This window comes from Polaromonas sp. CF318 (assembly GCF_000282655.1).
Lineage (GTDB): Bacteria > Pseudomonadota > Gammaproteobacteria > Burkholderiales > Burkholderiaceae_C > Polaromonas.
In genome coordinates this window covers 54,459-110,589 of record NZ_AKIV01000076.1, presented here as the reverse complement: position 1 = coordinate 110,589, position 56,131 = coordinate 54,459, and the positions used below count along the sequence as shown (strand labels likewise).

49 protein-coding genes and 3 tRNA genes (2 of these 52 only partly in view) are annotated in these 56,131 nt (G+C 64.0%); 14 read left to right on the top strand and 38 right to left on the bottom strand.

Annotated elements, in window-relative coordinates; translation table 11 throughout:
- The 8 genes from pheS to PMI15_RS15210 all read right to left on the bottom strand — a co-directional run.
- Window positions 1-1,012, bottom strand: the 5' portion of a protein-coding gene (gene pheS / locus PMI15_RS15240; RefSeq protein ID WP_007870735.1) for a phenylalanine--tRNA ligase subunit alpha. The gene continues 53 nt to the left of window position 1, outside the view; 1,012 of the gene's 1,065 nt are visible here — the first part of the coding sequence; the start codon lies at window positions 1,010-1,012; its stop codon lies beyond the left edge, outside the window.
- Window positions 1,013-1,193: 181 nt separating this feature from the next.
- Window positions 1,194-1,553, bottom strand: a complete 360-nt coding sequence (rplT, locus tag PMI15_RS15235; protein WP_007870727.1) for a 50S ribosomal protein L20 — start codon at window positions 1,551-1,553, stop codon at window positions 1,194-1,196.
- Between the two features lie 25 nt (window positions 1,554-1,578).
- Window positions 1,579-1,782 carry a 50S ribosomal protein L35 gene (gene rpmI, locus PMI15_RS15230; RefSeq protein ID WP_007870723.1) on the bottom strand — a complete coding sequence of 68 codons (204 nt, stop codon included), beginning with the start codon at window positions 1,780-1,782 and terminating at the stop codon, window positions 1,579-1,581.
- A gap of 261 nt (window positions 1,783-2,043) precedes the next feature.
- On the bottom strand, window positions 2,044-2,649 hold the full coding sequence (infC, locus tag PMI15_RS15225) for a translation initiation factor IF-3 (RefSeq protein WP_081499622.1): 606 nt from the start codon (window positions 2,647-2,649) through the stop codon (window positions 2,044-2,046).
- 105 nt (window positions 2,650-2,754) lie between these two features.
- The gene (thrS, locus tag PMI15_RS15220) at window positions 2,755-4,662 is read right to left on the bottom strand and encodes a threonine--tRNA ligase (RefSeq protein ID WP_007870717.1); all 1,908 of its coding nucleotides are present in this window, start codon (window positions 4,660-4,662) and stop codon (window positions 2,755-2,757) included.
- Window positions 4,663-4,941: 279 nt separating this feature from the next.
- The gene (locus tag PMI15_RS24865; protein ID WP_007870716.1) at window positions 4,942-5,121 is read right to left on the bottom strand and encodes a hypothetical protein; all 180 of its coding nucleotides are present in this window, start codon (window positions 5,119-5,121) and stop codon (window positions 4,942-4,944) included.
- A gap of 170 nt (window positions 5,122-5,291) precedes the next feature.
- Window positions 5,292-6,611, bottom strand: coding sequence for an isocitrate lyase (gene aceA, locus PMI15_RS15215; RefSeq protein ID WP_007870714.1), 1,320 nt, complete (start codon window positions 6,609-6,611; stop codon window positions 5,292-5,294).
- Between the two features lie 349 nt (window positions 6,612-6,960).
- On the bottom strand, window positions 6,961-7,398 hold the full coding sequence (locus PMI15_RS15210; protein WP_007870713.1) for a gamma-glutamylcyclotransferase: 438 nt from the start codon (window positions 7,396-7,398) through the stop codon (window positions 6,961-6,963).
- Between the two features lie 140 nt (window positions 7,399-7,538).
- Between PMI15_RS15210 and PMI15_RS15205 the strand changes: the two genes are divergently transcribed.
- Entirely contained in the window at window positions 7,539-8,486 is a 948-nt protein-coding gene (locus PMI15_RS15205) for a DMT family transporter (RefSeq protein WP_007870712.1), read from the top strand.
- On the opposite strand, the gene PMI15_RS15200 is transcribed toward PMI15_RS15205, so the two are convergent.
- The 4 genes from PMI15_RS15200 to PMI15_RS15185 form a co-directional block, all read right to left on the bottom strand.
- Complete coding sequence (locus tag PMI15_RS15200; protein WP_007870710.1) at window positions 8,431-9,321, bottom strand: ABC transporter permease; 891 nt, start codon at window positions 9,319-9,321, stop codon at window positions 8,431-8,433. The genes PMI15_RS15205 and PMI15_RS15200 overlap by 56 nt on opposite strands.
- Window position 9,322: 1 nt before the next feature.
- A complete protein-coding gene (locus tag PMI15_RS15195; protein ID WP_007870705.1) occupies window positions 9,323-10,267 on the bottom strand; it encodes an ABC transporter permease in 945 nt (314 codons plus the stop codon).
- Between the two features lie 36 nt (window positions 10,268-10,303).
- On the bottom strand, window positions 10,304-11,410 hold the full coding sequence (locus tag PMI15_RS15190; protein WP_007870702.1) for an ABC transporter ATP-binding protein: 1,107 nt from the start codon (window positions 11,408-11,410) through the stop codon (window positions 10,304-10,306).
- 100 nt (window positions 11,411-11,510) lie between these two features.
- Complete coding sequence (locus PMI15_RS15185; protein WP_007870698.1) at window positions 11,511-12,674, bottom strand: extracellular solute-binding protein; 1,164 nt, start codon at window positions 12,672-12,674, stop codon at window positions 11,511-11,513.
- A 254-nt stretch (window positions 12,675-12,928) separates the two neighbouring features.
- On the opposite strand from PMI15_RS15185, the gene PMI15_RS15180 reads away from it, so the two are divergent.
- Window positions 12,929-15,064, top strand: coding sequence for an acyl-CoA dehydrogenase (locus PMI15_RS15180; protein ID WP_007870696.1), 2,136 nt, complete (start codon window positions 12,929-12,931; stop codon window positions 15,062-15,064).
- Window positions 15,065-15,070: 6 nt separating this feature from the next.
- On the opposite strand, the gene PMI15_RS15175 is transcribed toward PMI15_RS15180, so the two are convergent.
- The 6 genes from PMI15_RS15175 to lgt all read right to left on the bottom strand — a co-directional run bounded on the left by PMI15_RS15175 (window position 15,071) and on the right by lgt (window position 21,754).
- Window positions 15,071-16,591, bottom strand: a complete 1,521-nt coding sequence (locus tag PMI15_RS15175) for a malonyl-CoA synthase (RefSeq protein ID WP_007870691.1) — start codon at window positions 16,589-16,591, stop codon at window positions 15,071-15,073.
- Window positions 16,578-17,408, bottom strand: coding sequence for an enoyl-CoA hydratase/isomerase family protein (locus PMI15_RS15170; RefSeq protein WP_007870689.1), 831 nt, complete (start codon window positions 17,406-17,408; stop codon window positions 16,578-16,580). The genes PMI15_RS15175 and PMI15_RS15170 overlap by 14 nt, the downstream gene beginning before the upstream one ends.
- A 7-nt stretch (window positions 17,409-17,415) precedes the next feature.
- Window positions 17,416-18,414 carry a tripartite tricarboxylate transporter substrate binding protein gene (locus PMI15_RS15165; protein ID WP_007870688.1) on the bottom strand — a complete coding sequence of 333 codons (999 nt, stop codon included), beginning with the start codon at window positions 18,412-18,414 and terminating at the stop codon, window positions 17,416-17,418.
- A 124-nt stretch (window positions 18,415-18,538) separates the two neighbouring features.
- The gene (locus PMI15_RS15160) at window positions 18,539-20,008 is read right to left on the bottom strand and encodes a malonyl-CoA decarboxylase domain-containing protein (RefSeq protein WP_007870687.1); all 1,470 of its coding nucleotides are present in this window, start codon (window positions 20,006-20,008) and stop codon (window positions 18,539-18,541) included.
- Window positions 20,005-20,673, bottom strand: a complete 669-nt coding sequence (locus PMI15_RS15155; RefSeq protein ID WP_007870686.1) for a GntR family transcriptional regulator — start codon at window positions 20,671-20,673, stop codon at window positions 20,005-20,007. Before PMI15_RS15155 ends, PMI15_RS15160 begins: the two co-directional genes overlap by 4 nt.
- Before the next feature lie 265 nt (window positions 20,674-20,938).
- Entirely contained in the window at window positions 20,939-21,754 is an 816-nt protein-coding gene (gene lgt, locus PMI15_RS15150) for a prolipoprotein diacylglyceryl transferase (RefSeq protein ID WP_007870685.1), read from the bottom strand.
- 92 nt (window positions 21,755-21,846) lie between these two features.
- On the opposite strand from lgt, the gene PMI15_RS15145 reads away from it, so the two are divergent.
- Complete coding sequence (locus PMI15_RS15145) at window positions 21,847-22,404, top strand: DUF4124 domain-containing protein (protein WP_007870684.1); 558 nt, start codon at window positions 21,847-21,849, stop codon at window positions 22,402-22,404.
- On the opposite strand, the gene PMI15_RS15140 is transcribed toward PMI15_RS15145, so the two are convergent.
- Window positions 22,391-23,362: a LysR family transcriptional regulator gene (locus tag PMI15_RS15140; RefSeq protein WP_007870683.1), complete on the bottom strand. Its 972-nt coding sequence runs from the start codon at window positions 23,360-23,362 to the stop codon at window positions 22,391-22,393. The genes PMI15_RS15145 and PMI15_RS15140 overlap by 14 nt on opposite strands.
- 128 nt (window positions 23,363-23,490) lie before the next feature.
- Between PMI15_RS15140 and ilvD the strand changes: the two genes are divergently transcribed.
- Window positions 23,491-25,191 carry a dihydroxy-acid dehydratase gene (gene ilvD, locus PMI15_RS15135; protein WP_007870682.1) on the top strand — a complete coding sequence of 567 codons (1,701 nt, stop codon included), beginning with the start codon at window positions 23,491-23,493 and terminating at the stop codon, window positions 25,189-25,191.
- 139 nt (window positions 25,192-25,330) lie between these two features.
- Here the strand turns inward: ilvD and PMI15_RS15130 are convergent, their stop codons facing one another.
- The gene (locus tag PMI15_RS15130; protein ID WP_007870681.1) at window positions 25,331-25,579 is read right to left on the bottom strand and encodes a TIGR04438 family Trp-rich protein; all 249 of its coding nucleotides are present in this window, start codon (window positions 25,577-25,579) and stop codon (window positions 25,331-25,333) included.
- Window positions 25,580-25,707: 128 nt separating this feature from the next.
- Between PMI15_RS15130 and PMI15_RS15125 the strand changes: the two genes are divergently transcribed.
- The gene (locus PMI15_RS15125; RefSeq protein WP_007870680.1) at window positions 25,708-26,022 is read left to right on the top strand and encodes a c-type cytochrome; all 315 of its coding nucleotides are present in this window, start codon (window positions 25,708-25,710) and stop codon (window positions 26,020-26,022) included.
- 61 nt (window positions 26,023-26,083) lie between these two features.
- On the opposite strand, the gene acs is transcribed toward PMI15_RS15125, so the two are convergent.
- Complete coding sequence (acs, locus tag PMI15_RS15120) at window positions 26,084-28,081, bottom strand: acetate--CoA ligase (RefSeq protein ID WP_007870671.1); 1,998 nt, start codon at window positions 28,079-28,081, stop codon at window positions 26,084-26,086.
- Window positions 28,082-28,232: 151 nt separating this feature from the next.
- On the opposite strand from acs, the gene PMI15_RS15115 reads away from it, so the two are divergent.
- The gene (locus PMI15_RS15115) at window positions 28,233-28,847 is read left to right on the top strand and encodes a YqhA family protein (RefSeq protein WP_007870664.1); all 615 of its coding nucleotides are present in this window, start codon (window positions 28,233-28,235) and stop codon (window positions 28,845-28,847) included.
- Window positions 28,848-28,850: 3 nt separating this feature from the next.
- On the opposite strand, the gene nhaA is transcribed toward PMI15_RS15115, so the two are convergent.
- Both nhaA and fumC read right to left on the bottom strand, forming a co-directional pair.
- A complete protein-coding gene (nhaA, locus tag PMI15_RS15110; protein WP_007870662.1) occupies window positions 28,851-30,053 on the bottom strand; it encodes a Na+/H+ antiporter NhaA in 1,203 nt (400 codons plus the stop codon).
- A gap of 145 nt (window positions 30,054-30,198) precedes the next feature.
- Complete coding sequence (gene fumC / locus PMI15_RS15105) at window positions 30,199-31,590, bottom strand: class II fumarate hydratase (protein ID WP_007870660.1); 1,392 nt, start codon at window positions 31,588-31,590, stop codon at window positions 30,199-30,201.
- A gap of 140 nt (window positions 31,591-31,730) precedes the next feature.
- Between fumC and PMI15_RS15100 the strand changes: the two genes are divergently transcribed.
- The gene (locus PMI15_RS15100; protein ID WP_007870657.1) at window positions 31,731-33,281 is read left to right on the top strand and encodes a fumarate hydratase; all 1,551 of its coding nucleotides are present in this window, start codon (window positions 31,731-31,733) and stop codon (window positions 33,279-33,281) included.
- On the top strand, window positions 33,278-34,075 hold the full coding sequence (gene murI / locus PMI15_RS15095; RefSeq protein ID WP_007870654.1) for a glutamate racemase: 798 nt from the start codon (window positions 33,278-33,280) through the stop codon (window positions 34,073-34,075). The genes PMI15_RS15100 and murI overlap by 4 nt, the downstream gene beginning before the upstream one ends.
- A 13-nt stretch (window positions 34,076-34,088) precedes the next feature.
- Here the strand turns inward: murI and PMI15_RS15090 are convergent, their stop codons facing one another.
- Together PMI15_RS15090 and PMI15_RS15085 are read right to left on the bottom strand one after the other, a co-directional pair.
- Window positions 34,089-35,078, bottom strand: a complete 990-nt coding sequence (locus PMI15_RS15090) for a tripartite tricarboxylate transporter substrate binding protein (protein WP_007870652.1) — start codon at window positions 35,076-35,078, stop codon at window positions 34,089-34,091.
- A gap of 255 nt (window positions 35,079-35,333) precedes the next feature.
- Window positions 35,334-36,245: a LysR substrate-binding domain-containing protein gene (locus PMI15_RS15085; protein WP_007870651.1), complete on the bottom strand. Its 912-nt coding sequence runs from the start codon at window positions 36,243-36,245 to the stop codon at window positions 35,334-35,336.
- A 131-nt stretch (window positions 36,246-36,376) separates the two neighbouring features.
- On the opposite strand from PMI15_RS15085, the gene PMI15_RS15080 reads away from it, so the two are divergent.
- The 5 genes from PMI15_RS15080 to PMI15_RS15060 all read left to right on the top strand — a co-directional run bounded on the left by PMI15_RS15080 (window position 36,377) and on the right by PMI15_RS15060 (window position 42,022).
- The gene (locus tag PMI15_RS15080; protein WP_007870647.1) at window positions 36,377-36,967 is read left to right on the top strand and encodes a cysteine dioxygenase family protein; all 591 of its coding nucleotides are present in this window, start codon (window positions 36,377-36,379) and stop codon (window positions 36,965-36,967) included.
- Between the two features lie 66 nt (window positions 36,968-37,033).
- Complete coding sequence (locus PMI15_RS15075) at window positions 37,034-38,629, top strand: rhodanese-like domain-containing protein (RefSeq protein ID WP_007870634.1); 1,596 nt, start codon at window positions 37,034-37,036, stop codon at window positions 38,627-38,629.
- 65 nt (window positions 38,630-38,694) lie between these two features.
- Complete coding sequence (locus PMI15_RS15070) at window positions 38,695-39,690, top strand: tripartite tricarboxylate transporter substrate binding protein (RefSeq protein WP_007870631.1); 996 nt, start codon at window positions 38,695-38,697, stop codon at window positions 39,688-39,690.
- Window positions 39,691-39,717: 27 nt separating this feature from the next.
- Complete coding sequence (gene metC / locus PMI15_RS15065) at window positions 39,718-40,923, top strand: cystathionine beta-lyase (RefSeq protein ID WP_007870630.1); 1,206 nt, start codon at window positions 39,718-39,720, stop codon at window positions 40,921-40,923.
- 88 nt (window positions 40,924-41,011) lie between these two features.
- The gene (locus tag PMI15_RS15060) at window positions 41,012-42,022 is read left to right on the top strand and encodes a YeiH family protein (protein ID WP_007870629.1); all 1,011 of its coding nucleotides are present in this window, start codon (window positions 41,012-41,014) and stop codon (window positions 42,020-42,022) included.
- A 7-nt stretch (window positions 42,023-42,029) separates the two neighbouring features.
- Here PMI15_RS15060 and oppF read toward each other — a convergent pair whose 3' ends face one another.
- The 8 genes from oppF to PMI15_RS15020 all read right to left on the bottom strand — a co-directional run bounded on the left by oppF (window position 42,030) and on the right by PMI15_RS15020 (window position 53,957).
- Window positions 42,030-43,019: a murein tripeptide/oligopeptide ABC transporter ATP binding protein OppF gene (gene oppF, locus PMI15_RS15055; RefSeq protein ID WP_007870628.1), complete on the bottom strand. Its 990-nt coding sequence runs from the start codon at window positions 43,017-43,019 to the stop codon at window positions 42,030-42,032.
- Window positions 43,012-44,016: an oligopeptide/dipeptide ABC transporter ATP-binding protein gene (locus PMI15_RS15050; protein WP_007870627.1), complete on the bottom strand. Its 1,005-nt coding sequence runs from the start codon at window positions 44,014-44,016 to the stop codon at window positions 43,012-43,014. Before PMI15_RS15050 ends, oppF begins: the two co-directional genes overlap by 8 nt.
- 8 nt (window positions 44,017-44,024) lie before the next feature.
- On the bottom strand, window positions 44,025-44,954 hold the full coding sequence (locus PMI15_RS15045) for an ABC transporter permease subunit (protein ID WP_007870624.1): 930 nt from the start codon (window positions 44,952-44,954) through the stop codon (window positions 44,025-44,027).
- Window positions 44,955-44,965: 11 nt separating this feature from the next.
- Complete coding sequence (gene oppB, locus PMI15_RS15040; RefSeq protein ID WP_007870621.1) at window positions 44,966-45,886, bottom strand: oligopeptide ABC transporter permease OppB; 921 nt, start codon at window positions 45,884-45,886, stop codon at window positions 44,966-44,968.
- Window positions 45,887-46,047: 161 nt separating this feature from the next.
- Window positions 46,048-47,661 carry a peptide ABC transporter substrate-binding protein gene (locus tag PMI15_RS15035; protein ID WP_007870618.1) on the bottom strand — a complete coding sequence of 538 codons (1,614 nt, stop codon included), beginning with the start codon at window positions 47,659-47,661 and terminating at the stop codon, window positions 46,048-46,050.
- A gap of 342 nt (window positions 47,662-48,003) precedes the next feature.
- Window positions 48,004-49,500, bottom strand: coding sequence for an efflux transporter outer membrane subunit (locus tag PMI15_RS15030; protein WP_081499621.1), 1,497 nt, complete (start codon window positions 49,498-49,500; stop codon window positions 48,004-48,006).
- The gene (locus tag PMI15_RS15025) at window positions 49,493-52,672 is read right to left on the bottom strand and encodes an efflux RND transporter permease subunit (protein ID WP_007870608.1); all 3,180 of its coding nucleotides are present in this window, start codon (window positions 52,670-52,672) and stop codon (window positions 49,493-49,495) included. The genes PMI15_RS15030 and PMI15_RS15025 overlap by 8 nt, the downstream gene beginning before the upstream one ends.
- Before the next feature lie 13 nt (window positions 52,673-52,685).
- A complete protein-coding gene (locus PMI15_RS15020; protein ID WP_007870599.1) occupies window positions 52,686-53,957 on the bottom strand; it encodes an efflux RND transporter periplasmic adaptor subunit in 1,272 nt (423 codons plus the stop codon).
- 173 nt (window positions 53,958-54,130) lie between these two features.
- On the opposite strand from PMI15_RS15020, the gene PMI15_RS15015 reads away from it, so the two are divergent.
- Window positions 54,131-54,817 (top strand): TetR family transcriptional regulator, encoded by a 687-nt coding sequence (locus PMI15_RS15015; RefSeq protein WP_007870596.1) that lies wholly within the window; start codon window positions 54,131-54,133, stop codon window positions 54,815-54,817.
- On the opposite strand, the gene PMI15_RS15010 is transcribed toward PMI15_RS15015, so the two are convergent.
- The 5 genes from PMI15_RS15010 to lon all read right to left on the bottom strand — a co-directional run.
- Entirely contained in the window at window positions 54,814-55,446 is a 633-nt protein-coding gene (locus tag PMI15_RS15010) for a DUF6806 family protein (protein ID WP_007870593.1), read from the bottom strand. The genes PMI15_RS15015 and PMI15_RS15010 overlap by 4 nt on opposite strands.
- 63 nt (window positions 55,447-55,509) lie before the next feature.
- A tRNA-Leu gene (locus PMI15_RS15005) sits at window positions 55,510-55,602 on the bottom strand.
- Between the two features lie 104 nt (window positions 55,603-55,706).
- Window positions 55,707-55,780: transfer RNA gene (locus PMI15_RS15000), tRNA-Cys, on the bottom strand.
- A 99-nt stretch (window positions 55,781-55,879) separates the two neighbouring features.
- Window positions 55,880-55,955 (bottom strand) — tRNA-Gly (locus PMI15_RS14995).
- Between the two features lie 70 nt (window positions 55,956-56,025).
- A protein-coding gene (lon, locus tag PMI15_RS14990; protein WP_007870590.1) for an endopeptidase La crosses the window boundary here: on the bottom strand, window positions 56,026-56,131 show its 3' end. It continues 2,324 nt past the right edge of the window; 106 of the gene's 2,430 nt are visible here — the last part of the coding sequence; its start codon lies off the right edge, out of view; it ends in the stop codon at window positions 56,026-56,028.

The following is a 56,131-nucleotide window of genomic DNA, read 5'->3' as shown; positions in this document are numbered from 1 at the left end:
GGTCGTTGACGCCATAGCGGAGCATGGTCAGGCGGTCCGGGCCCATGCCGAAGGCAAAGCCGATGTATTTCTCGGGGTCCAGGCCCATGTTGCGCACCACGTTCGGGTGCACCTGGCCGGAGCCGGCCACTTCCAGCCAGCGGCCGGCGAGCGGGCCGGTCTGGAACTGGATGTCGATCTCGGCGCTGGGCTCGGTAAAGGGGAAAAAGCTGGGCCGGAAACGCAACACCAGGTCGTCGCTTTCAAAGAAGGTGCGGCAGAAATCGGTGAAGACAAACTTGAGGTCCTTGAAGCTCACGTTCTCGCCTATCCACAGGCCTTCGCACTGGTGGAACATAGGCGAGTGGGTGGCATCGCTGTCGACGCGGTAGGTGCGACCCGGCGCGATGACGCGGATCTCTGGCATGCGGCCACCGGCATCAATCAAGGCACGATGCTTTTTGACATGCTGCACCGCATAGCGGATCTGCATCGGGCTGGTGTGGGTGCGCAGCAGGTTGGGCGCGGCCTCGGTGCCGCCTTCGACGTAAAAGGTGTCGTGCATGGAACGCGCGGGATGGTCTTCCGGCGTGTTGAGCGCGGTGAAGTTGAACCAGTCGGTCTCGATCTCGGGACCCTGGGCCACGTCAAAACCCATGGAGCCAAAAATGCCTTCAATGCGCTCCAGCGTCAACGACACGGGATGCAGGCCGCCCTGCACGCGCTGGCGGCCGGGCAGGCTCACGTCGAGCGCTTCGGCTTTGAGCTGCTTTTGCAGTTCGGCATCGGCCAGCGCCTGTCGGCGCGCGTTCAGCGCGGTTTCAATGGCCTGCTTGGCCAGGTTGATGGCGGCGCCGCGGGATTTTTTCTCCTCCACGCTGAGGGCCGCCATGCCCTTCATCAACTCGGTCACACGGCCGGTTTTGCCCAGGAATTGCGCCTTGGCGTTTTCCAGGTCGGCGGGCGTATTGGCCTGCGCAAAGCTGGCCTGGGCGCTGCTGACCAGTTCTTGGAGGGCATCAGGTTGGGTCATACGTTCTCTTGTTCGAAATACAAAACGGCAAAGGCGCTTTCGGCAGCACTCGCATCACGCCAACTGAGAGTAAGCACTGCGGAAAAAACCATAAAAAAGGGCCAGAGCCTTTTCAAGCTCCAGCCCTTATTTTCTTGCGCAGGCAGTGATTGAATAGCGTCAATACTGCCTGGCCTGAAAATCAGGCGGCCAGCTTGGCTTTCACCTGTTCAACGATGGCGCCGAAAGCAGCGCTGTCATTGATGGCCATGTCGGACAGAACCTTGCGGTCGATCTCGATGCCGGCTTTCTTCAGGCCGTTGGCAAACTGGCTGTAGGTCAGGCCGAATGAACGGCTTGCGGCATTGATACGGGCGATCCACAACTGGCGGAACACGCGCTTCTTGGTACGGCGGTCACGGTAGGCATATTGCCCGGCCTTCATTACCGCTTCTTTGGCGATACGGAAGACATTGCCGCGGCGGCCGCGGAAACCTTTTGCAAGGGTTAAAACTTTTTTGTGGCGGGCGCGAGCCGTTACACCACGTTTGACGCGAGGCATGTGTGTACTCCTTGTTCGTCGTTAATTAAATGCCCTGGCCTGGGAGCATCTGTGCCATGTGACCCATATTGGTCTCATGGACAGTCACCGCACCACGCAGATGGCGTTTGTTTTTGGTGGTCTTCTTGGTCAGGATGTGACGTTTGAAGGCTTGGCCGCGCTTGACGGTACCACCCGGACGAACGCGGAAACGCTTTTTAGCGCCGCTCTTGGTCTTCATTTTGGGCATGTAAATGCTCCTTTTCATTTGTGCTCGTGAGGCGCTGCGAACCTTCCGCAGACTTGATGGCCCCGAGCCACTTGTCAGTGGCCGGTGATGACACCTGCCACTGCCGGCGGATGTCTTGCAACATCCGCTGGTCGCGACGGGTTTGACCCCGTCACTTTCGGAAAGCAGGCTTGTCGCCCACCCTCACAGGAAACGCCTTGCGGCATCCCCTCAAAGGCCCGCCGGATCAATCCGGCAAACCCGTATCTCTTCTGGCTACCCTCAGGCCGTGGCCGAGGGCGCCGGTGCTGCCGCAGTTTCCGTAGCCGGCTTGCCGCCGGGCTTCTTGCGGCCCGGCGCGATCATCATGACCATCTGCCTGCCTTCAAGCTTGGGAAACTGCTCCACCACGATCAAATCCGCCAATTCGTCGCGAATCCGCGCCAACAGGGCCAAACCCAGTTCCTGGTGCGTGATTTCGCGGCCGCGAAAGCGCAAGGTAATCTTGCACTTGTCGCCCTCTTCCAAAAAGCGCTTGATGTTGCGCAATTTGATGTTGTAGTCCCCATCGTCAGTGCCGGGCCGGAATTTGACTTCCTTGATCTCGATCACTTTTTGCTTGGACTTCGCTTCCGCCGCCTTCTTCTGCTCGGCGTATTTGAACTTGCCGTAATCCATCAACCTGCACACGGGCGGAACCGCCGTGGGGGAGATTTCAACAAGGTCAACGTCGGCTTCACCTGCCAGGCGCAAGGCCTCCGCGATGCTGACAATGCCTAAAGGCTCGTTGTCCGGCCCGGTCAGACGCACTTCGGGGGCCATGATTTCACGGTTCAAGCGGTGCTTGCGTTCTTCACGGTGACGGCGGTCACGAAATTCAGTAGCGATGGTTCTATCCTTTAACTCTTGCTATAAAAGCTATAGCGGCTTGCGCCCGTCCTGCAAGAACGAGAAGCTTTAATGCCCACAAATTCGGGAGAATTTGCCAGCGATTCAGGCTTTTTGTGCGATGTCAGAAGCGATTTGCCGGGCAAACGCATCGAGAGGCATCACTCCAAGGTCTTTGTTACCCCGGGCGCGCACTGCAACGGCTCCGGCTTCCTTCTCCTTGTCGCCCACGACCAGGATGTAAGGCAGCTTTTTCATCGAGTGCTCCCGTATTTTATACGTAATTTTCTCATTGCGCAGGTCCAGGTTGACCCTAAGCCCTTGATTTTGCAGCGTTTTGGCCACTTCCCGGGCATATTCGGCCTGGGAATCGGTGATATTGAGGACTGAAACCTGTTCTGGAGCCAGCCAGGTCGGCAGCGCGCCGGCGTGTTCCTCGATCAAAATCCCGATAAACCGCTCCAGGCTGCCCACAATCGCACGGTGCAGCATCACCGGCCGGTGGCGGTTGCCGTCCTCGCCGACGTATTCAGCATCCAGGCGCTCCGGCATCGAAAAATCGACCTGCATGGTGCCGCACTGCCACTGGCGGCCTATTGCGTCTTTCAGCGTGTATTCGATCTTGGGGCCGTAAAACGCGCCGTCGCCGGGGGCGATTTCAAACTCGCAGCCGGACGCGCGCAGGCTTTCCATCAGCGCATGCTCGGCCCTGTCCCAGCTTTCATCCGAGCCGATGCGGGCTTCGGGGCGCGTGGCAACCTTGTAGATGATGTTCTTGAAGCCGAAATCGGCGTACACCTTTTGCAACAGGGTGGTGTAGTCCACGCACTCCTTGAGGATCTGGTCCTCGGTGCAGAAAATATGGCCGTCGTCCTGTGTGAAGCCGCGCACGCGCATGATGCCGTGCAGCCCGCCCGAAGGCTCGTTGCGGTGGCACTGGCCGAATTCGCCGTAGCGCAACGGCAGGTCACGGTAGCTCTTGATACCCTGCTTGAAGATCAGGATGTGACCGGGGCAGTTCATGGGCTTGAGCGCGTATTCGCGCTTTTCGCTCTCGGTCGTGAACATGTTGTCGCGGTATTTGTCCCAGTGGCCGGTTTTTTCCCACAGCGTCTTGTCGATGATCTGCGGGCCCTTGACCTCCTGGTAGCCGTTGTCCTGGTAGACCTTGCGCATGTACTGCTCCACGCCTTGCCAGACCGTCCAGCCCTTGGGGTGCCAGAACACCAGGCCGGGCGCATGGTCGTCGATGTGGAACAGGTCCAGTTCCTTGCCGAGCTTGCGGTGGTCGCGTTTTTCGGCTTCTTCCAGCATGGTCAGGTACTGCTGGAGTTCGTCCTTGGTCGCCCAGGCCGTGCCGTAGACGCGCTGCAGCATCTCGTTGCGGTGGTCGCCGCGCCAGTAGGCGCCGGCCACTTTCATGAGCTTGAAAAATTTCAGCTTGCCCGTGCTGGGCACGTGGGGGCCGCGGCACAGGTCCTCGAAAGCGCCCTCACGATAGAGCGACACGTCCTCATTGGCGGGGATGCTGGCGATGATCTCGGCCTTGTAGTGCTCGCCTATGCTCTTGAAGTACGCCACGGCCTCATCGCGCGGCAGCACGCGGCGCGTGACCGGCTCGTCCTTGGCGGCAAGCTCCGTCATGCGTTTTTCGATCGCGACCAGGTCTTCCGGCGTGAACGGGCGCTTGTACGAGAAATCGTAGAAAAAGCCGTTTTCAATCACCGGGCCAATCGTGACCTGCGCATCCGGGAACAGTTCCTTCACGGCATAAGCCAGCAAGTGGGCTGTGGAATGGCGGATCATGTCCAGCCCGTCTGCATCCTTGGCCGTGATGATGGAGACCGCGCTGTCCTTGGCGATCAGGTAGCTGGTGTCCACTACCTTGCCGTCGACCTTGCCGCCCAAGGCGGCTTTGGCCAGACCGGTGCCTATCGAGGCGGCGACTTCGGCGACCGTGACGGCTTGCGGGTATTCGCGCTTGGAGGCATCGGGGAGCGTGATCTGAATCATGGGATGAATTTTTAGGAAAAATGGGAAAACAAAAAAGCGCGGAACATGCCGCGCTTTGATGGAGGGTATTTGGATTTAAGCTATGAATAATGTAGCTAACAATCACCAAGGGGTGCGGACTAGCGCCCTGGATGACTCCAGAAAACGGACGAGGTCGTAGTTCGCGGTGTCATAACCCGAACGATCCTTCCTGTTTCCAGTTTGATTGATTGCATGCGCGTATTTTACGGCAGGTTGCCCGGGGGCCGCCCGCCAGGCCTATTGGACGGCGGCGAAGTGCTACTGCGGCGAGTTCGGCGGCAAAAAACCCAGGCCCAGGCAACGCGGGCATTCGGTAATAACGGTCTGCTTCTCGACCTCGAAATGTTCGTTGATGTTTTCGCTCTCGATGCGCAGTTCACCGGAACCCTCGCAGTCGGGACAGGAAATACGCTTGAAACCCACGGTTAAGTCCGACACGGCAAGCCCTCCTCCAGTTGATGTTCAAAGTCGTGTTTTATGTAACAAACGTCACTCTACGCCAAAAAGCACCCGCAAAAAAGCCCGGACAGGCCCTAAGTTCCTGTCCGGGCTGAAAGCTGCGCCCGTGAAGGCTCCAGCGTCTGGGTAATCGTTGGAATGAAAACAGTTCAGTGGAACTGCTCTTCTTCGGTGGAACCGGTCAGCGCGGTGACGCTGGACTTGCCGCCCTGGATCACCGTGGTGACCTCGTCGAAGTAGCCGGTGCCGACTTCCTGCTGATGCGACACAAAGGTGTAGCCGCGATCGCGTGCCGCGAATTCGGGCTCTTGCACCTTCTCGACATAGGCCGACATGCCGCGTTTGACGTAGTCCTGGGCCAGATCGAACATGTTGAACCACATCGAGTGGATGCCGGCCAGGGTGATGAACTGGTATTTGTAGCCCATCGCGCCCAGCTCTTTCTGGAACTTGGCAATGGTCGCGTCGTCGAGGTTTTTCTTCCAGTTGAAGGACGGCGAGCAGTTGTAGGCCAGCAATTTTCCGGGGTGCACCTTGTGCACGGCCTCGGCAAACTTCCTGGCGAACTCCAGGTCGGGCGTGCCGGTTTCGCACCACACGAGGTCGGCGTAGTGGGCGTAGGCAATGGCGCGGCTGATGGCCTGGTCGATGCCTTTTTTCGTCTTGTAAAAGCCTTCGGACGTGCGTTCGCCGGTGATGAAAGGCTTGTCGTTTTCGTCGTAGTCGCTGGTCAGCAGGTCGGCCGCTTCAGCGTCGGTGCGGGCAATCACCAGCGTGGGCACGCCGCAGACGTCGGCGGCCATGCGGGCTGCCACCAGTTTTTGCACGGCTTCAGCCGTAGGCACCAGTACCTTGCCGCCCATGTGGCCGCATTTCTTGACCGAGGCAAGCTGGTCTTCCCAGTGAACGCCAGCGGCGCCGGCCTTGATCATGGCCTTCATCAGTTCGAAGGCGTTGAGCACGCCGCCGAAACCGGCTTCGGCATCGGCCACGATGGGTGCGAAGTTGTCGATGTAGCCCTTGTCGCCGGCGTCTATGCCCTTGGAATGCTGGATCTCGTCGGCGCGGCGGAAGGTGTTGTTGATGCGCTCAACCACGGTGGGGACGGAGTCGACCGGGTACAGCGATTGGTCGGGGTACATGGAGGCGTAGCTGTTGTTGTCGGCGGCGACTTGCCAGCCCGACAAGTAAATGGCTTTGACGCCGGCCTTGACCTGCTGCATGGCCTGGCCGCCCGTGAGCGCGCCCAGGCAGTTCACGTAAGGCTCGTTGTTGACCAGGTTCCAGAGCTTTTCGGCACCGCGGCGTGCCAGCGTGTGTTCAATCGGGAAGGAGCCGCGCAGGCGAACCACGTCGGCCGCGCTGTAACCGCGCTTGATGCCCTTCCAGCGTGGGTTGGTGGCCCATTCTTTTTCGAGGGCGGAAATCTGCTGGTCGCGGCTCAGTTGTTCAGTGAGGGTTTGTGGCATGGTGGGCTCCTTGAGTTGAAAGAATTGAAGAAGAGAAAAGTGGTGAATGCGATGGACTCACTTTAAGTCTTCTACAAGACTTTGTGAAGCTCTTATGTCTTATATAAGACAAAAATTAAATTCAATAAAATCAACAAACTACTGACAAAATATCGCAATACAAAATCATATTTCTCGGATTGAGAAATATTTCCGCGGTGCAGCATTTTCAATTTTGTATTGTGAAATTAATTTATTGGATCGTGAAATAAGAGTGCGCTGCCCGCGCAGGGCGGAACGGCGCGGCAGCAGCGCGGTTGAGTCAGGAGCAAAGGGGGGCCTGGCGCGTTTGCGGCAAGCGCCCTGAAATTCAGGCCTGGCGGCCGGTGCGGTGCAGCACCCAGTCGCCGCCGGCAATGACGGGCTTGCCCCGGGTGCGCTCCGGCGAAATTTCATAAAGCACGCACAGCAGTTCGCGCGGCGTGCCATGCAGCCCCGCCGGTGCCGGCGTGCTGTCCAGTTGCACCACCACTTCCCGCTTGGTGTATTCACCGGTTTGCTGCGGCCAGACCTCTTCGATCTCATCGAGCACCCGCTCCAGCTCGGGGCTCACGGCATAGACCTCGCCGTGCACAACACCCGTCCCGCCCAGCACCAGGCCCGGGTAGCTTCCCAGGTGGTGCATGACGCCGGCCACTTGGGCCCGCCCCACCCACTGCGGCGCGGGCCGCAGGCGGTTGATGTCACGCTCTTCCCCTTTGCGCAGGGTGCCGTAGACAAAAACATGGCGGGTGGCGGAAGGTGTCATCGCGTGAAGCCCTGGGTATCGGAAGGCGGGGAAATTCGGTCCGCAAAAACTAAGGCATGATTCCGGCCTGCGCCGGCATCCCCTGCCGGCCCATGCAACCGACGGGCCGCAGGGCCGCTGCAACAGGAACTCCCAGTTTAATGAACCGCATTGTGGCTTACGCCTGTCTCGGGCTCAGCATGTCTTTGGTGGGCAGCTATGTGGCGCTGTCCAAACCCCTGGTCGCCGCCCTTCCCGTCTTTCTGCTCGCCTGGCTGCGTTTTGGCATAGGGGGCGCGGCCATGCTGCGCTGGCTCAAAAAACCCGCTGAAGAGATTCCCATGAGCCGGCAGACCGCCCGCCTGCTGTTCCTGGAGTCCTTCCTGGGCAACTTTCTGTTTTCCATCTGCATGCTGTTCGGCGTGAGCATGACCAGCGCCGTCGCGGCCGGCGTGATCATGGCCTCCATCCCGGCCGCCGTCGCGCTCATGAGCTGGCTCTTCCTGCGGGAGCGCATCAGTTTGCGGATATGGGGTGCGGTAGCTTGTGCCGTGGTCGGCATCGCGCTGGTGTCGCTGGCCAAAAATCCGGCGGCGACACACGCGGTAACGGGGCCGCAAACCGGCCCGGCGCCAAGCTACGCCTGGCTGGGCAACCTGCTATTGGTAGGCGCCGTCCTGTGCGAGGCCTTCTATGCGGTGATCGGCAAGAAGCTGACCGGCGTGCTGAGCCCCAAACGCATTTCGGCTCTGATCAACCTCTGGGGTTTTGCGCTCGTCACGCCGCTGGGCCTCTGGATGGCCTGGAGCTTTGATTTCGGCGGAGTCGCGCCTTCCCTCTGGTTGCTGCTGGTGTTCTACTCGCTGGCCGCCAGTGTCTGGACGGTATGGCTCTGGATGACGGGCCTCAAGACCATCCCCGCCAACGAAGCCGGCGTGTTTGCCGTGCTGCTGCCCATCAGCGCCGCCGCGGTCGGCGTCATCGTGCTGGGCGAAACGCTGAGCCCCACCCAGATCGGCGCCTTCGGCATTGCGCTGGCCGGCGTGGTGCTGGCTACTTTGCCGGGACGGGGTCTGGAAAAGCCTGCTCCGGTCGAGCCGCCGCACTGATCTCGCGGTCCAGCCGCTTTTGCCGGCGCATCACATAGATGCTGTAGCTGATGATGCCCAGCGACACCACCGTGATCAGGATCGTGGCCGCCGCGTAAATGGACGGGTTCACGCCACGGCGGGCGTAGCTGAAGATCACCTGCGGCAATGTCGTCACGCCCGGGCCCGACAAAAACTCGGAGATCACCACGTCGTCAAACGAGAGCGTGAACGTCAGCAGCCAGGCCGACACCAGGGCCGGCGCGATATTGGGCAGGGTCACCAGGAAAAACACCTGCATGGGCCGGCAGCCCAGGTCCATGGCGGCCTCCTCGAGGGTCCGGTCCATTTCGCTCAGGCGCGACTGGACCACCACGGTCGCGTAGGCCATGCCCAGCAGGGTGTGGCCGGTCACAATGGTGATGAAGCCGCGGTCAGGCCAGCCCACGGCGCGCTGCACCGCCACCATCAGCAGCAGCAAGGACAGCCCGATGATGACCTCGGGCATGACCAGGGGCGCGTTGACCAATCCGTAAAACAGCGTGCGTCCGGTAAAGCGCAGGTAGCGCACCAGCACAAAGGCGGCAAAGGTTCCCAGCACCACCGACAGCGTGCCGGTGATCAGCGCCACCTTGAGCGACAGGAAGAAGCCCTCGACCAGCCGCGAATCCGCCAGCAGTGCCTCGTACCAGCGCGTGGAAAAGCCGGTGAAAACGCCGTCCTGCCGCGTGCTGTTGAAAGAAAAGACGATAAGGAAAAACAGCGGGATGTAAAGAAAGAGATAGACCAGCCCCATCCAGAGCCGGCCCACGTTGTTTTCCACCAGGCGCGAAAAACCCCTCAGGGTGAACTTCATCTCAGTGCCCTCCCCGCGCGTCGCGGTCGCTGCTGGAGCGGTAATAAAAGGCCAGCGGCACCAGGATCAGCAGAATCATCACCACCGCGAGCGCGGACGCGCGCGGCCAGTTGTTGCTGCTGAACATCTCGTCCCAGACCACGCGGCCGATCATGATGTTTTCGGCGCCGCCCAGCAACGAGGGGATCACGAACTCGCCGACGCTGGGAATGAACACCAGCATGGAGCCGGCCACGATGCCCGACTTGCTGAGCGGCACGGTGATCAGCCAGAAGGCCTTCCAGGCGCTGGCGCCCAGGTCATGCGCGGCCTCCAGCAGGCGGAAATCCATCTTCACCAGGTTGGCGTAGAGCGGCAGGATCATGAAGGGGCAGTACACATAGGTCATGCCCACCAGCATGGAGACGTCGGTGTAGAGCATCACCATGGGCTCCTGGATGATGCCCAGCGACAGCAGCAGGTTGTTGAGCACACCCTGGTCGGCCAGGATGCCCTTCCAGGCGTAGACACGCAGCAGGAAGGAGGTCCAGAACGGCAGCATCACCAGCATCAGCAAGGCCGGGCGTATCGAGGGCCGCGAGCGCGCGATGAAGTAGGCAAAGGGATAGCCTATGACCAGGCAGGACAGCGTGGTCAGCAAGGCGTACTTCAGTGAGGTCTTGTAGGCCTCCATGTAGATGGTGTTGCCGAAGCCGCCCACGGCGTCCTGCGCGTTGTCGATAAAGATGGATGCGTAGTTGTTGTAGCGCAGCAGGACGTGCCAGGAGCCCTTCACCGTCTCTATCAGCGGCGCGAAGGGATCGACGCCGCCTCCCATGTCCGTCACGCTGATGCGCAGCAGGATCAGGAAAGGCAGCACAAAAAACAGCAGCAGCCAGACGTAGGGCACGGCAATTACGAAGCGCCGCCCGAGGTTGAGCTGAAGCCAGGAGGGGATGTTTTTCATCGCCGGGATTGAATCGTTGCAGCCTGTGGGCCGGGCCTACTGCGTCAGCACCACCGGCGCGGAGCCGTCCCACCAGAAGAAAACCGGGTCGTCCCAGGTGATCGTGTCGCTGTCGTGGCGCGTGGTGTTGGTCTCGGTGATCTTGAGGGTGCGCCCGCCGGCCGCTTCCACGATGAAGGTGTTGTAGCTGCCGAAATAGGCAATCTCGCGCACCTTGCCGGTGAACAGGTTGCTGCCGACCCCAGGCGGGCGGGCCTTGGCGATATGGATCTTCTCGGGCCGCACCGCGATGGCCACCGCCATGCCCAGCGTGCCGCTGATGCCGTGCCCCACGCTGACCACGCCCTGGTCGGTGGTGACTTCGCAGCGGTCGGCCTCGTCCAGCGTGAGCTCGCCTTCCAGCATGTTGACGTTGCCGATGAAGTCGGCCACAAAACGGCAATTGGGATGCTCGTAGATTTCCTTGGGCGTGCCAACCTGCAGCACGCGGCCGTGGCTCATCACGGCGATGCGGGAGGCCATGGCCATGGCCTCTTCCTGGTCGTGCGTGACCATGACACAGGTCACGCCCACCGACTCAAGAATGTTGACGAGCTCGAATTGCGTGCGTTCGCGTAGCTTTTTATCCAGCGCACCCAGGGGTTCGTCAAGCAAAAGCAGCTGGGGGCGCTTGGCCAGGCTGCGCGCCAGGGCCACACGCTGCTGCTGGCCGCCCGAGAGCTGGTGCGGCTTGCGTTTGGCGAAGGCCTCGAGCTGGACCAGCTTGAGCATTTCCTGCACGCGGGCCTCGATCTCGGGCTTGGGCATACCCTCGCGCTTGAGGCCGAAGGCGATGTTGTCCCAGACCGTCAGGTGCGGAAACAGCGCGTACGACTGGAACATCATGTTGATGGGCCGCTCGTAGGGCGGGAAGGACGCGATGTCCACGCCGTCGAGGAAGACCGCACCGGAGGTCGGTTTTTCAAAACCCGCCAGCATGCGCAGCAAGGTCGATTTGCCGCAGCCTGAGCTGCCCAGCAGTGCGAAGATTTCCCCCTTGTGGATGGACAGCGAGACGTCGTCGACCGCTGCCACGCCGTCAAAGCGCTTGACCAGCTGGTCGGTCCGCAAATAGCCATCACCGGGCGATAGGGGCAGATTCATGAACAGAGGCACCAAGATGAAAAAAAGCTGCGCACACAACGCATTGCATGCACAGCCGGGTTCACACTGAAATCAGCGCTTGCCAGAGATCAGTAAAACGTCACTTGCCTTTTTTGAAGGCGGTAAACACATTGCTCATGGATTCGCGGGCTTCATTGCTGAAGCTGGCCGGTGACACCATTTTCTTCAGGTTGTCGGCATCGGGGAACACCGCCTTGTCCTTGGCGATTTCGGGCTTGACGTTGGGCAGGCTGGCCTTGTTGGCGGTGGCGTAGCCCAGTTCGTTGGTCAGGGAGGCGGACACTTCAGGGCGCAGCGAGTAATTGATGAAGGCCAGCGCGTTGTTGGGGTGCTTGGCATCCTTGGGGATGGCCAGGGTGTCGAAGAAGATCAGGCCGCCGGTGCTGGGCAACAGGGCCTCGACTTCATTGCCGCTCTTGTTTTCAAGGGCGCGGCCGCGGGCAATGTTGATGTCGCCGGCCCAGGCCAGGGCCACGCAGGCCTTGCCACCGGCCAGGTCGTCAATCATGGTGCTGGAAAACATGCGGATGTGCGGGCGCACCTTGGCCAGCATCTCGGCCGCCGCCTTATGGTCGGCCGGGTCGTTGGAGTACGCGTTCTTGCCCAGATAGTGCATGGCCGGCGGCAACACTTCGGTGGGCGAGTCGAGGTAAGCGATGCCGCAGGCCTTGAGCTTGGCGGTGTAGACCGGGTTGAACACCAGGTCCCAGGCGTTTTCCGGCATGGGGGTGGAACCCAGGGCCTTGGCGACCTTGGCCTTGTTGATGCCGACCGTGGTGAAGCTCCAGGCCCAGGGCACGAGGTAGGCATTGCCCGGGTCAATGGTGCCCAGCTTTTCCATGATGGCCGGGTCCAGGTTGCCGTAGTTGGCGATTTTGGTTTTGTCGAGTTTGGCAAGCAGGCCGCCGTCGATCTGCGGCTTGGCGAACACGGCGCCCGGCACGACGATGTCGTAGCCGGTGTTGCCGGCGACCAGCTTGGCATGCAGGGCCTCGTTGTTCTCGAAGGTCTGGTAATTGACCTTGATGCCGGTTTCCTTCTCGAAGTTGGCGACCATGTCCTTGGCGACGTAGTCGGGCCAATTGTAGACATTGAGTACCTTTTCCTCGGCGGCCACGGGGGCCGGTGCGCTCGCGGCGGCGGCCGGGGCGGCAGCGGCAGGCGCTTCGTCTTTTTTACCGCAGGCGGTCAGTGCCGCCACCAGCATGGCCGAAAACGCCCAATACCCAAGATGCTTTTTCATAATGTCCTCAACTCCTCTTATAAAAACTTGGAAGTAAAAACCAGGAAACACTAGCAAAAATCAGACCGGAGCAATTGTATAAGAGGGCCGAAGGCACGGGAACCTTTCTTCTTATGCGGCCTTTGCATCAGGGCTTGCCATCAGCCGCCCGGTAAATCCGCCTACAGCAGGACGGGCCGAAGGCGCTAGGCGCCCCTCCCCTCCCCGCGTACGCTTTTGGGGCAAGCTTTCACTTCCCTTCCGAAAGACACCCCATGGGATTTTCCCGCTGGCTGGGTCGGGCCGCCATGAAACCCTTTGCCCGGGCGTTGCCTGTGATGGGCAACACAGAGCGCGCCGCGCTCGAAGCGGGCACTGTCGGCTTTGAAGGCCGGCTGTTCTCCGGCCGGCCCGATTTTGACGCCCTGCTGGCCGCCGGGCCCAATGTGCTCAGCGCCGCGGAACAGGCCTTTCTGGACAAGGAAGTCACCACCCTGTGCGCCATGCTGGACGACTTTGCCATCGACCAGGCCGGGGACCTGCCCGCAGAGGTCTGGGCTTACCTGCGCGAACACCGCTTCTTCGGCATGATCATTCCCGAGGCGCATGGCGGGTTGGGCTTCAGCCACTATGCCCACGCCACCGTGGTCACGCGCATCGCCACCCTCAATATCTCGGCCGCCGTGACCGTCATGGTGCCCAACTCCCTGGGCCCCGCGGAGCTGCTGTTGCGCTATGGCACGCCGGATCAGAAGCAACACTACCTGCCGCGCCTGGCCGACGGCCGCGACCTGCCCTGTTTCGGGCTGACCTCGCCCTATGCGGGCTCGGACGCGGCCTCCATCCCCGACAGCGGCGTACTGGTCGAGCGGGAAATCGATGGCGCCATGGTGCGCGGCTTCAGCGTGAATTTCTCCAAGCGCTACATCACCCTGGCGCCCGTGGCCACCGTCGTGGGCCTGGCCTTCAACGCCATCGACGAACGCCTGCCCGAAGGCCAGCGCGAGTTGGGCATCACCTGCGCGCTGATCCCGGTGCCGCAGCCCCGTATGGAGATCGGCAGGCGGCACCGGCCGATGGACGCGGCCTTCATGAACGGCCCTATCGAAGGCCGCGAGGTCTTCATCCCCATGGACTGGGTCATAGGCGGCGAAGCCCGGGTCGGCCAGGGCTGGCGCATGCTGATGGAATGCCTGGCGGCCGGACGGGCCATTTCGCTGCCGGCACTGGGCTCGGCGATGCAGCAGACCGCCTTGTTTGTCGCCAACGGCTACGGCCAGGTGCGCGAGCAGTTCGGGCTCCCGATCGGGCGTTTCGACGCGATTGCCGGCGTGATCGCCGGGATGGCCTGCGAGCTGTACGCGACGGATGCCGCCCGCCGCTACACCGCTGCGGTGCTCGACCACGGCGAGCAGCCCAGCGTGGCCAGCGCCATCCTGAAGGTGCATTTGACCGAAGCCGGCCGCCGCGCCGTCAACCACGGCATGGACATTCTGGGCGGCAAGGGCATCATCCAGGGCCCTTCCAACCTGCTATCCGTGGCCTATCGCGGCGCGCCGATTGCCATCACGGTGGAAGGCGCCAACATCCTGACCCGCTCGCTGATCATCTTCGGCCAGGGCGCGGTACGCTGCCACCCTTACGTGATGAAGGAAATGCGGGCGGTGCAGGACAATGACGCCCAGGCGCTGGGCGAAGCATTGACAGGCCATGGCGGGCACGTGCTGCGCAACTTCTGGCACAGCATCGCGGGCGCGCCGCTGCGGGGCACGCCGCCCGCGGGCCTGGAAAAGGAAGCCCGGCTGATCGCGCGCCTGAGCAGCCAGTACGCACTCACCTGCGACCTGGCCATGGGCCTGCTGGGCGGCAAGCTCAAGCGCATGGAGTTGCTGTCGGCCCGGCTGGGCGACGTGCTGGCCCATCTTTATATGGCCAGCGCCTGCGTCTGGCGCTATGCCGTTGAAAAGGATGGCGACATGCTGCCGGTGGCCAGGGCCGCCATTCGCATGCAGCTCGACCAGGCCGGCAGTGCGCTGGAAGCGCTTTACGCCAACTTTCCATCGCCGCTGCGCCGGGTGGTGGGCACACTGGTGCTCAACCGCAGCACGCGGCTGGCGCCGCTTCGTGACGTCCAGTTGCTGGAACTCGCCAGGCTGCTGCGCACCAACAATGCGCTCGTGAAACGCCTCTGTCCCGACCTGGCCACGCCGGCCGGCGGCGGCTTGCGGGACCTGATGGATGCGCTGGCGCTAGCGGCACAGCTGGGGGAGGAAACCGTGGCCCTCAACAAGGCCGTGCGCCGCAGCGCGTCCATGGAGCGCGCCGCACAGGCCTCAAGCCGCCCTGAGCTGGCACTGGCCTATCTGCGCGCTGCCGACCGGGTGATCCAGGTCGACGACTTCGCACCCTAGCCTGTTTTAAGCAAACAGGCCCTTGTACTGCTCACGCAGCAAATTCTTTTGCACCTTGCCCATGGTGTTGCGCGGCAGCTCGCTGACCACAAAACACTGTTTGGGAATCTTGAAGTTGGCCAGCCTGGACTTGAGTTCGCCCACAATCCGGCCGCCTTCCAGCGAAGCGCCTGGTTTGGCGATCACGACGGCCACGCCCACTTCGCCAAAATCCGGGTGCGGCACGCCGACCAGGGCGCTTTCGGCCACGCCCGGCATGTCGTTGATATAGCCCTCGATCTCGGCCGGGTAGACGTTGTAGCCGCCACTGATGATCAGGTCCTTGCTGCGGCCCACGATGACGATGTAGCCGCGCTCGTCGATCTTGCCGACGTCACCGGTCTTGAAGTAGCCGTCCGCCGTGAACTCTTCCTTGGTCTTTTCCGGCATGCGCCAATAGCCCTTGAAGACATTCGGCCCCTTGACCTGGATGCCGCCTATCTCGCCGGCCGGCAGGGGCTGCCCGTCGTCGCCTTGTACGCGCAGGCTGACGCCCGGCAGCGCAAAGCCCACGGTGCCGCCGCGCCGCTCGGCGCCCTGGTAGGGGTTGGAGGTCAGCATCACGGTTTCGGACATACCGTAGCGCTCCAGAATCGTATGGCCGGTGCGCTCCTTCCATTCGTTGAAGGTTTCGATCAGCAAGGGGGCCGATCCCGCGACAAAAAGGCGCATGTTGCGGCAGGCCTCGCGCGTGAGCCCCGCTTCGGCCAGCAGGCGCACGTAGAGCGTGGGCACACCCATGAAAACCGTGGCCTCGGGCAGCTTGCGAACCACCAGCTTGGGATCGAACTTCGCGAGCCAGATCATCTTGCTGCCGTTGATCAGCGCACCGTGGATGGCGACAAACAGGCCGTGCACATGAAAAATCGGCAAGGCGTGGATCAGCACGTCGCCCTTCTTCCAGCCCCAGTAGTCCTTGAGCACCAGCGCGTTGCTCAGCATGTTGCCGTGCGTCAGCATGGCGCCCTTGCTGCGGCCCGTGGTGCCGCTGGTGTAAAGGATGGCGGCCAGGTCGTCGGCCTGCCGCTGCACGGGTTCATGCCGGTCGCTGCAATGCGCGGCGCGCTCCAGCAGCGAGCCCGTGCGGTCGTCATCCAGCGTGAAGACGTTGCGTGTGCCGGCCTTGAAGGCGATCTTGCTGACCCAGCCGAAATTCTTGCTGCTGCACACCATCACCGAGGGCTCGGCATTGCCGATGAAGTACTCGATCTCGGCACTTTGGTAGGCGGTGTTGAGCGGCAGGAACACATAACCGGCGCGCAAGGTCGCCAGGTACAGCATCATCGCTTCCACCGACTTTTCGACTTGCACCGCCACCCGGGCCCCCGCGGGCAGGCCCAGCGAGGCCAGCAGGTTGGCCAGCATCGCGGTGCCACGTTCGAGGTCGCGCCATGAGTAGCTCAGGCCGTTGTCGGTTTCGACGGCAACGTCGTCCAGCGAAGAAGGAAAAGCGGCTCGCAGTGCCGCGAACAGGTTATGGTTTTTCATGGCTCAGGCTGTCAGTGGTCATAGATTCAGCGGCCCGGCCATCAAACCGGGGCTGGCGTTTTTCGGTAAAGGCCGTCACGCCTTCCCGGTGTTCGGGCGACGCAGCGTAGCGGTAAGCATTCGCTGCAAGGTCCATCACGGCTTGCTCGCTGCCGGCCTGGGCCAAGACCCGCAAAGCCTGCTTGTTCAGCCTCGCGGCGCCGGGCGCGAGGGCGGCGCACCGTTCCACGCAAGCCATGGCAGCGGCGACCGCCTCATCAGCGGGCAGCACCTGGTTGAGAAAGCCGCGCCGCTTCATCTCACCAGCGTCCAGCACGGCGGCCGACAGCAGCATTTCGCGCGCGGTCAGCTCGCCCGCCGCGCGCAACACCAGCGCGGCTTCGCGCGGCGCCATCGGAAAGCCGAGCCTGGCGATGGGCGCGCCGAACTTCGCGCTGTCGGCCGCGATGCGGATATCGCAGCAACTGGCAATCTCCAGGCCGGCGCCCATGCAGTTGCCGTCGATCTGCGCGACCATGGGCAGGTCGCAATCGAGCATGGCCCGCAAGCCGCCCCACACATCACGCTCATGAAAATCACGCAAGGCGGATTCTTCAAACCGGAAACCGGCGTATTCGGAAATGTCGCCTCCCGCGCAAAAATGCCCGCCCTCGCCCCGCACAAGCACGCAGCGCACATCGGCTGCCCGCTGGAGGCGCTCGAAGGCCGCGCGCAGTTCGCGCCACATGGCGCGGCTCATGGCATTGAACTTGCCCGGATGCAACAGGGTCACAAAGGCCAGGGAGCCCTTCACCTCGAGTAAAACAGCTCCGGCCATCAATCGGTCATTCGAGTTTGGCGCCGGAGGCCTTCACCACCGCCGACCAGCGCTTGACCTCGCTGCTCACGAACGCACCGAACTGCTGCGGCGTGAGGTTGCCGAAGTCCGCGCCATTGCTGGCCCAGATGGCTTTGAGCTCGTCGGTGGTGGCGGCTTTGCGCAGGTCTTCAACGATGCGCGCCTGCACGTCGGCCGGCGTGCCCTTGGGTGTCCACATGCCATACCAGGTGGTCACGGTGTAGTCGGGCAGGCCCAATTCGCCGGCGCAGGGCACATCCGGGAAAGCCGGATTGCGCTTGGTGCCGGACACCATCAGCGCCTTGATCCGGCCGCCCTTGATGTGATTGGCGGAAGAACCCAGACCGTCAAACATCATGTCGACATTTCCGGAGATCAAATCCTGCAGGGCCGGGCCCGCGCCGCGGTAGGGAATGTGGGTGATGAAGGTCTTGGTCTGCTGCTTGAACAGCTCGCCCGCCAGGTGGTGCGAAGTGCCCGCGCCGGCCGAGCCGTAGTTGTACTTGCCCGGCGCCTTGCGCACGGCCGCGATGTAAGCCTTGAAATCGGCAAAAGGCATGTTGCGGGGGTTGACCACCAGCACCTGCGGCACGTTGGCCATCAGGGCCAGCGGCACGAAGTCTTTTTCGATGTCGTAGTCGAGCTTGGGATACATCGAAGGCGCGATGGTGTGGTGCACCGCGCCCATGAACAGCGTGTAGCCGTCGGGCTGCGCCTTGGCCGCGATGCTGGCCCCCAGCGTGCCGCCGGCGCCGCCGCGGTTGTCGATGATGAGCTGCTTGCCGGTCAGCCTGGCGAACTGGGCGGACAGGGGGCGGGCGAAGGCGTCGGTGCCGCCGCCGGCCGGGAAGGGCACGATGACCGTCACCGGCTTGGTGGGCCAGGCCGACTGGGCCTGGCTACCCAAGGACAGTGTCGCGGCGCCGGCGGCCGCGGCGCGCAAGATGTCGCGCCGGGAGGCCCGGGCATGAAAGCTGAAAGTCATTGTTGTCTCCTGTCGTTGTCGAAATCAGAAAAAGGCAAACCGGAAGTTCAAGGGTGATGAACCCGGCCTGCCGCCACCCAAACCCATCGTCAATACGTCCTCAACCACGTTCTTAAGTACACATTCAAATGTACAAATCTTCGATGTCGCCTGACACGGGGATTTCCCCCTGTGCGAGCTGCGCGCGGTGCCTGTCAAGGCGCTTGAGGTCGTAGAGGTAATTCACCATGAGACCGTAGGACTGCTTGAGTCCTTTGGGCGTGGGGTCGCCTGCCCAGTTGATGCGTTCTATGCGCGCGCCATTGCCCAGGTGAAAGCGCGCCACCGGGTCCAGCGGCTTGCCCTCTTCCAGGGTCCGCCCCAGGTAATGGGCGGCGCAATGCAGCAGCATTTTGCGCACCGGCGATTTTTCGCCGAGCGCGAGCGGGTTCTCGATGGCCGAAAGCAAATGCCCCGCGCCGGGCGGCTCGAAGCCCACGGCCCGGCCCAGCGCCGTGAGTTCCTTTTCGCCCAGCTTTTCGAGCATGGCGCCGGCGTTCTTGCCCAGCCAGTTGCGAAAACCCGGAATCGGCGACAGCGTGGCAAAGGTCTTGAGCTTGGGAAACTCTTCCTTCAGCGTCTCGACCACGCGCTTGATCAGGGAGTCGCCGAAACTCACGCCGCGCAGCCCGGCCTGGGTGTTGCTTATCGAATAAAAAATGGCGGTGGTGGCGCGGCTCAGGTCCGAAGGCGCGGCCAGTTCGTCGAGCAGCGGCATGATGTCGCCCGCAATCTGCTCGACCATGGCGACCTCCACGAAGATCAGCGGCACCTCGGGCAGGCGCGGGTGGAAAAAGCCGTAGCAGCGCCTGTCGCTGTCGAGCCGGTTCTTCACGTCGGCCCAGCCTTTGATGTCATGGACCGCCTCGTACTTGATGAGCTTCTCGATCAGCGAGGCCGGCGAATCCCAGGTGATGCGGCGCAGGTCGAGAAAGCCCACGTCGAACCAGGTGGAAAACATGTATTCCATTTCCACGTCCAGCGCCAGCAGGCGCTTGTCGGACTTGAGGCTGGACTGCATTTCGGCCCGCATGTCGACCAGAAACTGGATGCCACCCGGGTAGACGCTGAAGCGCTGCAGCAGGCGCCGGCGCGGCGACACCGTGGCGCGCCGGTAGCGCACTTCGGCCACCGCCTCCTCGGGCGTGCCCACCGCCGCCGCGAACTGCGCCTGCGCGGCCTTGACCTTTTGCGGGTTGGCAACGAACTGTTCGCTCATGAGCATCCACAGGTCGCGCCGGCGCGCCGCCGTGGCGCCCTCGTACCAGGCCGCGATGGCCATGGCGCGGCGGCCGCCCTCGACCTCGCTCACGCGGGGATCGATGATGGCCTGCAGCTCCTGCAAGGTGCGGCGCAGCACGCGCGGCGACAGCGCCTCGTCTTTCTGGCTCAGCGTCGCCTGCAGCCGCTCATGCGTGCTGCGCGCGGGCAGGCTTGCACCGGACGCCGCTTTTTTGGCCACCGCCGGGGCGGCTGGTGGCGCCGTATTCCCCGCGGCGCCCTTGTCGCCGGTAAAGCGCGAGACGTTGCGGCTGAGCCACTCGGCGGCGCTCATGCTGCCACCCTGGAGCGCTGGTTGCGGGCCAGTTCGCGCAGCGCTTCACGCTGGCGCGTCAAGTGAGTGCGCATGGCGGCCTCCGCGCCTTCACTGTCGCGGCTCTTGAGGGCCGCGAACACCGTCATGTGCTCCGACAGGCTTTGCGCCAGCCGACCCGGCGCGTGAAGCTGCTGCAGCCGCGCGAGCTTGAGGATTTTGCGCAGGTCGGCAATGGCCTGCGCCAGCCAGCGGTTGTCGGCCAGCAGGATGATGGCCTCGTGGATCGCGAAATTGGTGGCGTAGTAGTCGTTGATGCGGCCGGCCGCCGCATGGCTGTTGAGGCGCTCGTGCAGGGTGGTCAGCGCCGCGAGGTCGGCGTCCGTGGCGTTGCGCGCCGCCTCGTAGGCGCAGCGCCCTTCCAGCAGCGCGATCACCGGGAAGATGTCGTCGAGGTCCTTTTCGGTCACTTCGTTGACAAAGCAGCCGCGCCGGGGCTCATGGCGCAGCAGCCCTTCCGATGTCAGCACCTTGAGCGCCTCGCGCAGCGGCGTGCGCGAGATTTCCAGCCGCTCGCACAACGCGACCTCATCCAGAAAGCTCCCGGGCGCCAGCTGACCCGCGAAAATTTGCTCGCGCAGGGTATCGGCGACCTCCTGGTGCAGTGAATTCTGGACAAGACGCATGGCATGACCCTTTGACTGACCCGGCCCGCCGGCACGGCGAACCCCTGCTGAACACTCGCTTTCCCGCTGGTGCCTTGACGTTCAATCCAGCGGTAATTTCAAGTAATTACGTGTAATTATGAGAAATAACTCAAACGCAATCAAGAGGCTGTGCCTGAAAACGACAGGGAAAAACCCTAGTGGAGACTTGCGGATTGTGGCGCGAACGCGAGCAGCATGGGCCGCCCCGCCCGGGCAGCCTCCCTTGTGCCGGTTTGGCCGGGCCTCAGGCCGGCTCGGCGCGTTTTGTCGCCCACACCCAGAGCCAGGCGCCGCCGATGATCATGGGAACGCAAAGCCATTGACCCATGCTCATGCCCAGGGCCAGGATGCCGAGGAACTCGTCCGGCTCGCGGAAAAACTCGGCAATGAAGCGGAACACGCCGTAGCCCAGCAGGAAGGCGCCGGAGACCTGGCCCGTCTTGCGGGGCTTGCGCGCATACAGCCACAGCAGCACGAACAGCAGCAGGCCTTCAAGCAGGAACTGGTAAACCTGTGAGGGATGGCGCGGCAGCGGGGAGCCGCTGCCCGGAAACACCATGCCCCAGAGCAGGGCCGGGTCGCTGAAGCGCCCCCACAGCTCCCCGTTGATGAAATTGCCGACGCGCCCCGCCGCCAGCCCCGTGGGCACGCAAGGCGCCACAAAATCCATCACCTGCAGCCAGGGCCGCTGGCGCGAACGCGCAAACCACCATTGCGAGGCCAGCACCCCCAGCATGCCGCCGTGAAAGCTCATGCCGCCCTGCCACACGAAAAAAATCTCCAGCGGATGCGACAGGTAGTAGCCTGGCTTGTAGAAAAGGCAGTAACCGAGCCGCCCGCCCACCACCACACCCATCACCCCCAGAAACAGCATGTCCTCAATATCCCTGCGCGACCAGGCGCCCGGTCCGGTGATGGAGGCAAAAGGCTGGTGACGCAGCCGCCGCGTGGCAAGGAAGAAAAACAGGCCAAAGGCCGCCAGGTAGGTCAGGCCGTACCAGTGGATGCCCAGCGGGCCTATCTGGAGTGCGATGGGATTGATTTGCGGGTGGATGAGCATGAGCGGTATTTTGCACGCATGCCTCGTAGGAAAGGGCTTACGCGAAGACTGCGTTGGATTAGACTGCCGGCAACACCGTCACGGACTCCGCCATGCGCCACCGCTTCCTCCCTGCCCTTGCTGCCTGCCTGCTGGGCCTGCTCTTCATGCAGCCTGCCACCGCGCAGGTCTACCAATGCCTGGACGCGAACGGCAAAAAAGTGTTTTCACAAATGCCGTGCGCGACCCAGGGCGGCAGCGAAAAACTCATCATGCAGGCGCCCGCGAGATCCGCCGCTCCCCCGGTGCCGGCCGACGGCTTGCCCTCTGCCAACGCTGCTGCGCCAAAAGACTGGGCGGCGGAAAACGCCGCCGCCGACGCGCGGGCGGCGGCCGCCGAAGCCGCCGCCGGCGCATCGCGCCAAGGCACGTCCCCGGCATTGGGCGGTTTGCGCAAAGGCGCTGCCCCAGCCCCGCTCACCGACAAACAAATCATTGCCAACTGCGAGGCCAATCGCGGCGCGCGCTGCAGCAGCGCCAACGAAATAGCCCAACGCAGGATGGAGCAGCGCGAACTCACCGCGTCGGAAAGGCAGCAGCAGCAAAGCGCGGTGGCGGCGCGCCGGCAACGCGAACAGGACGAAGCCTTTTACCGGTCTACTCGCCGATAAAGGCCGCGAAGCGCGCGAGCGCCGGGTTGGCGCTGGCGCCCGGCCAGACCAGGCTGGTCTCGCAGCCAGGCACCGCGACCAGAGCGCCCCGCGAACCGCCGCGCGCGGAAGGCCTGCCGACAGGCAGGCTGCGGTACACCACGCCGGGCCGCTGGAATTGCCGCACGCTCTCGGGAACCCAGGCCACGCCCAGCCCGGCGGATACCAGGTTCACGATGGTCTGCATCTGGATGGCTTCCTGCGCGACCTGCGGCAATTGCCCGGCCGCGTGGTACATCGCAAAAATCGCGTCATAAAGCGAAGGCACGATGCGCCGCGGAAAAATCACCAGCGCCTGGTCCAACAGGTCCGCAAGAGTGAGTTCAGCCTTGTTTGCCAGCGGGTGCTGTTCAGGCAGCGCCACCACCAGCGGATCCTGGCTGATGCGCCGGCAAGCCAGGCCGGGCGGCGCAAAGCCGGGGGAATGCAGCATGAAGCCCGCGTCGATCTCGCCGCGTTCAAAGGCCTGCAATTGCACGTCGCCGGTTGCCTCCAGCAGCTCCAGTTGCACTTTCGGGTAGTGCTCGCGAAAGGCCCGCACCCAGCGCGGCAGCAACTCAAAACCCACGGTGGAGACAAAAGCCAGCCGCAAACGCCCCGCCTCGCCGTCGGCGCTGGCGCGCGCGTACGCCGGCAAGGCCTGGGCGCGCGCCAGCAGGTCGCGCGCCTCGGGCACCAGCGCCGCACCCGCCGCCGTGAGCTGCACGCTGCGCTTGGTGCGGTCAAACAGCCTGAGCCCCAGCAGCGACTCCAGTTGCGCAATGGCTTGCGTGAGCGGCGGCTGGGTCATGCTCAGGCGCAGGGCCGCGCGGCCGAAGTGCAACTCCTCGGCCACGGCCAGGAACTGGCGCCACAGGCGCAGCTCGATCAGGGGCGGTTTGCGGGAAGCCGTGTGCACGGTATTGATGGCGTCATTCATATGTATTACATATTAATAGATCATAAATAATGGATTGGAAAGAATCAATCAAAGCACGCATACTCTGCTTTCGATTGCCACGGCACAGCCCGGGCACACCCAAACAGACATCCACCACGAGACGCACCATGAACACCAAGACCATCAACATCGTTGCCAACCCGCGCAGCAAAAACATCACCGAGGGCAAATCGCGCGCGCCCAACCGCTCCATGTACTACGCCATGGGCTACGAGGCCGACGACTTCAAAAAACCCATGGTCGGCGTGGCCAACGGCCACAGCACCATCACGCCTTGCAACAGCGGCCTGCAAAAGCTGGCGGATGCGGCGATTGCCGGCATCGAGGAAGCCGGCGGCAACGCCCAGGTCTTCGGCACGCCGACCATCTCCGACGGCATGGCCATGGGCACCGAAGGCATGAAGTATTCGCTGGTGAGCCGCGAGGTGATCTCGGACTGCATCGAAACCTGCGTGCAGGGCCAGTGGATGGACGGCGTGCTGGTGGTCGGCGGTTGCGACAAGAACATGCCGGGCGGCCTGATGGGCATGCTGCGCGCCAACGTGCCGGCGATCTACGTCTACGGCGGCACCATCCTGCCGGGCAGCTACAAGGGCAAGGACCTCAACATCGTCAGCGTATTCGAAGCCGTGGGAGAGAACGCCGCCGGCCGCATGAGCGATGAGGACCTGCTGGAGATCGAGCGCCGCGCCATTCCCGGCACCGGCAGCTGCGGCGGCATGTACACGGCCAACACCATGTCCAGCGCTTTCGAGGCCCTGGGTATTTCGCTGCCCTACTCCAGCACCATGGCCAACCCGCACGATGAAAAAATGAACTCGGCCAAGGAGTCGGCCAAGGTCCTGGTCGAAGCCATCAAGAAAGACATCAAGCCGCGCGACATCGTCACCAAGAAGGCGATTGAAAACGCGGTCGCCGTGATCATGGCGACCGGCGGCTCCACCAATGCCGTGCTGCACTTTCTGGCCATCGCCCACGCGGCCGGCGTGGAATGGACGATCGACGACTTCGAGCGCGTGCGCCAGCGCACGCCGGTGCTGTGCGACCTCAAACCCTCGGGAAAATACCTCGCTGTGGACCTGCACCGCGCCGGCGGCATTCCCCAGGTCATGAAAACGCTGCTGGCCGCCGGCCTGCTGCACGGCGACTGCCTGACGATTTCCGGCCAGACCATCGCCGAGACGCTCAAGGACGTACCTGAGGTACCGCGTGCCGACCAGGACGTGATCCGCCCTATCGACAAGCCCATGTACGCCCAGGGCCACCTGGCCATCCTCAAGGGCAACCTTTCGCCCGAGGGCTGCGTCGCCAAGATCACCGGCCTGAAAAACCCGGTCATGACCGGCCCGGCGCGCGTGTTTGACGACGAACAGTCTGCGCTGGCCGCGATTCTGGCCGGCAAGATCAAGGCCGGCGACGTGATGGTGCTGCGTTACCTCGGCCCCAAGGGCGGGCCCGGCATGCCTGAAATGCTGGCCCCCACCGGCGCGCTGATAGGCGCCGGCCTCGGTGAAAGCGTGGGCCTGATCACCGACGGCCGCTTCTCCGGCGGCACCTGGGGCATGGTGGTCGGCCACGTCGCGCCCGAAGCCGCGGCCGGTGGCAACATCGCCTTCATCAACGAAGGTGACTCCATCACCATCGATTCCAAGCAGCTTTTGCTGCAGCTGAACATCAGCGACGCCGAACTGGCCCAGCGCAAGGTCGGCTGGAAGGCTCCGGCGCCGCGTTACACCCGCGGCGTGCAGGCGAAGTTCGCGTTTAATGCATCCAGCGCCAGCAAAGGCGCGGTGCTGGACGACTATTGAGTTGACCCCGGCCCGCTGAAACAACAAGAGCCCGTGAAGTTACAGACTTCACGGGCTCTTTGCTTTGGGCCGCCTCGCCGTTTGCGAACGGCGGATAAATTGGTGCTGTACCCTAATAAGGACTTGAGGTGGCTCGGGCCTACTTCTTCCTCTTTTTGGCCGAGAGCATACCCATGGCTTCGCGCTGCTTTTCGATCCGGTCGTCCTTGCGCTTGGCCATCTTGTCGACTTCCCTGCGCTTGGTGTAGCCCGATGCATCGGCCCAGGCCCACCAGGCGACGGCCATTGCAAAAGGAGACAGCACGATGAACCAATTCAAGGTGGCCACCGGCCCGATCTCCAGGTATTTAAGCACCAACGCGGCAATGCCCAGCAATAAAAAAAACATGAAATTTCTCCTGAATATGTCCACCAGCGCCAAGGGGTATCCCCTTGAAACAAGGGTCAACCGGCACCACTACAATCACGTTGATTGACTGTAACCGAATCCACAACTTCCCCCCACGAGGACAATCCATGAAACGCATTCTTTCGGTAATCGCTTTTGTGACCACGGGTTTTGCCGTGTCGACCCCTGCCCTGGCCGACCTGCAATTGGCTACCGCCAAGAACTGCATGGCCTGCCATGCCGTCGACAAAAAGCTGGTCGGTCCCTCCTACAAGGATGTTGCCGCCAAGTACGCCGGCCAGAAAGATGCCGCCGACAAGCTGGCCGCCAAAATCATCAAGGGCGGTTCGGGCGTCTGGGGCCCGGTGCCCATGCCCGCGAACGCGCAAGTCAATCCTGAAGAAGCCAAAAAACTGGCCGCCTGGGTCCTGGCAACCAAATAAGCGGCTCGCAAGCCCACAAAAAAGCCCGTCATCGACGGGCTTTTTTTATACCTGATTAACCTTACTGCTTTTCAGCCAATTGCTCCAGGATCGCCGGATTTTCCAAGGTCGAAGTGTCCTGCGTGATCGCCTCGCCCTTGGCGATGCCGCGCAGCAGGCGGCGCATGATCTTGCCGCTGCGTGTCTTGGGCAGGTTGTCGCCGAAGCGGATGTCCTTGGGCTTGGCGATGGGACCGATTTCCTTGCCGACCCAGTCGCGCAGTTCCTTGGCGATGGCCTTGGCCTCCTCGCCCGTGGGGCGCGCGCGCTTGAGCACCACAAAGGCCACGATGGCCTCGCCGGTCAGGTCGTCGGGCCGGCCCACCACGGCGGCCTCGGCCACCAGCGCGGAATGCGCCACCAGCGCCGATTCGATTTCCATGGTGCCCATGCGGTGGCCCGAGACGTTCAGCACGTCATCGATGCGGCCGGTGATGCGGAAGTAGCCGTTGTCGGCATTGCGCACCGCGCCGTCGCCGGCCAGGTAAATCGTGCCGCCCATTTCTTCGGGGAAATAGCTCTTCTTGAAACGCTCGGGGTCGTTCCAGATGGTGCGGATCATGGACGGCCAGGGACGCTTGACGACCAGCATGCCGCCCGAGCCGTTGGGCAGGTCCTTGCCGGTTTCATCGACGATGGCGGTCATGATGCCGGGCAGCGGCAGGGTGCAGCTGCCGGGCACCAGCGGCGTGGCGCCGGGCAGCGGCGTGATCATGTGGCCGCCGGTTTCGGTCTGCCAGAAGGTGTCCACGATGGGGCAGCGCTCGCCGCCCACGTTTTTGTAGTACCACATCCAGGCTTCGGGATTGATGGGCTCGCCGACCGAGCCCAGGATGCGCAGGCTGCTGAGGTCCGAGCGTGCCGGGTGCACTTTTTCGTCGCCTTCGGCGGCCTTGATCAGTGAACGGATGGCCGTGGGCGCGGTGTAGAAAATCGTGACCTTGTGCTTTTCGATCATCTGCCAGAAGCGTCCCGCATTCGGGAAGGTCGGGATGCCCTCGAAAATGATCTGCGTCGCGCCGGCCGCCAGCGGGCCGTAGGCCACGTAGGTGTGGCCGGTGATCCAGCCGATGTCGGCCGTGCACCAGAACACGTCGGCGGGCTGGATGTCGAAGGTCCAGTCCATCGTGAGCTTGGCCCAGAGCAGATAGCCGCCCGTGCTGTGCTGCACGCCCTTGGGTTTGCCGGTCGAGCCCGAGGTGTAAAGAATGAACAGCGGGTGCTCGGCGCCGACGAATTCGGGCTCGCACACCGGCGCCGCCTTGGCCGTGATTTCGTGCATCAGGCTGTCGCGCCCGGCCACCATGTTGCAGGCCGTGGCGGTGCGCTGGTAGACGATCACGTTCTTGATCGACTCGCAGCCACCCATGGCGATGCCTTCATCGACGATGGCTTTGAGCGGCAGTTCCTTGCCGCCGCGCAACTGGTAGTTGGCGGTAATGACGGCCACGGCGCCGGCGTCCTGGATGCGCTCCTGCAGGCTCTTGGCCGAGAAGCCGCCGAACACGACGGAATGCGTGGCGCCTATGCGCGCGCAGGCCTGCATGGCCACCACACCCTCAACCGTCATCGGCATGTAGATGATGACGCGGTCGCCCTTCTTGATGCCCGCGCCCTTGAGCGCGCTGGCAAACTGGCTGACCCTGGCGTGCAGTTCCTTGTAAGTGACGTTGGTGACCTTGCCGTCGTCGCTTTCGAAAATGATGGCTTTTTTGTTTTCGGTCGGCGTGCCCAGGTGGCGGTCCAGGCAGTTGTAGGAGGCGTTGAGTTCGCCGTCGGCAAACCATTTGTAGAAGGGTGCGGCGGATTCGTCCAGCGTCTTCGTGAAAGGCTTTTTCCAGCTGAGGTTTTCGCGCGCCAGGCGCGCCCAGAATCCCTCAAAATCCTTTTCAGCCTCGGCGCACAAAGCCTGGTAGGCCGGCATGCCCGAAATGCGCGCGGCCTTCACGGTGGCGGCGGCGGGCGGGAAGATGCGGTTCTCCACCAGGGTCGATTCAATCGCAGAATTGGGGGCGCTCATTTGGCTTTGTCTCCTGTTTGTCACTGAATGCGTGGTACTGTTATCTGCCGCACTTACAAGCCACTGACTGGCTTGAACCTTACAAATCCCAAAGTTCCCGGGGTGGCCAGCCTCCCCTCTACAATGCCGCAAACCTTCAGCTTACGCCACCATGACTGAACCTACCCAAGACCAACCACCCGGAAAAATCTCCCCGCTGCGCCCGCTGCCCAACCTGATTTTCGCCAGCCGCTGGCTGCAATTGCCGCTCTACCTGGGCCTGATCGCCGCGCAGGCGGTGTACGTGATGCACTTCCTGGTCGAATTGTGGCACCTGGTCGAAGCCGCCTTCGGCAGCCAGACCGCCCTGCAATCGCTGATCAACAGCATAGGCTACAAGACCGCTACGCCCATCGTGTCGCTAAATGAGACGGTCATCATGCTGGTGGTGCTGGCCCTGATCGACGTGGTCATGATCTCCAACCTGCTGATCATGGTCATCGTCGGCGGCTACGAAACCTTTGTGAGCCGCATGAACCTTGAGGGCCACCGCGACCAGCCGGAATGGCTGAGCCATGTGAATGCCTCGGTGCTCAAGGTCAAACTGGCCACGGCCATCATCGGCATCAGCTCCATCCACCTGCTCAAGACCTTCATCAACGCCGACAACTACACCGACAAGGTCCTGATCGCGCAGACCGTGATCCACATCACCTTCCTGCTGTCAGCCATTGCGATCGCCTACACCGACAAGATCATGTCGGGCATCGCCGCGCAAAAGCACTAAACCTCAGGTGGGCGTTTTCGCCGCCTCCACGGCGGTGCCGCTGCGCAACAGCATCAGCGCGCCCAGCGCGCCGGACAGCAGCGAGCCGCAGAGCACCCCCAGCTTGAGCTGCGTTTCATAGGCGGCATCCTGGCCGGCAAAGGCCAGCGCGCCTATGAAGAGGCTCATGGTGAAACCCACGCCGCAGAGCAGGCAGACGCCAAAAAACTGCCTCCAATCGGCCTCTGCCGGCAGGCGCGCACCGGCAAAGCGGATCAGCAGCCAGGACGCGCCGAACACGCCTATCGCCTTGCCCACCAGCAGGCCCAGCGTGATGCCCATGGGCACGCTTTGCAGCAGCGTCCCCATCGTCACGCCCTGAAGCGACACCCCCGCGTTGGCGAACGCAAACATGGGCAGCACCGCAAAAGCCACCCAGGGATGCAGCGCATGCTCGGCTGTCTTGAGCGGCGAGCCGCCCTTGCCGTCCGACAGGGGAATCGCCAGCGCGGTCACGACGCCCGCCAGCGTCGCATGAATGCCGGACTTGTAGACGAAGAGCCAGATCACCAGACCCACCATCACATAGGGCCCAATCGCCATGACCTTGGCCCGGTTCAGGGCCAGCAGCACCAGCACGCCCACGCCGGCAGCGGCCAGCGCCGTCACCGACAGGCCATCGGTGTAGAAAAAAGCGATGATGAGGATGGCCCCGAGGTCGTCAATGATGGCGACGGCCGTCAAAAACACTTTCAGCGATGTCGGCACACGACTGCCCAGCAACACCAGGATGCCCAGCGCAAAGGCGATGTCGGTCGCCGCCGGGATGGCCCAGCCGCGCATGGCGACGGGGTTGCCGGCATTGATCGCCATGTAAATGAGGGCAGGCACCAGCATGCCGCCCAGTGCCGCACCCGCCGGCAAAAGGGCCTGGCTTCGCGAGGCGAGCTCACCGTCCAGCAACTCGCGCTTGATTTCCAGCCCCACCAGGAAAAAGAACACCGCCATCCACAGATCATTGACCCAGTGCAGCAGCGACTTGGAAAGCACCAGCAGATCACTGCCGACACGCAGCTCGCCGGGCAACTGCACAAACCGGTTGTAAGCCTCACCCCATGGCGAATTGCTCAGGACCAGCGCCAGCACGGCGGCCAGCGCCAGGACCACGCCCGACAGCGACTGCGAATTGATGAACTGGTTGAGGGTGCGATGGACGAATTTCAGCATGCCCTATTGTCCCAGACACCAGGTCACCGACGCGTCCGCCCCTCCCAAGGCGCCGCGGAACCGGCTTTGCCGGGCCGCAGGCGCCGCCCCCTGCAAGGGGGGAACAGGCTACACGCAGTGAGCCTGGACGGGGGTGTGCCTATGTTCAGACCATATCCCCGGGAACCACCCACTTATCGAACTGCTCGCCCGTGACATAGCCCGAAGCCAGCGCCGCGTCGCGCAGGCTGCTGCCTTCCTTGTGCGCTTTTTTCGCGATGAAGGCGGCCTTGTCGTAGCCAATGTGGGTGTTCAGCGCCGTCACCAGCATCAGCGAGCGGTCCACCAGCTCGGTGATGCGTTCGCGGTTCGGCTCTATGCCCTCGGCGCAGTGGTCGTTGAAGCTCACCATGCCGTCGGCCAGCAGGCGCACGCTCTGCAGGAAGTTGTGCGCCACCATGGGCCGGAAGACGTTGAGTTCGAAATTGCCCGAGGCGCCGCCGAAGTTGATGGCGACGTCATTGCCGAACACCTGGGCCGCCAGCATGGTGACGGCTTCGCTCTGCGTCGGGTTGACCTTGCCCGGCATGATGGACGAGCCGGGTTCGTTCTCGGGAATGCTGAGCTCGCCGATGCCGCTGCGCGGGCCGCTGGCCAGCCAGCGCACGTCATTGGCGATTTTCATCATGCTGGCCGCCAGGGTCTTGAGCGCGCCGTGCGCATGCACCAGGCCGTCGACCGAGGCCAGCGCTTCGAATTTGTTGGGCGCCGTGACAAAAGGCAGACCGGTGAGCGTGGCCAGCTCGGCCGCCACCTGCACGGCATAACCCTTGGGTGCGTTCAGGCCGGTACCGACGGCGGTGCCGCCCAACGCCAGCTCGCACAGGTGTGGCAAGGCGGCGCGCACGTGTTTTTCGCCGTGGTCCAGCTGCGCGACATAGCCCGAAAACTCCTGGCCCAGCGTGAGCGGCGTGGCATCCTGCAGGTGGGTGCGGCCAATCTTGACGATGCCGTCGAAATCCTGCGCTTTCTTCGCCAGCGTGGCGCGCAGTTTCGCGATGGCCGGCAGCAGCTTGTGGGTCAGCGCTTCCACCGCGGCCACATGCATGGCGGTCGGGAACACGTCGTTGGAAGACTGGCTGCGGTTGACGTCGTCGTTGGGGTGCACCAGCCGGCCTTCGCCGCGCTCGCCGCCCAGGATTTCGCTCGCGCGGTTGGCCAGCACCTCGTTGACGTTCATATTGGTCTGCGTGCCCGAGCCGGTCTGCCAGACCACCAGCGGGAACTCGTCCGCATGTTTGCCCGCGATCACCTCGTCGGCCGCGGCCACGATGGCTTTGGTTTTTTTCTCGTCCTGCAGGCCCAGCGCGTGGTTGACCTTGGCAGAAGATCGCTTGACCTGGGCCAGCGCCTTGATGATCTCGCGCGGCTGCTGTTCACCCGAGATGTCGAAGTTCTGCAGGGAACGCTGCGTCTGCGCGCCCCAGAGTTTGTCGGACGGCACCGCGATGGGGCCGAAGGTGTCGCGCTCGGTGCGCGTGCTGCTGCTTGTCGTCATGGAATGTCCTGCGCTGTCAAAAAAGGGGAAAACTGAAGTATGACCGCAGACGAGAAGAATTCTCATCTGAGGGGTTTTGCGAAGACGGATAATTGCAAGGTTTGCCCGAATTCCCCCAAAACGACGATCCCCACCCCACCATGACCACGATCAAGCAAGCCGACCTCATCGAATCCGTAGCCGCCGCGCTGCAGTACATCAGCTACTACCACCCCACGGACTACATCGCCCACCTGGCGCGCGCCTACGAGCGCGAGCAAAGCCCGGCAGCCAAGGACGCGATCGCACAGATCCTCACCAACAGCAAGATGAGCGCCACCGGCCAGCGCCCCATCTGCCAGGACACCGGCATCGTCAACGTGTTCCTCAAGATCGGCATGAACGTGCGCTGGGAAGGCTTCACCGGAAGCATTGACGACGCCGTCAACGAAGGCGTGCGCCGCGGCTACAACCACCCCGACAACACCCTCCGCGCCTCGGTCGTCGCCGACCCGCAGTTCGAACGCAAGAACACCAAGGACAACACGCCGGCCGTGATCTTCACCGAATTGGTGCCCGGCGACAAAGTCGATGTCACCGTGGCCGCCAAGGGCGGCGGCAGCGAAAACAAAAGCAAGCTGGTGATGCTCAACCCCGGCGACTCGGTGGTCGACTGGGTGCTCAAGACCGTGCCCACCATGGGCGCAGGCTGGTGCCCGCCCGGCATGCTGGGCATAGGCATAGGCGGCACCGCAGAAAAAGCCGTGCTGATGGCCAAGGAAAGCCTGATGGACGACCTCGACATGTACGAACTGCAGGCCAAGTCGTCCTCGGGCGCCCCACTGAGCAAGACCGAAGAGTTGCGCCTGGAGCTGTTCGAGAAAGTCAACGCCCTGGGCATAGGCGCGCAAGGCCTGGGGGGCCTCACCACCGTGCTCGACATCAAGATCAAGATGTACCCCACCCACGCGGCCAGCAAGCCCGTGGCCATGATCCCCAACTGCGCCGCCACGCGCCACGCCCACTTCGTGATGGACGGCAGCGGCCCGGTCTACCTGGATCCGCCTTCGCTGGACCTGTGGCCCAACGTGAACTGGGCACCCGACTACAACAAGAGCAAAAAGGTCAACCTCAACACGCTCACCCGGGAAGAAGTCGCCAGCTGGAAGCCCGGCCAGACCCTGCTGCTCAACGGCAAGATGCTGACCGGCCGCGACGCCGCGCACAAGCGCATCCAGGGCATGCTGGCCAAGGGCGAAAAACTGCCGGTCGATTTCACCAACCGTGTCATCTACTACGTCGGCCCGGTCGACCCGGTGCGCGACGAAGCCGTGGGCCCGGCCGGCCCGACCACCGCCACGCGCATGGACGGCTTCACGGAAATGATGCTGGCTGAAACCGGCCTGATCTCCATGATTGGCAAGTCCGAGCGCGGCCCGGTCGCCATCGAGGCCATCAAAAAACACAAGAGCGCCTACCTGATGGCCGTCGGCGGCGCCGCCTACCTGGTCAGCAAGGCCATCAAGACCGCCAAGGTCATCGGTTTCGCCGACCTGGGCATGGAAGCGATTTACGAATTCGACGTGGTGGACATGCCCGTAACCGTGGCGGTGGACTCGGGCGGCACCAGCGCCCACATCACCGGCCCGGCCGAGTGGCAGAAAAAAATCGCCAGCGGGGAATTCAAGAACATCCCCGTCGCGGCGGCGTGAGCGAAAGCCAGGCCGGGGCCGCACGGCCGGTCGGCGTGTTCGACAGCGGCGTGGGCGGCCTGAGCATCCTCAAGGCGCTGCGGGCGCAGCTGCCCGCCGAGTCTTTCGTCTACCTGGCCGACGCGGGCTTCGCGCCCTATGGCGAACGCGGCGATGCTTTTGTCACAGACCGCACACGTGCCGTCGTGCGCCAATTGCGCGACGAGCATGCGATCAAGGCGTTGGTGATCGCCTGCAACACCGCGACGGCGGCCGCCGCTCATCTTGTGCGAACCGAACACCCGGACTTGCCGCTGGTCGGCGTGGAGCCGGCACTCAAGCCGGCCGTCGCCTTGAGCAGGACACGCCGCATCGGCGTGATGGCGACACGCGGCACGGTGGCAAGCGCGAAGCTGCGCACCTTGCACGACACATTAAAAGACCAGGCCGAGTTCATCCTGCAGCCCTGCGACGGGCTGGCCGATGCGATCCAGAACCATGATGTCGCGCGGGTCCGCGCGCTGTGCGAGCAATACACGCGGGCGATGGGGCCTTTCGGCAACCAGGCTGGCCAGGTTGATACCCTGGTGCTGGGCTGCACGCACTACGCCTTCGCGTGGGACACGCTGCAGGCGATGGTGGGGGCCGATGTCCGGCTGATGGAAACCGGCGAACCTGTCGCGCGGCAGGCCCGCCGTTTGCTGCAGGCCGCCGGGCAGTTGCAGCCGGGCGATTTGCCCGGCCACACCACCTTGCTGACCACAGGCGCGCAAGAGGCGCTGCAGGCAGCAGCCCGGCGCTGGCTGGATCTGTAGCGCCGGCTGCCGCTTATTGCGGCTTCAGGCCCACGTTGCGGGCCAGGGTTCGCCAGCGCTCGGACTCCGAGCGCAGGAAGCCACGCAGCTGGTCGCGCGAGGTACCCTTCATTTCCACGCCCAGCGCCGACATGCGCTCCACCACCTTCAAATCCGACATCGCGGACAGCAGCTCCAGGCGAAGCCGCTCGGTGACTTCCAGCGGCGTGGTCGCCGGGGCCACCAACGCCCACCACTGGGCGACGTCCATGTTTTTCAGGCCGAGTTCCGTCATCGTCGGCAGGGAGCGCAGGATGGGGACGTCGGAGCGTTTGCGGCCCGTGACCGCCAGCGCCTTCACCTTGCCCGAAGCCATCAGGCTGGAGCCGGTCGCCAGCGTGGCGAAGTAAGAGGACACCTGTCCTGCCGCCAGATCGACCATGGCCGGCGCGCCACCGCGGTAAGGCACCATGTTGAACTTGACCTTGGTTTCCTGCGAAAACAGCTCGCCCACCAGGTGGCTGATAGAGCCCGTACCGCTGTTCGCCATGGGAGACGGCCCACCCTTGGGATTGGAAACGGATTTCAGGAAGCTCTTGAAGTCGCTGACTTCAGGGCCGGTGAACAGCACCATGGGCGAGGTGCCCACCAATGTGACCGGCGTGAAGTCGCGCAGGATGTCATAGGGCAGGTTGGCGACAACCGCGGGTGCGTACACATGGGACAGTTCGACAATCGCCAGCGTATAGCCATCGGGCGCCGACTTGGCGGCCTGGTCAATGCCGACGTGGCCCGCGCCGCCCGGCTTGTTGTCCACGACCACGGGCTGCTTCAAGCTGTCGCTCAGGCGTTGCGCGAGCACGCGGGTGATGGCGTCGGTGCTGCCACCGGCAGCCCAGGGAACGATGATCTTGATGGGCTTGTCGGGATAGGCAGCCCACGCGGGAGCGGCGCCAAGCGCCAGGGTGGCCGCGGAACCAGCAAGCAGCGTGCGCCGCTTGATGGGGAATTTTGAAACAGACATTAACTCTCACTCCTTGCATGTGTTCTCATACGCCCGACAACTCCGATCCATGCCGTGAGTCATCCGCGTCCGGCAAGGGTACACCGAGCCAATGCAAGTGCCGCATCCCTTCGCAAGTTTGGCTTCTTCATGTGGCTTGCGTCCAACAATTTGTTACGGCCGCATGGTTACGAAGCCACGATCACCCTTGATTTGCGCAGGCGCTCTTGCGCAAGTAAGTAGAAAGTAGAACACCGGCAATTCGCCGGCGATGCGCTAGTCGCCCGGCATCGACCCTGCCCTGCCCGCAGGCATCGCAGGGTCCGCCGCGCTGCGGATCAAACCGAGGTTGGCCTTGAGCATGTCGAACACCTTGCGTGTGACCGGGTTGATGACGTTCCTGCGAATGAACAGGTAATAGTCGAGGTCGGGCAGCCGCGGCAGGCCGTCGTTTTCGCCGAGCACGCGCAGCTCGGGCCCCGCCGTTTCTATGCCGCGCGCGGTCACGCCCAGGCCGGCGCGCAGCGCGGCCTTGATGCCGATCAGGCTGGACGCGGTGTAGTTGGGCGACCAGGGGATGCCGGCCGCATCCAGCGCCTCGCGCGCCAGCCGGTGGAACACGCTGGGCCCTTCCACGAGGATCAGGGGCACCGGCTTGGAGCGGTCATGCACATAGCTGGCCGAACACAGCCACACCGTGGGCGAGGTGCGCAGCACCACGCCGTCCAGCCCCGGGTCGTTGCGGTTGGAAATGCTCATGTCGATCTCGCCGCGCTTGAGCGACTCCATCAGGAAGGGGCTGCGCCCCACGTGGATGTCGAGCTGCAGCAGCGGCGAGACGCGCGCCACCTGCGCCAGCAGCGTCGGCAGCATGTTGTCGGCCACATCGTGCGGCGCGCCTATGCGCAGCACACCCTCAAGGCTGCCCTGCTGCAGGCTGCGCAGCGCATCGTCGTTGATGGCCAGCAGGTGGCGCGCGTACTCGAGCAGCTTGCGCCCGTGCGGCGTCAGCCGCTTGCTGCGCCCCTGTTTTTCGAACAGCGGGTGGCCGATCTGGTCTTCCAGGCGCTGCATCTGCTGCGTCACCGCCGACTGCGTCTTGCCCAGTTGGACCGCCGCGCCGGCAAAGCTGTCCTGCTCGTCAATGGCGACCAGGGACCTCAGCAATTCCAGGTCAAGGGTTTTCATGCGAGGACCCTCCTCGGGGCTGTCTTCATATTACGAATGCTAATGCGTTTATCTCTATTTCTGAGTTGTTTGAAAAATATGACTTGACTATATTAAGCCCTTCAAACCGGAATTTCACCGAGGAAACGCCCATGAACACCGCAACAGCAGAGCGCAGCCAGGTAGTTGGCGCCGCCATTCAAAACATTAAACTTATTGTTGGAAGCGGTGAAGCCAACCGCCAGTCCCTGGCCAAGGTGCTGGCGGTGCTGAACCAGCTGGCCGACCGCAGGGATCTGTGGAGCGAAGCCGAGTTCAATGCCCCCGTCAGCCCTGAACTGCAGGCGCGCTACCTGATCGCTGAAGACGCCGACCAGAGCTTTGCGCTTTACCTCAACGTGATGCGTCCCGGCAAGCGCATCGTGCCGCACAACCACACCACCTGGGCCTGCATCAGCGCCGTGGAAGGCACGGAACTGAACCGCGTGTACGAACGCCAGGACGACGGCTCGGTGCCGGGCAAAGCGCAGCTCAAGGAAGTCAGCTCCGTCGTGGTCGAGCCCGGCACGGGCATCGCGCTGCTGCCGGAAGACATCCACTCGGTTGAAATTCCCGCGGGCCAGGTGATACGCCACCTGCACATGTACGGCCGCGCGCTCGAGACCCTGACCTCGCGCACCAGCTACGACATGGAAAAAGGCACGTACGAAACCATGGGCATCGGCGTGCAGACCCGCCGCTGAACGCCCCGTACTTCACGCCCTTTCCTTGAATTTTCCGAATCTCCCGAACCCACACGCATTTATCCCATGACACGTTTTGTAGACGCGGCCACGCTCAAAGCCTGGCTGCACGACGGCGAAGAAATCGCCTTGTTCGATGTGCGCGAGCACGGCCAGTACGGCCAGTCGCATTTGTTCTACGGCATCACCCTGCCCTACAGCCGTCTCGAGCTGGATGCGCCGCGCCTGGCGCCGCGCAAAGGCGTGCGGCTGGTGGTCTATGACGAGGACGGCGCCAGCGCCGCCCCCCTGGCCGCGCGCCGCCTGGCCGCGATCGGCTACAGCAACGTGCAGGTGCTGCAAGGCGGCACCGCCGGCTGGCAGGCTGCCGGCTTTGCCCTGTTCGCGGGCGTCAACGTGCCGTCCAAGACTTTCGGCGAACTGGCCGAGCAGGTCTACCACACGCCCCGGGTCAGCGCGACCGAACTGGCGGCCATGATCGAACGCAAGGACGACGTCGTGGTGCTGGACGGACGGCCGTTCTCGGAGTTCCGCAAGATGAACATCCCGACGGCGATCAGTTGCCCCAACGGCGAACTGGCCCTGCGCATACGCGACCTGGTGCCCAGCGAGAGCACTCACATCGTGATCAACTGCGCGGGCCGCACGCGCAGCATCATAGGCGCGCAGACGCTGATCAACCTGGGTGTGCGCAACCCCGTGTCGGCACTCGAAAACGGCACCCAGGGCTGGTACCTGGCCGACCTCAAACTCGAGCACGGCGGCACGCGCCGCTACCCGGAATCGGCGCAGCCTGCCGGCACTGCCGACATGCGCGCTGCGGCCCAGGCCCTGGGGCAGCGCTTCGGCGTTCCCGTCGTCGACGCACAGACGGTTCGCGGCTGGGCCGGCGACAAGCAGCGCACGCTGTTTTTATGCGACGTCCGCAGCCCCGAGGAATTCGCGCAAGGCAGCCTGCCCGGCGCGCAGCACACGCCGGGCGGCCAGCTGATCCAGGCCACCGACCAGTATGTGGGCGTGCGCAAGGCCCGCCTGGTGCTGTTCGATACCGACGGCATGCGTGCGCTGACGGTGGCAAGCTGGCTGCGCCAGCTGGGCCATGACGCCAGCGTGCTGGGCCAGGGCCTGGCCAGCGGCCTGGCCCTGCCCGCCGCGGCGCCCGTGGCCTTGCCCGCACTGCCCGCCACCAGCGCGCAGGCGCTGATGGACGGCCTGGCCGACGGCAGCATCTGCGCCGTGGACCTGCGCCCCAGCATGCAGTTCCGCCAAAAACACATCGCGGGCACGCGCTGGTCGATACGGCCGCGCCTGACGCAGGCCCTGGCCGGTGAGCACCGCCCGGTAGTGCTGATTGCCGACGAACCCGCCGTGGCAGCCTGCGCGGCCGTGGACCTGCAGGCGCTGGGCCTGAAGCCCAGCCTGCTCGAAGGCGGCCTGGACGGCTGGCGCGCCGCCGGCCTGCCGCTGCAGGCCTCTGAAAACATTCCGGCCGACAGCGACTGCATCGACTATCTGTTCTTCGTGCACGACCGGCACGACGGCAACAAGGAGGCGGCCCGCCAGTACCTGGCCTGGGAAGTCAACCTGATCGGGCAGCTCGACGCGCAGGAACTCAAGGCGTATCAATTGCCCGAAGCCGCCGCCGCGCACACCCACGCCTGAGGCCGCCGGCCCGGCGCCCTCGTCCTTCTTTTTTCATTCTTGCTTCCATCCATTCAGGAGCCCTCATGCTTGCCCAGCTGAAATTCACCGCCGCCTCACTTTGCTGCGCCCTGCTCGCCGTGCACGGCGCCACGTCCGCGCAGCCAATGCCCCAAGTCGGCGGCTTCCCCAACCAGGCCATCAAATTCGTCTCTCCCTTCCCGGCCGGCGGCGGCAATGACGCTACCACGCGTTTTGTGACCACCCGCCTGTCCGACATCACCGGCCAGAGCGCCATCGTCGACAACCGCGGCGGCGCCGGCGGCAACATAGGCGCCAAGGCCGTGGCCGACGCCAAGCCCGACGGCTACACCGTGCTCACGGGCCAGGTCTCGCTGATGGCCGTCAACCCGACGCTGTACGCCTCGCCGGGCTTCGATCCGCTGAAGAACTTCCTGCCCATCACCCAGATCAACGCCGCGCCGCTGGTGCTGGTGGTGCCCAGCAATTCACCCCTGAAAAGCTTTGCCGACCTGGCCGCGCAAACCAAGGCCCCCGGCGGGCGCGTCACCTACGCCACGCCCGGCAACGGCACGCTCTCGCACCTGGTCGGCGTGGTCCTGGAAAAGGACAGCGGCATCGGCATGACCCACGTGCCCTACAAGGGCGCGGCGCCCGCCATCACCGACCTGCTGGGCGGCCAGGTGGACGTGCTCATCACCTCCACCGCCTCGGTGTCCAGCTTCATCCAGAACGGCAAGATGCGCGCCCTGGCCGTCACCAGCCCGCGCCGCATCGGCGTGTTCACCAAGGTGCCCACGCTGGAAGAGCTGGGCTACAAGAACACCACCTTTGAAGACTGGTACGGTTTCTTCGCACCGGCCGGCACGCCTCCCGAACGCGTGGCCTACCTGCACGACAGCATCGTGCGCGCCCTGAAGACGCCGGAAGTCAGCAAGCTGATCACCGACGGCGGCAGTGAAGTGGTCGGCAACACCTCGGCGGCCTTCGCCACGCAGCTCAAGGCGGACATCGCCCGCTGGTCGCGCGTCGTCAAACTCTCGGGCGCCAAGCTAGACTGATCCCCCGTTCACCAAAGCTGCCCCGACATGAACAAAAAATCGCCGCCGGCCAACTTGCCCAGCCCTTCCTCCCTGACCCGCCTGGTCCACGCCGGCAAGCAGCCGGCCTATGAGGGCGGGCGGCCGGTCAACCCGCCGGTGGTGCGCGCCAGCACCGTGCTCTTCGACAGCACGGTGCACCAGCGCGAGATGCGCCAGCGGCGCGGCGAAGAACGCGTGTTCACCTACGGGGCCCGCGGCAACCCGACGAATTACGCGCTGGAAGACATGGTCAGCGAGCTTGAGGGCGCCTACCGCACGCGGCTCTTCCCCACGGGCCTGGCTGCCATCGCGATGACGCTGCTGGCCTACCTCAAGCCCGGCGACCATGTGCTGATGTCGGACGGCGTCTATGAGCCGGCGCGCAAGCTGGTCGAGTCCTTCCTCACGCCCTACAACATCCGCTGCACTTTTTTTGCGGCCGACGGCAGCGACGTGGAGGAAAAAATCGAACCGGACACCCGCATGGTGTACACCGAATGCCCGGGCTCGCTGGTCTATGAGATGTGCGACCTGCCGCGCCTGGCCGCCATCGCCCATGCGCGGGGGGCGCTGCTGGTGGCCGACAACACCTGGGGATCCGGCTACCAGTACCGCCCGCTGGCGCTGGGTGCCGACGTGTCGGTCATGGCCGCGACCAAATACCTGTCGGGCCATTCCGACGTGATGATGGGCACCGTCGCCACCACGCAAGCCGCATGGCAGGCGCTCAACGAGCGCAGCGACGCCTTCGGCATGACGGTGAGCCCCGACGACGCCTTCCTGGTGCTGCGCGGCACGCGCAGCATGGCCGCCCGCCTGGCCGTGCATGAAAGCGGCGCGCTGAAGGTGGCGGCCTGGCTGCAGGCGCGCAGTGAAGTGGCGACCGTGTTCTGCCCGGCCTTGCCAAGCCACCCGGGCCATGCCATCTGGCAACGCGACTGCAAAGGCACCAACGGCCTGCTGTCTTTCGAACTGCAGCAGGGCTTCGACCAGGCCGCCGCCGAGCGCCTGATCGACGGCCTGCGGCTATTCGGCCTGGGTGCCTCTTGGGGCGGCTATGAAAGCCTGGTCACGCTGGCCAACCTGCGCAACGCCCGCAGCGTGACCGACTGGTCGGGCCGCGGCCAGATCATCCGGCTGCACATCGGGCTCGAAGACCCGGCCGACCTGCTGGCCGATTTGCAGCAGGGCTTTGCCGCGCTGCAAGCCTGAACCCGGGGGCCTTGAGCCCCCTGTTCCGTGTCTCGCGCCTTCGAGGCGCCTCTTCCCTTCGTTTCTTTTCCACGAGGTTTGCACGACCATGCCCAGCGCTGCGCGTTCCTGGCTTCTTCACACCCGCAGCCTGTGGCCGGGCCTGGCTTTGCCGCTGCTCATCATGCTGGGCGCGACCTTTCTTTCCGAGCACTACGGCGGCCCGCAACTGCTGTACGCGCTGCTGTTCGGCCTGGCTTTTCACTTCCTTTACCAGGATGCGCGCTGCCGGCCCGGCATAGAGTTCTGCGCCAGGACGCTCCTGCGCATAGGTGTGGCGCTGCTGGGCGCGCGCATCACGCTGGCGCAAATCGGGCAGTTGGGCATGGGGCCGCTGGCCACCGCGGTGATCGCCGTTGCCAGCGCCATCGCGCTGGGCGCCTGGCTGGCGCGGCGCCTGGGCCTGGGCACAGACTTCGGCCTGCTGTGCGGCGCAGCGGTGTCCATCTGCGGCGCATCGGCGGCCCTGGCCGTGGCGGCCGTCATGCCCAAAACGCCGGACAACGAGCGCCACACGCTGTTGACGGTGGTCGGCGTCACAGGCCTGTCGACGCTGGCCATGGTCGTCTACCCGCTGCTGGCCAGGATTTTGCGGCTGGACGACAGCGGTGCCGGCATCTTCCTGGGCGGCACCATCCATGACGTGGCGCAGGTCGTGGGCGCGGGCCTGATGATGTCGCATGAGACCGGCGACGTCGCGGTGATCGTCAAGCTGTTTCGCGTCACGCTGCTGGTGCCCGTGGTCGCCGTGCTGGCCTGGTATTGGCGCAGGCGCAGCAGCATCGGCGAAGCCGGCCCGCGCACGCCGCTGCTGCCCTTCTTCCTGGTCGGCTTCATGGCGCTGGTGCTGGCCAACAGCCTGGGCGTGGTCACGCCGCGGCTCAACGAGGCACTGGGCCAGGTCTCGCGCGTCTGCCTGGTGGTCGCCATCGCGGCGCTGGGCATCAAGACCTCCTTTGAGGAACTGGTCAAGCTGGGCTGGCGGCCCATGGCGCTGATGCTGATCGAGACCTTGTGGCTGGTCGCTATCTTCGCGGTCTACCTGTGCGTCTTCCGGTGAAAAGTCTTCAGGCCAGCAGGCAGGCCGCATCCGTCTGATCGCTCAGGCGGCGTAGCGCCGGCACTTCCTCGGCGCAGCGCGCAATCGCCAGCGGGCAGCGCGTGCGGAACACACAACCCGAAGGCGGCGACATGGGCGAAGGCAGGTCGCCCTGCAGCAACTGGATCACCTTTTTGCGCTCCAGCGCCGGGTCGGGAATCGGGATGGCCGACAGCAGGGCCTGGGTGTAGGGATGGCGCGGCGCCGCGTACAACGCTTTTTTGTGCGCCACTTCCATTTCATGTCCGAGGTACATCACCAGGATGCGGTCGCTGATGTGTTTGACGACGGCCAGGTCGTGCGCGATGAAGATCAGCGCCAGGCCCATGGACTTTTGCAGCTCCTTGAGCAGGTTGATGATCTGCGCCTGGATGGACACGTCCAGCGCCGACACCGGCTCGTCGCAGATGATGAGCTTGGGCTCCAGGATCAGGGCGCGCGCAATGCCTATTCGCTGGCACTGGCCGCCGGAGAACTCGTGCGGGTAGCGGTTGATCTGCTGCGGCATCAGGCCGACGCGGCCCATCATGGCCTTGACGCGCTGCATCACCTCTACCTCGGCCATGGCCGGGCGGTGTGTGCGCAGCGGCTCGGCAATGATTTGCGCGATGGTCATGCGCGGGTCCAGCGAGGCCAGGGGGTCCTGGAAGATCATCTGGATGTCCGCCCTGGCCGCCTGCCAGGTGTCGCTGGAGGCCGTTGTCATCTCCCGGCCCATCCAGGCAATACTGCCGGCGGTGGCCGGGATCAGGTTCAGCACCGCGCGTGCCAGCGTCGATTTGCCGCAGCCCGACTCGCCCACCACGCCCAGGGTTTCGCCGGCATGGATGTCGAAGGAAATGCCGTCCACGGCCTTGAGGATACGGGCCGGCGACCAGGGCCAGGCGCCGCCCGCCTTGATCCTGAAGTGCACCTGGAGGTCGCGCACCGACAGAATGGGTGGGGCGGCCTCACGCATGGCTGGCCTCCTTCGCCGCGAGCTCCGACACAGCCTGGACAGACCGGTGGCAGGCCCTGAGCACGGCCGCATCGTGTTCGGCCGGCAACAGCGCGGGCAAGATCTCGATGCACTGCTCACTGGACAAGGTGCAGCGCTCGCTGAACGGGCAGCCTTTGGGCAGCTTCGCCATATTCGGCGGCGCGCCGGGGATGGCGACCAGCGTTTCGCCCTCCGCGTCCAGGCGCGGTATGGCGCCCAGCAGGCCCACGGTATAGGGATGCGAGGCGCGGTAAAAAATGCTGTCGGCGCTGCCCTGCTCCATCACGCGCCCGCCGTAGAGCACCATCACCTCGTCGCACAGGCCCGCCACCACGCCCAGATCATGCGTGATCATGATGATGGCGGTGCCGAAATCGCGCTGCAGCTCGCGCAGCAAGGCGATGATCTGCGCCTGCACCGTGACGTCCAGCGCGGTCGTGGGCTCGTCGGCGATCAGCACCTCGGGCTCGCACAGCAAAGCCATGGCGATCATCACGCGCTGGCGCATGCCGCCCGAAAACTCATGCGGGTACATGGTGATGCGGCGCGCGGCTTCGGGGATCTTGACGGCATCAAGCAGTTGCACCGAACGGGCGCGCGCCGCCTTGCGGTCCAGGCCCTTGTGGAACTGCAGCACCTCGGTCATCTGCCGCTCCACCGTGAGGTAGGGATTGAGCGAAGTCATGGGGTCCTGGAAGATCATGGCCACGCGGTTGCCGCGTATCCTGTTGAGATCGGCCGGCTTCATGGCCAGCAAATCCTGTCCCTGGTACAGGGCCTGGCCGGTGGCCCGGCCGTTGCTGGCCAGCAGGCCCATCATGGCCAGAACGCTCTGGCTTTTGCCGGAGCCGCTTTCACCGACGATGCCCAGGGTCTGGCCCCGGTCCAGCGAAAAGTTGATGCCGTTAACGGCGTAGACCAGCCCGTCCTGGGTCTGGAACTGGACGCCGAGATTCTTGACTTCGATCAGGCTCATGGTGCGGGTCAGCGTTCCTTGGGGTCCAGCGCATCGCGCAGGCCGTCCCCGATGTAGTTGAAGCAGTACAGGGTCAGCGACAGCAGGCCGGCCGGAAACAGCAGCATCCAGGACGAAACCTCCATGACGGATGCACCATCGTGGATCAGCACGCCCCAGCTTGTCATGGGCTCCTGAATGCCCAGCCCCAGAAAGGACAGCACCGACTCGACCAGGATCACGGTCGGCACGGTGACCGTGGTGTAAATCACCACGATGCCCAGCAGGTTGGGAACGATGTGCTGGAAGATGATGCGCCGCGTCGGCACGCCCAGCGCCCTCGCCGCCTCGATGAACTCGCGCGAGCGCAGCGACAGGGTCTGGCCGCGCACCACGCGCGCCATGTCCATCCAGGAGAACACCGTGATGGTGATCACCACCAGGTAGAAGGCCCGCCCCAAAATGGTCACCATCAGGATGGCGATCAGCAAATAGGGAACGGCGTACATCATGTCGACCACGCGCATCATGAAGGCATCCACCTTGCCGCCTATAAAGCCCGCCGTCGCGCCCCAAACGATGCCCAGCGTAACGGCCGACAAGGTGGCCAGGAAACCCACCAGCAGCGACACGCGTCCGCCGACCAGGCTGCGCACCAGCAGGTCTCGGCCCGACTCGTCGGTGCCGAAAAAATGCGCGTTCTTGAGCGTAGGCGGCAAGCTCATGGCGTCCCAGTCGGCGGCATCGAAGGCATGCGGCAGCAGCCAGGGGCCGGCGATGCAACACAGCGTGATGAAGGCCAGCAGTCCCAGGCTGAACACCGCCGCCTTGTTGCGCAGAAAACGCACGCGGGCATCGGTCCAGGGGCTGCGCCCCGCGATGTCGGCCGGCGCCACTGCCAGCGTGTTGCCCAACGCCGCGGCCAGCCGGTCTTGTTTGTTTTTGGTCCTGAACAGCATGGCGTTGCGCTTCAGTACCGGATCTTCGGGTCAAGCAAGGCGTAAGCCAGGTCGACCAGCAGGTTGAGCGTCACGGCGATCACGGTCACCAGCACCACCAGGCCCAGCACCAGGGTGTAGTCGCGGTTGGCGGCGCCGTTGACGATCAGCTTGCCGATGCCCGGCAGCGAGAACACCGACTCGGTCACGATGGCCGAGGTGATCGAGGAGATCGCCAGTGGGCCCATGACGGACACCACCGGCAGCAGCGCGGGCTTGAGGGCGTGGCGCAGGATGACGGTGCGCGTGGGCAGGCCCTTGGCGCGCGCGGTGCGTATGAAGTTGCTGTGCAGCACCTCGATCAGGCTGCCGCGCATGACGCGCCCTATGGTGGCCACATTGATAAAAATCAGCAGCAGCATGGGGAGCACCATGAAGCGCGGCGAAAAGTCGTCCCAACCGCCGGCCGGCGCGATCTTGAGCCAGACCGCGAACACCAGGATCAGCACCGGACCGATCACAAAGGACGGGAACACGTGGCCCGCGTTGCCGAGCAGCATGACAAGGTAGTCGATGGCGCTGTTCTGCCGCAAGGCGGCCATGGTGCCGAGGAAAACGCCGACAAACAGGGAGATGATGATGGCGCCCCCACCTATCGCCGCTGAAACCGGCAGCGCCTTGGCCACCAGCTCGTTGACCGACCAGTCGGCGTAGCGGAAGGAGGCGCCCAGGTCGCCGTGCAACAAACTGTTGAGGTAGTACAGGTACTGCTGCCACAGCGGCAGGTCGAGGTGGTACTTGGCCTGCAGGTTGGCCAGCACCGCCGCGGATACCTTGCGCTCGTCGTCGAAAGGGCCGCCGGGCGTGCCGTGCAGCAGGAGGTAGCAGACGGTGACCACGGCCAGCAAGGTCGGGAGGGTCGCCAGGGCGCGCCTGAAGGCGTATGACCACATGAGGATATCTCCGGGCTAGTGTGAATGCATGAGCGCATGAAGGCGTGGACCGGATACAGCTTGGCCCTGAACGGCCGGCATGGCGTCAGAAAGATCCTGGAAAGCGGTGAAAAGCAGGTCAGGGACAGGCAGGCGCGCGGCGGCGCCTGCCCGGCCGACCATCAATGCTTGACGATGTACAGGTCCTTGCCGCGGTAGCGGTCCAACGCGTTGTTGGTCGAATAGCCGCCCACATAGGGCTTGACCAGGCGCGGCACGGTGTACTGCAGCAGCGGGATGATGGGATAGTCCTCCATGATCATCTTCGCCGCCTGGGTCAGCAGGACCTTGCGCTTGGCCGGGTCCATGGACTGGTTGCCTTCGTCGATCAGCGCGGAGGCCTTGCGGTTGCAGCTGTTGTGGTAGTTCTGGTCGGAATCGCACTGCACCAGCGTGAGCCAGGTGGTGGCATCGTTGTAGTCGGCGATCCAGCCGTTGCGGGCGATCTGGTAGTCCTTGTCGGTGCGTTTCTTGATCAGCACCTTGAACTCCATGGCCTCGAGTTCAACGTCCAGGCCCAGCTTGGTCTTCCACTCGGAGGCCGCGAAGATGGCCATCTTCTTGTGGTAATCGCTGGTGTTGTAGGAGAACTTGAGCTTGGTGCCTGGCGGTAACGCGGCTTCCTTGAGCAGCTTCTTGGCTTCGGCAATACGTTTGTCGGCGGGCCACTTGGCCCAGTCGTAGGCGGTCACGTCGGCGCCCGAGGTTCCCTTGACGATCACGCCGTAGGCCGGGGTCTGCCCGTCGGCCGTGACGCGCTGCGCCAGGATGTCGCGGTCCAGCGCCATGGACAGCGCCTTGCGCACGCGGATGTCCTTGAGGGCCGGGTCCGCATTGTTCAGCGAGTAGTAGCGCAGGCCCAGCATGTCGGTGTTGCGGATCTCCTTGGGGTACTGCGCCTTGTACTTGTCGTAGGTGCCGGGCGGGAGCTGGTAGACCCAGTCGTTCTCACCCGACTCATAGAGCTTGACGTCGGCATTGCCGTCCTCGACCGAGAGGTAGGTGATCTTGGTGAGCTGGACGTTCTTTGCATCCCAGTAGGCGGGGTTCTTGGCCAGGATGATCTTGCTGTTGACCTGCCAGTCCTTGAGCGAAAAGGCGCCGTTGTTCACCATGTTGGCGGGCCGGGTCCAGTCCTTGCCGAATTTTTCGATGGTGGCCTTGTGCAGGGGCGCGAGCTGGGGGTTGGAGACGACCTCGGGCAGGAAGTTGACCGGGAAAGGCGTCTTGATTTCCAGGGTGTAGGGGTCGACGGCCTTGACACCCAGTTCGGTGACGGGCTTCTTGCCTTCGATGATCTCTTTCGCATTGAGCAGGAAGACGCCATAGGTGGAGGCGTATTTCGAGGCGGTCGCCGGGTCGACGAAACGGCGCATGCTGTAGATGAAGTCTTCGGCGGTCACAGCGTCGCCGTTGGACCACTTGGCGTTCTTGCGCAGCTTGAAGACCCAGGTCTGCGGGTCGACCTGCTTCCAGCTTTCCGCCACGCCGGGCACGATCTTGCCGTTGTTGTCCGCGGCGCACAGACCTTCGAACATGTCGCGGATCACGTTGTTGGCCGGAACGCCGGTCGCCAGCGCGGCGTCCAGGGTTTCAGGCTCGGAGCCGTTGTTGCGTACCAGTTCCTGGGTCTCATGCAGCTTCACGCCGGCGGGCACGTTGGCCGCGGCGGCCAGGCCGGCAGAGGCCAGCAGCACGGCGCCGGCCAGGGTTTTCATCGTCCAGTTTGAGTTCATGCTTGTTTGCACTCCCGAATAAAAAACCGGCGGGCTTGTGGCCCGCCGTGGTGGATGGAGCATCTCGCCTCCCATGGGGGGCTCGACGTTTGGCCTGTTGGTCGGCGCGAATATACCGCCGCCCCCGAGGCCGCTTCGTAGGGAGTAACCCTTCAGCAATTAGCATGCCTTGTCGCTTAAGAGACCTCGCGGCGGAAGGCCGGCGCAGATACATTCGCCACACTTGCTCACAAATGAAGATGGCGCGCGCAGGACGATGTCGGGCCGCAGCCGGGAAATCGGCAAAAAAAACCCGCCCCTTTTGAAAGGGAGCGGGCGGCCAGGATTTGGCGGCGAACGGTTTTAGCGGCTGAGCTGGGTGTCGGCCTTCAGGCTCAGGGCTTCTTCAGGAGGCGGCTCCTTCCAGCCGCCGCCCAGCGTCTTGTAGAGCGTGACCTGGCTTTGCAGCTGGGCCAGGCGGGTTTGCACCACGGCCTGGCGCGCGGTAAACAGCGCGCGCTGGGCGTCGAGCTGGTCCAGGTAGCTGGCCACCCCGTTCTGGTAGCGCAGGTCGGCCAGCTTGAAGCGCGTGGCTTCGGCGTTGGCCTGGGCCTGCTGGGCACGCAGCTGCTCACCCAGGGTGGCACGGCCGGCCAGGGCATCAGCCACTTCGCGGAAAGCCGTTTGGATGGATTTTTCGTACTGGGCGACGGCGATATCGCGCCCGGCGTTGGCCGAATCCAGGCCCGCACGGTTGCGGCCCGCGTCAAACAGCGGCAGGATCAGCTGCGGCGCCATGGTCCAGCCGTAGGAGCCGCTCTTGAAGAGGCCGTTCAAGTGCGAGCTGGCGCTGCCGGCGCTGGCCGTAAGCGAAATGCGCGGGAAGAAGGCAGCGCGCGCCGCGCCTATGTCGGCATTGGCGGATAGCAACAGCTGCTCGGCCTGGCGCACGTCGGGGCGGCGCGTCAGCAGGTCCGAAGGCAGGCCGGCGGGCACGTCGACCATCAAGGGCGCATCGGCCAGGCCTTTGCCGGCCGGCAGGGCCACGGCCAGTTCGCCGGTGAGCGGCTGTCCGATCAGCAAGGTGAGGGCGTTCAGGTCCAGCGCGCGCTGCCGCACCTGCTGGGCCAGTGAGACGCGTGCCGCCTCGGTCAGCGACTCGGCCTGGCGAAAGTCCAGTTCGGAGCTGACGCCGTTGTCAAAACGCAGCTTGCTGAGCTTGAAGGATTCCTCGCGCGTGACCAGCGTCTGCTGCGTGATCGCCAGCAGTTCCTCGTCGGCCAGCAGGCTCAGGTAGGTGTTGGCCACCGCGGCGATCAGGCTGATCTGGGTGGTCTTGCGCGCTTCCCCGGTCGCCAGGTACTGCGCCAGCGCCGACTCCTTGAGGGCGGCGACGCGGCCGAAGAAATCCAGCTCGTAGGAGGTCATGATCAAGCCACCGGTGTAGGCGCTGGTGATGCTGCCGTTGCCGTTGGCATTGGGCTGGCGCGAACCGGTGATGCCGGCGTTGATGGTCGGGAACTGGTCGGCGCGCTGGATCCGGTACTGCGCGCGTGCCTGCTCGATGTTAAGCACGGCGATGCGCAGGTCGCGGTTGTTGCGCAGCGCCGCATCGATCAGCTTGCGCAACTGCGGGTCGCTGAAGAAGGTCTGCCACTCGATGTCGGCCGCGGCCGGCGTGTTGGCTGCGGCCGGGCTACCTGTGGTGGCCTTCGCCGACTCGGCGATCCAGCCCGAGGCGGTGGGGTATTGGTCGGCCACCGGGGCGGCCGGCCGCTCGTACTTCGGGATCATGGAGCAACCGGCGAGCAATGCCGCCGTGGCCAGCGCCAGAAGTTGTGGGAGCCTTGTCTTAGTCATGGGCCTTGCCTTCATTTCCTTCCTCTCCGGTGATGCCTGCCGCCTTGGCATGCTCGGAATACATCCTGTTTTGCCGTTCGCTGCCCTTGAAGAGGCCGCGCACCACCACGAAGAACACGGGAACAAAAATCACCGCCAGGGCCGTGCCGGTGACCATGCCGCCAATCACGCCGGTGCCGATGGCGCGCTGGCTCGCCGAGCCCGCGCCCGAGGCGATCACCAGCGGCACCACGCCCAGGCCGAATGCCAGCGAGGTCATGACGATGGGCCGAAAGCGCAAATGGGCCGCCGCCAGGGCGGACTCGATCACGCCCTTGCCCTGCGCCTGCAGGTCCTTGGCGAACTCGATGATCAGAATCGCGTTCTTCGCCGACAGGCCGATGATGGTGATCAGGCCGACCTGGAAGTACACGTCGTTCGCATAGCCGCGGAACAGGGTGGCCAGCAGCACGCCGATCACGCCCAGCGGCACGACCAGGATCACCGCCAGCGGGATGCTCCAGCTCTCATACAGCGCGGCCAGGCAGAGGAACACCGCCAGGATGGCGAAACCGTAGAGCAGCGTGGCCTGGGAACCGGCGAGTTTTTCCTCGCGCGACTGGCCGGTCCATTCAAAGCCGAAGCCTTGCGGCAGCTGGGCCGCGAGTTTTTCCATCTCGGCCATGGCGGCACCGGTGCTGTAGCCCGGTGCGGCGCTGCCGCCTATGCGCATCGCGGGGTAGCCGTTGTAGCGCACCGTCTGCATCGCGCCGGTGATCCAGCGGGTGGTGGCAAAAGCCGCAAGCGGAACGGGCTGCCCCTTGCTGTTGCTGGCGTTGAGCCTGAGCAGGTCGTCGGGCTGCATGCGCGCCGGCGCATCGGCCTGCACCACCACGCGTTGCAGGCGGCCCTGGTTCGGGAAGTCGTTCACATAGCTCGAGCCCAGCGAGGTCGACAGCACCGAGTTGATCGAGTCGAAGGTCACGCCCAGCGCGTTGGCCTTGTCGCGGTCTATGTCGATCTGCAGCTGCGGCGCGTCTTCCAGGCCGTCAGGACGCACCTGGGCGAGGACCGGGCTCTTGGAAGCCATGCCCAGCAACTGGTTACGCGCGTTGACCAGCGCCTGGTGGCCCGCGCCGCCGCGGTCCTGCAGGCGGAAGCTGAAGCCCGAAGCCGTGCCCAGCTCCGGAATCGGCGGCGGGCTCAGCGGGTAGATGAAGGCGTCGCGCACACCCATGAGCGCGCCGAAGGCGCGGCCCGCGACAGCGCTGGCCGAGTGCTGTTCGCCCTCGCGCTCTTTCCAGTCCTTGAGTGTCACGAAGGCGAGTGCCGCGTTCTGGCCCTGGCCCGAGAAGCTGAAGCCCAGCACGCCGACCATGCTTTCGACCTCGGGCTGCTTGAGCATGAAGCCTTCGACGGTCTGCATCACCGACAGCGTGCGCTCGTAGGTCGCACCCGGCGGCAGTTGCACGTTGACCAGCAGGTTGCCCTGGTCTTCATTGGGCAGGAAGGAGGTCGGCAGGCGCAGGTAGACCACCGCGACCGCGCCAATGATGGCCACGTAGATGATGAGGTAGCGCGCCGCGCGCTTGAGGATGCGCGCGACAACCCCTTCATAACTCTTGGCGGTGCGCGAGAAGCCGCGGTTGAACCAGCCGAAGAAGCCGGTCTTTGCGTGGTGGTGCCCGGCCTCGACGGGTTTGAGCAGCGTGGCGCACAGCGCCGGCGTGAGCGACAGGGCCATGAAGGCCGAGAAGGCGATGGACGACACCATCACCGCCGAGAACTGGCGGTAGATGTTGCCGGTCGAGCCCGCGAAGAAGGCCAGCGGCACGAAGACCGAGATCAGCACCACGGTCACGCCGATGATGGCGCCCGAAATCTGCTGCATGGCCTTGCGTGTGGCTTCCAGCGGCGGCAGGCCTTCCTCGGTCATGATGCGCTCGACGTTCTCGACCACCACGATCGCATCGTCCACCACGATACCGATGACCAGCACCATGCCGAACATGGTCAGCACGTTGATTGAAAAACCGAGCGCCAGCAATGTGGCAAAAGTACCCAGCAGCGCGATGGGCACCACGATGGTCGGGATGATGGTGTAGCGCCAGTTCTGCAGGAACAGGAACATCACCAGGAACACCAGGGCCACGGCCTCGAACAGTGTCTCGGCCACTTGCGAGATCGAGATCTTGACGAAACGCGAGCTGTCGTAGGGGATGCTCCACTTCATGCCCTGCGGGAAATAGCGCTCGAGCTCGGTCATCTTGGCGCGCACCGCCTGGGCCGAAGCCAGGGCATTGCCGCTGGGCGCGAGCTGCACGCCGATACCGATGGCCTGCTTGCCGTTCAAGCGCGCCGAGGTCGCGTAGGACTGGCCGCCCAGCTCGATGCGCGCCACATCCTTCAGGCGCACCGACGAACCGTCGGTATTGGCGCGCAGCACGATGTTGCCGAACTGCTCGACGTTGGCGAGCTGGCCGTTGACCACCACCGTGGCCGCGATGCCCTGCCCCGCCACATTGGGCCGGTCGCCTATGCTGCCGGCGGACACCTGGGCGTTCTGCGCGCGGATCGCGGTGTTGACGTCGTTGGCCGAAAGGCTCACGCCCTGCAGCTTGGCCGGGTCCAGCCAGATGCGCATGGCGCGCTCGCTGCCGAACAACTGGGCCTGGCCTATGCCTTTGACGCGCTGCAATTCGGGCACGATGTTGCGCGAGGCATAGTCGCCCAGCGCCACGGGGTCGTGCGCGGGGTTGTCGGACGACAGCATGGTGAACAGCAGGAAGTTGGAGCGCGACTTGTCGACGCGCACACCTTGCTGCGTCACCGCGGCGGGCAGGCGCGGCGAAGCGCGCGAGAGCCGGTTCTGCACGTCCACCTGCGCCAGGTCGGCGTTGGTGCCGGGCTCAAAGCTCAGCGTGATGCTGCCGGTGCCGTCGGCCTGCGCGACCGACTCCATGTAAATGAGACCGGGCGAACCATTCATTTCGCGCTCGATCACCGACAGCACGCTGTCCTCCAGCGTCTGGGCCGAAGCGCCCGGGTAGGCGGTGCTGACGACGATGGCGGGCGGTGCCACGGGCGGGTACTGGGCGATCGGCAGCTGCGTGATCGCCACGCCGCCCACCACCAGGATGAACAGTGCGATCACCCAGGCAAAGATCGGCCTGTCAATGAAAAACTTGGACATGTGCTGGGGCTCCTTACTTCGCTGCGGCGGAAGCGGCGGGTGTCGCTGCGGATGCTGCCGAAGCCGGCGCCCCCGGAGCGGATGCCGCGCCGGCGGCGGGCTTGGCGCCGGGCGCCTGCCACGGCACGGGCTTGACCGTGGCGCCGGGCTGCAGTTTCTGGAAGCCGTCGACCATGACCTGCTCGCCGGTCTTCAGGCCGTCGAGCACCACCCACTGGTTGCCCTGGGCCGAACCGATCTTGATGGGTCGCGGGCTGACCTTGCCGTCGGCCCCCACCACCATGACCGTGTCGCCCTGCGCGGTGCGGGTGACGGCCTGCTGCGGCAAGGTGATGGCATTGCTGACCTGCGCCTGCTCCAGGCGCACGCGCACGTAAAGGCCCGGCAGCAGCTGGCCGCCGGGATTGGGGACTTCGGCGCGCAAGGTCACCTGCCCGGTGGTGGCGTCCACCGTCAGGTCGGAAAACAGCAGGCGGCCGGGGCGCGCGTATTCGCTGCCGTCTTCGAGCACGATGCGCACGCTGGCGGCTTCAGCGCCGCTGGCGCGCTTGAACTGGCCGCTGTCCATCGCGGCACGCAGCTTCATGATCTCGGGCGCCGACTGCGTGAAATTGACGTACATGGGGTTGATCTGCTGGATCACCGCGAGCTGCGTGGCCTCACCCTGCCCGACCAGCGCGCCTTCGGTGACCAGCGCGCGGCCTATGCGGCCCGAAATGGGCGCCGTCACCGAGGCATAGCCCAAGTTGATGCTGGCGGTCTGAACGCTGGCTTTGCCCACGGCCACATCGGCCTCGGCCTGCTTCTGCGCGGCCACGGCGTTGGCGTATTCCTGTTTGCTGATGGCATTGGCTTCCACCAGCGGCTTGTAGCGCTCGGCCAGCGCGGTCGCCTGCGCCAGGTTGGCTTCGGCGCGGGCCTGGCTGGCCTTGGCGCTGGCGGCCGCGGCCGCGTAAGGCGCGGGATCGATGCTGAACAGCTGCTGGCCTGCCTTGACATCGCTGCCTTCGCGGAACAGCCGCTTTTGCAGGATGCCGGCGGCGCGCGCCCTGACTTCGGCCACGCGCGAAGCCTCCAGGCGGCCGGGCAGTTCGGTAATCAGGCCGACATCGCCCTGGGTCACGGTGACAACACCGACTTCCGCGGGCGGCGGCGCCCCGCCGGGAGCGCCTGCGCCTTTGCCGCATCCAGCCAGAAGCAGGGCCAATGCGGCCGCGACGGCAAGGGGCTGGTATTTCAGAAATGGGGGGAGTACAAACGAATGGGCAACGCGAGACTTGGGCATGCTATTCCTCGAATTTTTGGGAAAAAAGCGCAAAGCAAGGGCGTAGTCGGCAATGGAGGCACAGCCTGTTGTTCGCCGAAAACGAAAAGAATAAGGGTTTTTGCGAGTGTTATAGTTTACATACATTTGTGAATGTATAACAAAAATCCAGAACTTTACATTGGAGGCAGTCGATGGCCCGTCGAACAAAAGAAGAGGCTCTGGCCACTCGCCACAAGCTGCTGGACGCGGCTGAGCACCTGTTCCAGGCGCAGGGGGTGTCGCGCACCAGCCTGCAGGACATCGCCAGGCGCGCCGGCGCTACCCGCGGCGCGGTCTACTGGCACTTCAAGGACAAGGCGGACCTGTTCAACGCAATGATGGAGCGGGTCACGCTGCCCATGGAAGAGTCCTTCCACCATGAGAACGAGCAACAGCAAGCCCCGGACGGCGAGACCGGCCTCAATGCCATAGACCGGATACGGCTGTCCACCGTCAATGCTTTACGGCAAATCGTGACCGATATGCAGACCCGCCGGGTATTCGAAGTCGCGACCCAGAAAGTCGAATATGTGGAGGAACTGCAGGCCGTCCGGCTGCGCCACCTCACGGTGCGCAGCGGCTTTTTGGAACGCATCGAGCAAAGCCTGGAAACCGCCGCTGGCCAGATAAACCTTGCCTTGCCGGTGCCGGCATCGGTGGGCGCACAGGGCCTGCATGCGCTGATCGACGGGCTGATCCAGAACTGGCTGCTGGACCCGCAGGCTTTTGACCTGCTGGAGGTCGGCCAGTGCGCGATCGACGTTTATTTGCGCGGCCTGGGATTTCCCGGCGAAACGCAGGACGCCACGGCCCCCTACGGCATTCCCGCGCCCGTCTAGTGCAAATGCCGGGGCTTGCGCCCACCACCGTGGCCTGAGCCGCCCTGCGGCCCGCCCAGCCCCCGTGGCGGCTTGCCGAGCTGCATGGAGTTGACGAGAGCGTCAAAACGCTGCTCGAACAATCTGTCGACCGCCGCGACGACTTCGCCGAGTTCGGAGCCGTCGAAGTGACGCTCCATCAGGCCAATCATGTCCTGCACCAGCAAGTCGCGCTGCACCTGCATGATGGCGGCCGGTGTCGGGCCGACGAAGTACATCGCGAAGTCGTCACGCGCCTCTTCGTCCTCGTCGCCCTCCTCCTCATCGAAGTCGGAGTCGTAGAAGGTCACCTCGATGGGCGCTCCCGCCTCGGCGAGGTCGTTCAGGCCCATGCACATTTCATCGAGGGCCTGGCGGAAATCCTCGTCGCCCGGCACGGTCCAGCACATCTGCAGCAGGTGCTTGTGGACGTCGAAGCGAATGCCCGGTTCTTCCTCATAGGCGCTCGCGGCGGCGGCCGCCAGGGATTTGGAGCCCGTGTACTTCCACAGCGGCTTCAGGGCCTCCTGCAGCTGCTCAAAGGTAACTTCCACACGCAAAGGCACTTCACCGTGCACGTGGATCTCAAAAGGTGTGTTGTAACGGGACATGATGGAATTTATCTTACCCAGTTTTCGAAGGCGTGCCCGGGGCATGGGTGAGCCGCTGTGCTGTGGTGCCTGAGACCGGAATCGAACCGGTACGCCCGCTATTCACGAAGCGGCGGATTTTAAGTCCGCTGTGTCTACCTATTTCACCACTCAGGCTCAAACGCTTTATTTCCAGGGCTCCGCGCAAACATCCGGTTCGGCATCGCCAGCCTATTGTCAAACAAAAAAGCCCCATGACTGGGGCTGATTGCAGGGTTTGATGGAGGCGCGGCCCGGAGTCGAACCGGGCTAGCCGGATTTGCAATCCGGTACATAACCGCTTTGTTACCGCGCCGTATTCTGTCTGCCACCGGCTTTGGCCTGAATGGCCTTGCCGACTATTCGTGAAACCCCAATGAAAAAGGACAGCATTTTGAAGTGCTGCCCTTTGAATTGGAGCGGGAGAAGAGTCTCGAACTCTCGACCTCAACCTTGGCAAGGTTGCGCTCTACCAACTGAGCTACTCCCGCGATAACAGCCTCAAATTATAGCGTAGTTTTTCGGCTTTTCCAAACTGTCCGAAAAAACTTTGCGAAAGATTCAATGTTTGACTGTACCCGCGGCTTCCGCCGGCACAGCGGTAGCGGCCTGCGCGGCCACGGCGGCTTCTTCATCCGTCAGGGGAACAGGCTGGCGCTCAAGCGCG

What these genes read in the sequence shown, in the direction of transcription:
- PMI15_RS15190 (WP_007870702.1), bottom strand. Translation starts at nt 11,410, where the DNA reads ATGAATCTGCCCCTATCGCCCGGTGATGGCTATTTGCGGACCGACCAG.
- PMI15_RS15170 (WP_007870689.1), bottom strand. Translation starts at nt 17,408, where the DNA reads ATGGCCGGAGCTGTTTTACTCGAGGTGAAGGGCTCCCTGGCCTTTGTG.
- PMI15_RS15115 (WP_007870664.1), top strand. Translation starts at nt 28,233, where the DNA reads ATGACTGAACCTACCCAAGACCAACCACCCGGAAAAATCTCCCCGCTG.
- PMI15_RS15100 (WP_007870657.1), top strand. Translation starts at nt 31,731, where the DNA reads ATGACCACGATCAAGCAAGCCGACCTCATCGAATCCGTAGCCGCCGCG.
- thrS (WP_007870717.1), bottom strand. Translation starts at nt 4,662, where the DNA reads ATGATTCAGATCACGCTCCCCGATGCCTCCAAGCGCGAATACCCGCAA.
- PMI15_RS15185 (WP_007870698.1), bottom strand. Translation starts at nt 12,674, where the DNA reads ATGAAAAAGCATCTTGGGTATTGGGCGTTTTCGGCCATGCTGGTGGCG.
- PMI15_RS15140 (WP_007870683.1), bottom strand. Translation starts at nt 23,362, where the DNA reads ATGAATGACGCCATCAATACCGTGCACACGGCTTCCCGCAAACCGCCC.
- aceA (WP_007870714.1), bottom strand. Translation starts at nt 6,611, where the DNA reads ATGCCACAAACCCTCACTGAACAACTGAGCCGCGACCAGCAGATTTCC.
- rpmI (WP_007870723.1), bottom strand. Translation starts at nt 1,782, where the DNA reads ATGCCCAAAATGAAGACCAAGAGCGGCGCTAAAAAGCGTTTCCGCGTT.
- PMI15_RS15175 (WP_007870691.1), bottom strand. Translation starts at nt 16,591, where the DNA reads ATGAAAAACCATAACCTGTTCGCGGCACTGCGAGCCGCTTTTCCTTCT.
- acs (WP_007870671.1), bottom strand. Translation starts at nt 28,081, where the DNA reads ATGAGCGCCCCCAATTCTGCGATTGAATCGACCCTGGTGGAGAACCGC.
- PMI15_RS15070 (WP_007870631.1), top strand. Translation starts at nt 38,695, where the DNA reads ATGCTTGCCCAGCTGAAATTCACCGCCGCCTCACTTTGCTGCGCCCTG.
- oppF (WP_007870628.1), bottom strand. Translation starts at nt 43,019, where the DNA reads ATGCGTGAGGCCGCCCCACCCATTCTGTCGGTGCGCGACCTCCAGGTG.
- PMI15_RS15080 (WP_007870647.1), top strand. Translation starts at nt 36,377, where the DNA reads ATGAACACCGCAACAGCAGAGCGCAGCCAGGTAGTTGGCGCCGCCATT.
- PMI15_RS15180 (WP_007870696.1), top strand. Translation starts at nt 12,929, where the DNA reads ATGGGATTTTCCCGCTGGCTGGGTCGGGCCGCCATGAAACCCTTTGCC.
- PMI15_RS15200 (WP_007870710.1), bottom strand. Translation starts at nt 9,321, where the DNA reads ATGAAGTTCACCCTGAGGGGTTTTTCGCGCCTGGTGGAAAACAACGTG.
- lgt (WP_007870685.1), bottom strand. Translation starts at nt 21,754, where the DNA reads ATGCTCATCCACCCGCAAATCAATCCCATCGCACTCCAGATAGGCCCG.
- nhaA (WP_007870662.1), bottom strand. Translation starts at nt 30,053, where the DNA reads ATGCTGAAATTCGTCCATCGCACCCTCAACCAGTTCATCAATTCGCAG.
- fumC (WP_007870660.1), bottom strand. Translation starts at nt 31,590, where the DNA reads ATGACGACAAGCAGCAGCACGCGCACCGAGCGCGACACCTTCGGCCCC.
- rplT (WP_007870727.1), bottom strand. Translation starts at nt 1,553, where the DNA reads ATGCCTCGCGTCAAACGTGGTGTAACGGCTCGCGCCCGCCACAAAAAA.
- PMI15_RS15145 (WP_007870684.1), top strand. Translation starts at nt 21,847, where the DNA reads ATGCGCCACCGCTTCCTCCCTGCCCTTGCTGCCTGCCTGCTGGGCCTG.
- PMI15_RS15075 (WP_007870634.1), top strand. Translation starts at nt 37,034, where the DNA reads ATGACACGTTTTGTAGACGCGGCCACGCTCAAAGCCTGGCTGCACGAC.
- ilvD (WP_007870682.1), top strand. Translation starts at nt 23,491, where the DNA reads ATGAACACCAAGACCATCAACATCGTTGCCAACCCGCGCAGCAAAAAC.
- PMI15_RS15125 (WP_007870680.1), top strand. Translation starts at nt 25,708, where the DNA reads ATGAAACGCATTCTTTCGGTAATCGCTTTTGTGACCACGGGTTTTGCC.
- PMI15_RS15210 (WP_007870713.1), bottom strand. Translation starts at nt 7,398, where the DNA reads ATGACACCTTCCGCCACCCGCCATGTTTTTGTCTACGGCACCCTGCGC.
- oppB (WP_007870621.1), bottom strand. Translation starts at nt 45,886, where the DNA reads ATGTGGTCATACGCCTTCAGGCGCGCCCTGGCGACCCTCCCGACCTTG.
- PMI15_RS15045 (WP_007870624.1), bottom strand. Translation starts at nt 44,954, where the DNA reads ATGCTGTTCAGGACCAAAAACAAACAAGACCGGCTGGCCGCGGCGTTG.
- PMI15_RS15165 (WP_007870688.1), bottom strand. Translation starts at nt 18,414, where the DNA reads ATGACTTTCAGCTTTCATGCCCGGGCCTCCCGGCGCGACATCTTGCGC.
- PMI15_RS15130 (WP_007870681.1), bottom strand. Translation starts at nt 25,579, where the DNA reads ATGTTTTTTTTATTGCTGGGCATTGCCGCGTTGGTGCTTAAATACCTG.
- PMI15_RS15025 (WP_007870608.1), bottom strand. Translation starts at nt 52,672, where the DNA reads ATGTCCAAGTTTTTCATTGACAGGCCGATCTTTGCCTGGGTGATCGCA.
- PMI15_RS15050 (WP_007870627.1), bottom strand. Translation starts at nt 44,016, where the DNA reads ATGAGCCTGATCGAAGTCAAGAATCTCGGCGTCCAGTTCCAGACCCAG.
- PMI15_RS15195 (WP_007870705.1), bottom strand. Translation starts at nt 10,267, where the DNA reads ATGAAAAACATCCCCTCCTGGCTTCAGCTCAACCTCGGGCGGCGCTTC.
- PMI15_RS15085 (WP_007870651.1), bottom strand. Translation starts at nt 36,245, where the DNA reads ATGAAAACCCTTGACCTGGAATTGCTGAGGTCCCTGGTCGCCATTGAC.
- PMI15_RS15010 (WP_007870593.1), bottom strand. Translation starts at nt 55,446, where the DNA reads ATGTCCCGTTACAACACACCTTTTGAGATCCACGTGCACGGTGAAGTG.
- PMI15_RS15205 (WP_007870712.1), top strand. Translation starts at nt 7,539, where the DNA reads ATGAACCGCATTGTGGCTTACGCCTGTCTCGGGCTCAGCATGTCTTTG.
- PMI15_RS15035 (WP_007870618.1), bottom strand. Translation starts at nt 47,661, where the DNA reads ATGAACTCAAACTGGACGATGAAAACCCTGGCCGGCGCCGTGCTGCTG.
- PMI15_RS15160 (WP_007870687.1), bottom strand. Translation starts at nt 20,008, where the DNA reads ATGAGCGCCGCCGAGTGGCTCAGCCGCAACGTCTCGCGCTTTACCGGC.
- PMI15_RS15060 (WP_007870629.1), top strand. Translation starts at nt 41,012, where the DNA reads ATGCCCAGCGCTGCGCGTTCCTGGCTTCTTCACACCCGCAGCCTGTGG.
- PMI15_RS15020 (WP_007870599.1), bottom strand. Translation starts at nt 53,957, where the DNA reads ATGCCCAAGTCTCGCGTTGCCCATTCGTTTGTACTCCCCCCATTTCTG.
- PMI15_RS15030 (WP_081499621.1), bottom strand. Translation starts at nt 49,500, where the DNA reads ATGACTAAGACAAGGCTCCCACAACTTCTGGCGCTGGCCACGGCGGCA.
- metC (WP_007870630.1), top strand. Translation starts at nt 39,718, where the DNA reads ATGAACAAAAAATCGCCGCCGGCCAACTTGCCCAGCCCTTCCTCCCTG.
- PMI15_RS15155 (WP_007870686.1), bottom strand. Translation starts at nt 20,673, where the DNA reads ATGCGTCTTGTCCAGAATTCACTGCACCAGGAGGTCGCCGATACCCTG.
- PMI15_RS15015 (WP_007870596.1), top strand. Translation starts at nt 54,131, where the DNA reads ATGGCCCGTCGAACAAAAGAAGAGGCTCTGGCCACTCGCCACAAGCTG.
- PMI15_RS15090 (WP_007870652.1), bottom strand. Translation starts at nt 35,078, where the DNA reads ATGTCTGTTTCAAAATTCCCCATCAAGCGGCGCACGCTGCTTGCTGGT.